The organism is Enterobacter cloacae complex sp. 677-3DZ2D5B (assembly GCF_004136695.1).
Taxonomy (GTDB): Bacteria; Pseudomonadota; Gammaproteobacteria; order Enterobacterales; family Enterobacteriaceae; genus Enterobacter; species Enterobacter hormaechei_C.
This window is the reverse complement of sequence record NZ_QFLS01000004.1, coordinates 115,344-173,014: the sequence shown is the minus strand read 5'-3', so window position 1 is coordinate 173,014 and position 57,671 is coordinate 115,344. Positions and strand designations below refer to the sequence as shown.

The window sequence follows — 57,671 nt, the reverse complement described above, 5'->3', positions numbered from 1 at the left end:
ACGTAACGCGTCCGCTGCTGCGCTTTGTTGCTCGCTCTGGCCTGCGCGAAGTATTCAGCGCCGTTGCGTTATTCCTGGTGTTTGGTTTTGGATTGCTGCTTGAAGAGGCCGGGCTGTCGATGGCAATGGGCGCCTTCCTCGCGGGGGTCTTACTGGCTAGCTCCGAATACCGTCACGCGCTGGAAAGCGATATCGAGCCGTTTAAAGGATTGCTGCTGGGGCTGTTTTTCATCGGCGTCGGGATGTCTATCGACTTCGGGACGCTGGTGACCCATCCGCTGCGCATCATCATTCTGCTGGTGGGTTTCCTGGTCATTAAAATGGCGATGCTGTGGCTGATCGCCCGCCCGTTAAACGTGCCAAAACCGCAGCGCCGCTGGTTTGCCGTGCTGCTGGGGCAGGGGAGTGAGTTTGCTTTCGTGGTCTTTGGCGCAGCGCAGATGGCAAATGTACTCGATCCGGAATGGGCAAAAGCGCTGACGCTGGCGGTTGCGCTGTCGATGGCCGCAACGCCGATCCTGCTGGTGTTGCTGACGCGTCTGGAAAAAACGGGAAGCGAACATGAACGAGAAGCCGATGAGATCGACGAGGAGCAGCCGCGGGTGATCATCGCCGGATTTGGCCGCTTCGGGCAGATTACCGGCCGTTTACTGCTCTCCAGCGGAGTCAAAATGGTTATCCTCGATCACGATCCTGACCATGTGGATACGCTGCGTAAATTCGATATGAAAGTATTTTACGGTGATGCGACCCGGGTTGATCTGCTGGAATCCGCCGGCGCGGCGAAGGCCGAGGTGCTGATTAACGCCATCGACGATCCAGAGACCAGTATGCAGATGGTTGAGCTGGTCAAAGAGCATTTTCCGCATCTGACCATTATCTCTCGTGCGCGCGATGTGGATCATTACATCCAGCTCCGTCAGGCGGGTGTGGCAGCCCCTGAACGTGAAACCTTCGAAGGGGCGCTCAAATCTGGCCGCATGGCGCTGGAAAGCCTGGGACTTGGCGCGTATGAAGCGCGTGAGCGTGCCGATTTATTCCGCCGTTTTAACCATGAGATGGTGGAAGAGATGGTGGCGATGGCGAGCAGTACGGCAACCGAACGCGCTGCGGTGTTTAAACGCACCAGCACCATGCTGACGGAGATCATCAACGAGGATCGTAATCACCTGTCGCTGGTTCAGCGCCACGGCTGGCAAGGAACGGAAGAGGGCAAGCATACCGGTGATCCTGAGGATGAACCGGAGAGTAAACCCTCTGCGTGAAGTGGAGTTGCCAGCAATATTAAAAAATTTCTAATTCTTTACCCTGCCGCCAGTCGACGAAAGATTAAGCTTTCCGTATAGTGGCGGCAATTTTTTGCATCCGGGAAATTTTCAATGATCAGTCTGATTGCAGCGCTGGCGGTAGACCGCGTTATCGGCATGGAAAACGCCATGCCGTGGAACCTGCCTGCCGATCTCGCATGGTTTAAACGTACTACGTTAAACAAGCCGGTAGTGATGGGCCGCCTGACCTGGGAGTCGATTGGTCGTCCATTGCCGGGTCGTAAGAATATTGTGATCAGTAGCCAGCCGGGCACTGACGATCGCGTGCAGTGGGTGAAATCCGTTGATGAAGCCATTGCCGCCTGCGGCGATGCCGAAGAGATCATGGTGATCGGCGGCGGGCGTGTGTATGAGCAGTTCCTGCCAAAAGCGCAGAAACTGTATCTGACGCACATTGATGCGGAAGTGGAAGGGGATACCCATTTCCCGGATTACGATCCGGACGAGTGGGAGTCTGTATTCAGTGAGTTTCACGATGCGGATGCGCAAAACTCGCACAGCTACTGCTTCGAAATTCTGGAACGTCGTTAACGGTTTTATCCTCTCCCCGAAGGGAGAGGATAAACATCTTCAGGAGGCGACCGCCTCACCTTCGCCTAAGTCCAGCTGTCGGTTGGATGGCTGCACAAAGTAGGTCTTATCTTCCCAGCGTAAGCAGGTTAAATCCCCGCCCCAGCAGCATCCGGTATCCAGCGCGTAGATATTTTCCGGGGTGCCTTTTCCTTCCAGCGATGCCCAGTGCCCAAATACCACGCTATATTCGTTTGTCACGGGGCCCGGAATGGCAAACCACGGCTTAAGCGGCGCAGGTGCATTTTCCGGCGTATCTTTGCAATACATATCCAGCTGCCCGTTCGGGAAGCAGTAGCGCATGCGCGTAAAGGCATTGGTGATAAAACGCAGTCGCGCCAGGCCGCTGAGATCATCACTCCAGTTATTTGGCATGTCGCCGTACATCGCATCAAGGAAGAACGGGTAGGAGTCGCTCGCCAGCACCGCTTCGGCGTCGCGCGCGCAGGTTTTTGCCGTCTCAAGATCCCACTGAGGCGTGATGCCGGCATGCGCCATCACCAGTTTTTTCTCTTCGTCAATCTGTAGCAGTGGCTGGCGACGCAGCCAGTTGAGCAACTCATCGGCATCCGGCGCTTCCAGCAGGGGGGTAATGCGATCTTTCGGCTTATTACGGCTGATCCCGGCGTATACGGCCAGCAGATGCAGATCGTGGTTGCCCAGCACCATGCGCACGCTGTCGCCCAGCGATTTGACATAGCGGAGGACGTCCAGAGAACCGGGACCGCGCGCCACTAAGTCGCCCGTCAGCCAGAGCGTATCCTGCCCGGGGGTGAAGTCGACCTGTTTTAATAATGCGATCAGTTCATCGTAGCAACCGTGAACGTCGCCAATCAGATATGTAGACATTAGATTAATGAATAAGTGTAGGTACGGCGAGACGGAATACGGGAATAGCAATGCGGAAAGCATTACCGTCGGCATCGACCATTTCGTAATGGCCCTGCATGGTACCCAGCGGCGTTTCAATTACCGCGCCGCTGGTGTACTGATACTCTTCGCCAGGGGCGATATGGGGTTGTTCACCGACCACACCTTCGCCCTGGACTTCAATTTCACGGCCATTGCCGTTGGTGATAAGCCAGTAGCGCCCGAGCAGTTGCACAGGCATCCGCCCCAGATTGCGAATGGTTACGGTATAAGCAAAGACAAAACGTTCTTCATCCGGTGTGGATTGGGACTCAATGTAGACGCTTTGAACCTGAACACAGACGCGGGGCGAATCAATCATGGCTTAGCTCTCCTTCGGCGGCGCATTGTCGCTGATGTAATTAGCCAGCTTGCAGTACTGCTCTACGGAAATATTTTCCGCACGCATTGCCGGGTCGATGCCCAACTCAGCTAATACGTCAACGGTAAACAGATTGCCAAGGCTGTTACGAATCGTTTTACGGCGCTGGTTAAAGGCTTCTGTCGTGATACGGCTCAGCACGCGCAGGTCTTTGACCGGGTACGGCATCGTTTTATGTGGCACCAGGCGCACAACCGCAGAATCTACCTTTGGCGGTGGCGTGAATGCGGAAGGCGGTACTTCTAATACCGGGATCACGTTGCAGTAATATTGCGCCATCACGCTTAAACGACCATACGCTTTACTGTTCGGCCCTGCAACCAGACGGTTAACGACCTCTTTTTGCAACATGAAGTGCATGTCGGCAATGGCATCAGTATAGCTAAACAGATGGAACATCAGCGGGGTGGAGATGTTGTACGGCAGATTACCGAACACGCGCAGCGGCTGTCCCATTTTTTCTGACAGTTCGCCAAAGTTCATGGTCATCGCATCCTGCTGATAAATCGTCAGCTTCGGCCCGAGGAACGGGTGCGTTTGCAGACGCGCGGCCAGATCGCGGTCGAGTTCGATAACGGTCAGTTCGTCGAGGCGTTCGCCTACCGGCTCGGTCAGCGCGGCAAGACCCGGGCCGATTTCGACCATGGCCTGACCTTTCTGCGGATTAATGGCAGAAACGATACTGTCGATCACAAACTGATCGTTGAGGAAGTTTTGCCCGAAGCGTTTACGGGCTAAGTGGCCCTGATGGACTCGATTAGTCATTGAGTATTAACAATCATTTTGATGGCGAGATTAAGCGCCGTAATAAAACTGCCGACATCCGCTTTTCCCTGGCCTGCCAGATCCAGCGCAGTACCGTGGTCAACGGACGTTCGAATAAAGGGTAAACCGAGGGTGATATTCACCCCGCGGCCAAAGCCCTGGTATTTTAGCACGGGCAGACCCTGATCGTGGTACATCGCGAGTACGGCGTCGGCATTATCCAGGTATTTGGGCTGGAAAAGGGTGTCGGCAGGCAGAGGCCCGCTGAGGTTCATCCCCTTCGCCCGCATCTCCTCAAGCACCGGAATGATGGTGTCTATCTCTTCGGTGCCCATATGTCCGCCCTCACCCGCGTGCGGATTCAGGCCGCAAACCAGCACATGCGGCTGCGGAATGCCGAATTTGGTTTGCAGATCGTGATGCAAAATGCCAATGATCTCACGCAGGAGTTCAGGCGTAATGGCATCCGGAATGGCTTTGATCGGCAGGTGCGTTGTCACCAGCGCAACGCGCATTGCTTCGGTTGCCAGCATCATCACCACTTTCGGGCTGTGCGAACGCTCTTCGAAAAATTCGGTATGCCCGGTAAACGGAATGCCCGCGTCATTGATCACGCCTTTATGCACCGGACCGGTGATCAGGGCGGCAAATTCGCCCTGAAGGCAACCGTCACAGGCGCGCGCCAGCGTCTCGACAACGTAGTGGCCGTTTTCGGTGTGTAATTCGCCGGGGACAACAGGCGCACGGAGCGGAACAGAAAGCAGGGTGAGAGTACCAGACTGCTGCGGTGCGGGCTGTTGGCCTTCAACGTAAGGGAGGAGCGTTAAAGGCAGACCGAGCAAAGCTGCCCGGTCTTGTAACAGTGTTGCATCTGCACAGACAACCAACTCTACCGGCCAGCTGCGCTGGGCGAGCTGAACCACCAGGTCAGGCCCAATCCCGGCGGGTTCGCCGGGGGTGATCACAACACGATGCGGTTTCATCAGTTGCTCAACACTTTCACGTAAGCGCTGGCGCGTTGTTCCTGCATCCAGGTTGCGGCTTCTTCAGAGAACTTACGGTTAAACAGCATGCGATACGCGCGGTCTTTCTGCGCCGCGTCGGTTTTATCCACGTTGCGCGTGTCCATCAGCTGGATCAGATGCCAGCCGAAGGAGGAGTGTACCGGCGCGCTCATCTGGCCTTTATTCAGCTTCATTAACGCATCGCGGAAAGCCGGATCGTAAATATCAGCGGCCGCCCAACCCAGGTCACCGCCCTGGTTTGCAGAGCCAGGATCCTGAGAGAACTCTTTTGCTGCTTTATCGAAGGTGGTTTTACCGCTCTTGATGTCTGCGGCGATCTGTTCCAGCTTCGCACGGGCCTGATCGTCAGTCATGATCGGAGACGGCTTAAGCAGGATATGACGCGCATGCACTTCAGTAACCGAAATGTTCTGGCTCTGGCCGCGCAGGTCGTTCACTTTCAGAATGTGGAAGCCCACACCGGAACGGATTGGACCGACGATATCGCCTTTCTTCGCGGTGCTCAGCGCCTGGGCAAACAGGGATGGCAGCTCCTGAATACGCCCCCAGCCCATCTGGCCGCCTTTCAGCGCCTGCTGGTCAGCGGAATAGGTGATCGCCAGCTTGCCGAAGTCATCGCCATTACGCGCCTGCTCAACGATAGCGCGCGCCTGGCTTTCCGCCTCTGCCGCCTGATCGGAGGTTGGGTTTTCCGGCAGTGGGATCAGGATGTGGCTCAGGTTAAGCTCTGTGCTGGCATCATTCTGATTCCCCACCTGTTTTGCCAGGGCATCCACTTCCTGCGGCAGGATGGTGACGCGGCGACGGACTTCATTATTACGCACTTCTGAAATCAGCATCTCTTTACGGATCTGATTGCGGTAGGTGGCGTAGCTGATGCCGTCATAGGCGAGGCGGCTACGCATCTGGTCCGGGGTAATGTTGTTCTGCTTTGCAATGTTGGCGATCGCCTGATCGAGCTGCTCGTCAGAGATCTTCACACCCATTTTCTGGCCCATTTGCAGGACAATCTGATCCATGATCAGACGTTCCAGGATCTGGTGGCGCAGCGTAGCGTCATCCGGAAGTTGTTGACCTGCCTGGCCCGAGTTGAGCTTTACAGATTTCATCAAACCGTCAACGTCACTTTCAAGCACGACGCCGTTGTTAACCACAGCCGCGACTTTATCGACAACCTGTGGGGCCGCGAAGCTGGTATTCGCAACCATAGCGACACCGAGTAGCAGCGTTTTCCAGTTCTTCATACTTTTTCCATTTCAATTAACCGCAAAGCGGATTACGTTGTAAATCAAGCATATTACAATGAACTACGATACGGCAGAATGTTCGAGCGCAGCATCTGCTGCGTGCCCAGACCGTAGTTAGAACTCAGGCCGCGCAACTCGATATTAAAGCCAATCACGTTATCGTATTTGCCCTGACTGTTTTGCGTATCCCAACCGTTAAGTTTGCGTTCGTAACCGACACGTATTGCGTAACAGCAGGAGTTATATTGCAGACCCAGCATCTGGTCAGCAGGTTTTTGGGCATTCGTGTCATAGTAGTAGGCCCCGACGACTGACCAACGATCGGCAATCGGCCAGCTCGCGGCGGTACCCACCTGTGAAATACCGTCTTTGTATTGGTCTGTATTCGCATAGTTTGGCAGTGTCGCCTGGATATACTCCGGGCTGGCGTAACGGTACGTTAACTGCAACATGCGGTCTTCATCACGACGATATTCGATGGCAGCGCTGCCCGTCGCGATATTGTCCAGTCGTGTATCGTATTGAACACCACCGCGCAGACCCCAACGATCCGTCATGCGCCAGTAGGTGTCGCCTGCCCATACCAGTGAGCCCGTTTTGTTGTCTTTCTCCCAGTTAATGTCGTCATCACCGGTGCGAGACTCGGTGAAATAGTAGATTTGACCAACAGAAACGTTAAAACGTTCAACGGCAGCATCATCATATACGCGCGTTGTGACGCCGGTCGTTAACTGGTTAGCAGACGCAATACGGTCAAGGCCGCCGTAGGTACGGTCACGGAACAGGCCGCTGTAGTCTGATTGCAGGAAGGACGAGTCATAGTTTTGAATTTTGCTCTGATCGCGATAAGGCACATAAAGATACTGCATACGTGGCTCAAGCGTCTGGGTGTATCCATCCGCGAGAAGAGCCATATCACGTTCGAAAATCAGCTTCCCGTCCATTTTGAATTGCGGAAGCGTACGGTTTACCGATTCTTCAAGATCGGTGCCATAACGTTTGTTATACCAGTCCAGATTCTTCTGTTGGTAGTGGGTGGCCATCACTTTGGCTTCGGTATTCAGACTCGCCCAGTCGTTTGACCACGGCAGGTTGATCGTCGGCTCGATATGCAGACGCGTTGATTCCGGCATATCCGAGTTGGTGTTGACGAAATGGACCGCCTGAGCGTAAACGCGCGTGTCGAAAGGACCCACATCGTTCTGATACCAGTTCACGTCCAGCTGCGGCTCGGCACCATAGGTACTACGCGATTGCGTATCAAACACCTGGAACTGTTTGGTCGACACCGTCGCGTCAAAGTTCTCAATGGCGTAGCCCACGCTGAATTTCTGCGTGGCGTAACCGTCGGTACTGGAGCCGTATTTAGAATCAAAGTCGTTGAAGTAATACGGATCGCTGACTTTGGTGTAGTCGATGTTGAAGCGCCACACCTGATCCAATACCCCGGCGTGCTTCCAGTAGTACATCCAGCGGTGCTTATCACCTTCGCTCGGATGCTCGTCCTGGAAGACCTTATCTGATGGCAGATAATCAAATTCCATCAGACCCGCGCCCGCCTTGGTCAGATAGCGGAATTCGTTCTCCCACATGATGTTGCCGCGCTTATGGATATAGTGCGGCGTGATCGTGGCGTCCATGTTAGGCGCAATGTTCCAGTAGTACGGCAGGTAGAACTCAAAGTAGTTCGATGTGCTGTACTTGGCGTTCGGGATCAGGAAACCTGAACGACGTTTGTCACCCACGGGCAGTTGCAGGTAAGGACTATAGAAAATGGGCACCGGGCCGAGTTTAAAACGAGCGTTCCAGATCTCTGCAACCTGTTCTTCACGGTCGTGGATCACTTCACTGCCCACAACGCTCCAGGTATTTGACCCTGGCAAACAGGAGGTAAACGTGCCGTTTTCGAGAATGGTGTAGCGGTTTTCGCCGCGCTGCTTCATCAGGTCCGCGGTACCGCGCCCCTGACGACCGACCATCTGGTAATCACCTTCCCAGACGTTGGTGTCTTTGGTATTCAGATTCGACCAGGCTTTCGGACCTTTCAGGATGACCTGATTGTCGTCATAGTGCACATTACCCAGCGCATCCACCGTACGGACAGGCGCCTGAGCACCTTCCGGTTGCTTCTGGTGCAATTGCACTTCGTCAGCAAGCAGGCGACTATTGCCCTGGTTAATATCGACATTGCCCGTAAAGGTTGCATTGTCAGGATAATTACCTTTTGCGCTGTCGGCATTAATGGTGACGGGTAAGTCATTCGTATCGCCTTTCACCAGTGGGCGATTGTAACTTGGGACGCCAAGCATACACTGCGAGGCGAGATCGGCTGCGAGCCCCTGTTGGCTATACAGGGCGGTGCCAATCATTGTGGCCAGAAGGGTGGGGATACGTTTTTTCATACGTTGTATTTTATTGTTCCGTCATCAGTGGCTACGGCTTACAAACGCTCAGAGACTATCTTACTCATCAGCGCAGTACCAGCGTTAATCCTGCCCGTTTGCGCGCCAGAGTGTTAGGCTCGCTATCGAATGACGAGTATGATAATGCAAATTATAGGCGATGTCCCTCAATTGACCGTGGCGCGACCACTGTAATGATGGCGTTGCGTCGGCCAGGAACATGACCATTCGGGGAGTATATGCAGTATTGGGGTAAAATAATCGGCGTTGCGTTCGCAATTATTATGGGTGCCGGATTCTGGGGTGTCGTTCTTGGCCTCATTATCGGCCATATGTTTGATAAAGCACGCAGCCGCAAAATGGCCTGGTTTGCCAACCAGCGCGAGCGCCAGTCACTCTTCTTCTCCACCACCTTCGAGGTGATGGGGCACTTAACCAAATCAAAAGGGCGCGTAACGGAAGCCGATATTCAGGTGGCCAGCGTCTTTATGGATCGCATGAATCTGCACGGCGAATCCCGCATCGCGGCGCAGAATGCGTTCCGGATTGGTAAATCAGATAACTACCCGCTGCGTGAAAAAATGCGGCAGTTCCGTAGCATCTGTTTCGGGCGTTTTGATTTAATTCGGATGTTTCTGGAAATTCAAATCCAGGCCGCCTTCGCGGATGGTTCTCTGCATCCGAATGAACGGGACGTTTTATATGTGATTGCCGAAGAGCTGGGCATTTCCCGCATGCAGTTCGACCAGTTCCTGCGTATGATGCAGGGCGGCGCGCAGTTTGGCGGTGGTTATCAGCAACAGCACTCCTCCGGCGGCTGGCAGCAGGCGCAGCGTGGCCCTACGCTTGAAGATGCCTGCAACGTCCTCGGCGTGAAGCCGTCTGACGATGTCACGACCATCAAACGCGCCTATCGTAAGCTGATGAGCGAGCACCATCCGGATAAGCTGGTGGCGAAAGGCCTGCCGCCAGAGATGATGGAGATGGCGAAGCAAAAAGCGCAGGAAATTCAGAAAGCCTACGAGCTGATTAAAGAGCAGAAAGGTTTTAAATAAAAAATGGCCCGACAGTGTCGGGCCATTTTTTCAGAAGTCTACCGGGGCTTTGAACGTCATGGCGTTGCCGAAAGCAGGGTGGGTAATGGTGAGCGTCTGCGCATGCAGTTGCAGGCGCGGCGCTAAGGCCAGCGCTTCTGGCGGCGCATAGAATCTGTCCCCCAGAATCGGGTGACCCATCGCAAGCATATGCACACGCAGCTGATGGGAGCGCCCGGTAATCGGCTTTAGCAGGACGCGCGCGGTGTTATCCGGCGCGTACTCCAGCACTTCATACTCGGTTTGCGCGGCCTTGCCGGTTTCATAACACACCTTCTGCTTTGGCCGGTTCGGCCAGTCGCAAATCAGCGGTAAATCCACCAGCCCTTCCGCCTGCGCCGGATGACCCCAGACGCGCGCGACATACTGCTTCTTCGGCTCGCGTTCGCGGAACTGACGCTTCAGCTCGCGTTCTGCCGCTTTATTCAGAGCCACCACAATCACGCCGCTGGTCGCCATATCCAGACGATGGACAGACTCGGCCTGGGGATAATCACGCTGGATACGCGTCATCACGCTGTCTTTATGCTCTTCCAGACGCCCCGGCACGGATAACAAGCCGCTCGGCTTGTTAACCACCATAATGTGCTCATCCTGATACAGAATGACCAGCCACGGATCCATCGGGGGATTGTAGGGCTCCATTACCATCTTGCGCTCCGCTTACTGATGCGTCACAACGATAAGACGCAGGGCGTCGAGACGCCACCCCGCCTGATTCAGGCTTTCCAGCACCTGCTGGCGATTGCTCTCAATAGCGGCCAGCTCATCGTCACGAATGTTCGGGTTCACCGCTTTCAACGCTTCCAGGCGCGACAGCTCGGCAGAAAGCTTCTCATCGGCTTCGCTACGCGCCGCATCGATCAGTTCTCTGGCCGCTTTTTCGGCCTGGGCTTCACCCAGTTGCAGAATGGCATGCACGTCCTGCTGCACCGCATTCACCAGCTTGCTGCCGGTATGGCGGTTCACCGCGCTCAGCTGACGGTTGAAGCTTTCAAACTCCACCTGACCGGCCAGGTTCGTACCGTTTTTATCCAGCAGCAGACGCACCGGGGTTGGCGGCAGGAAGCGGTTAAGCTGAAGCTGTTTCGGCGCCTGCGCTTCCACAACGTAGATCAGCTCCACCAGCAGCGTGCCCACAGGTAAGGCTTTGTTCTTCAACAGGGAGATGGTGCTGCTGCCGGTATCGCCTGAGAGGATCAGATCCAGGCCATTGCGGATCAGCGGGTGCTCCCAGGTGATGAACTGTGCGTCTTCGCGGGACAGCGCCACATCACGCTCAAAGGTGATGGTGCAGCCGTCTTCCGGCAGGCCCGGGAAATCCGGCACCAGCATATGATCGGACGGGGTCAGCACGATCATGTTCTCGCCGCGATCGTCCTGGTTAATGCCGACGATGTCGAACAGGTTCATGGAGAAGCTAATCAGGCTGGTGTCATCGTCCTGTTCTTCAATACTTTCGGCCAGCTGCTGCGCTTTTTCACCGCCGTTGGAGTGGATCTCCAGCAGGCGATCGCGCCCCTGCTCCAGCTGGGCTTTCAGCGCGTCGTGCTTCTCTCGACAGGATTTGATCAGCTCATCAAAGCCCTCGGTGTTTTCCGGCGCCGCAAGGTAACCGATCAGGTCTGCATGCACCTGATCGTAAATGGTGCGGCCGGTCGGGCAGGTATGTTCAAACGCATCCAGGCCTTCGTGGTACCAGCGAACCAGAACGGACTGGGCGGTTTTCTCCAGATACGGAACGTGGATCTGGATATCGTGCGCCTGACCGATACGATCCAGACGGCCGATACGCTGCTCAAGCAGATCTGGGTTAAACGGCAGATCGAACATCACCAGATTGCTGGCGAACTGGAAGTTACGGCCTTCAGAACCGATTTCGGAGCACAGCAGAACCTGCGCGCCGCTGTCCTCTTCACTAAACCACGCCGCAGCGCGGTCGCGCTCGATAATAGACATGCCTTCATGGAACACGGCGGCGCGAATACCTTCGCGCTCGCGCAGCACTTGTTCAAGTTGCAGGGCGGTGGCTGCCTTGGCGCAGATCACCAGCACCTTCCGGGAACGGTGCGCGGTCAGATAACCCATCAACCACTCCACGCGCGGATCGAAGTTCCACCAGGTGCCAGTGTCGCCTTCAAATTCCTGATAAATCTGCTCCGGATAGAGCATGTCGCGCGCGCGATCTTCCGCAGATTTACGGGTGCCCATAATGCCGGAGACTTTGATCGCCGTCTGGTACTGGGTCGGCAGCGGCAATTTGATGGTGTGCAGTTCGCGTTTCGGGAAGCCTTTTACACCGTTACGGGTGTTACGGAACAGCACGCGGCTGGTGCCGTGGCGGTCCATCAGCATGTCGATCAGCTCTTTACGCGCAGATCCCGCATTATCGCTGTCGCTGTTCGCGGCCTGAAGCAGCGGCTCAATATCCTGCTCGCCGATAAGATCGCTGAGGATGTTAAGTTCATCATTAGAGAGACGATTACCGGCCAGCAGCAGCGCGACGGCGTCCGCCACCGGACGATAGTTTTTCTGCTCTTCAACAAACTGCTCAAAATCGTGGAAACGGTTCGGATCGAGCAGGCGCAGACGGGCGAAGTGGCTCTCAAGACCCAGCTGCTCCGGCGTAGCGGTCAACAGCAGGACGCCAGGCACGCGCTCGGCAAGCTGCTCGATAGCCATGTATTCGCGGCTTGGCGCGTCCTCGCTCCAGACGAGGTGGTGTGCTTCGTCGACCACCATCAGGTCCCACTCGGCATCGCACAGATGCTCAAGACGCTGCTTGCTGCGGCGCACGAAGTCCAGGGAGCAGATCACCAGCTGTTCGGTTTCAAACGGGTTGTCCGCATCGTGCTGGGCTTCGGCGTAGCGTTCGTCATCGAACAGAGAGAAGCGCAGGTTAAAGCGGCGCAGCATCTCGACCAGCCACTGGTGTTGCAGCGTTTCCGGCACCACAATCAGCACGCGCTCGGCAGCGCCAGAGAGCAGCTGCTGGTGCAGGATCATGCCTGCTTCGATGGTTTTACCCAGGCCCACTTCGTCAGCCAGCAGCACGCGAGGCGCATGGCGACGGCCCACGTCATGGGCGATATTCAGCTGATGGGGAATAAGGCTGGTACGCTGACCGCGCAGGCCGCTCCACGGCATGCGGTACTGTTCACTCTGGAACTTACGCGCGCGGTAGCGCAGAGAGAAGCGATCCATTCGGTCGATTTGCCCGGCAAACAGACGGTCCTGCGGCTTGCTGAAAACCAGTTTGCTGTCGAGCAGCACTTCACGCAGGATAACATTCGTCTCGTCGGTATCAAGACGCGTACCGATGTAGGCGAGCAGTCCATTCTCTTCTTTTACGTCTTCAACCTTCAGCTGCCAGCCTTCGTGGCTGGTCACGGTGTCGCCCGGATTGAACATTACGCGGGTAACAGGGGAGTCATTGCGAGCGTACAGGCGGTTTTCACCGGTAGCAGGGAAAAGGAGGGTAACCATGCGCGCATCGACGGCAACGACGGTTCCTAATCCAAGTTCGCTTTCTGTATCGCTGATCCAGCGTTGACCAAGTGTAAAAGGCATAGTTGTTCGGCTCTAATCTTTAATTGCAGGCAATAGTTCGACCCCGTCAAAAAAGACGGTCATCGAAAAATGGGTCCGGGAATGGAAAGGGCGCTATGGTACTGGATGGCAACGGTTTCGTCACGCGTCAAAATAGCCCAAGTTGTCCTGTCACTAGTGTAGCAAAGTCGTCATTGATGAACGGTAAAATTCCCTCCGCAACCGGCTGAAGCTGGCGGGTCAGGTAGTGATCGTAATCAAGCGGAGACTGCTGGTAATCAACGGGTTCCGGGCCGTTAGTGGTCCAGACGTATTTGATCGTTCCCCGGTTCTGATACTGCGGCGCACGGCCCCGGCGAACGTTCTCTTCATCCGCCAGCCGCGCGGCGCGTACGTGGGGAGGAACGTTACGTTGATATTCGGCCAGCGGGCGGCGCAGGCGCTTGCGATACACCAGCTGGTCATCCAATTCACCCGCCATCAGGCTGGCGATGGTGTCGCGCACATAATCCTGATAAGGCTCATTGCGGAACACCCGCAGGTAGAGCGTCTGCTGGAACTGCTGTGCCAGCGGCGTCCAGTCGGTGCGCACTGTCTCCAGCCCTTTAAACACCATCCGCTGCGTGTCACCTTCCTGAATCAGCCCGGCGTAGCGCTTCTTGCTGCCCTGGTCGGTTCCGCGAATGGTCGGCATTAAAAAGCGGGCAAAATGGGTTTCAAACTCCAGCTCTAACGCGCTGGTTAACCGCTCTTTTTGCAAACTTTCGCGCCACCAGTCGTTCACAAAGGCGACCAGATCTTTGCCGATTTGTGCGGCGTCGTCTTCCGAATGGGCGGCTTTCAGCCAGACAAAGGTGGAGTCTGTATCGCCATAAATCACATCATAGCCCCGGGATTCAATCAGCGCTTTGGTCTGGCGCATAATCTCGTGCCCGCGCATGGTGATGGACGACGCCAGACGGGGATCAAAGAAGCGGCAGGCACTGGTACCCAGCACGCCGTAAAAGGCGTTCATAATGATTTTCAGCGCCTGTGAGAGCGGCTTGTTGCCGTGGCGCTTGGCCTCATCGCGGCCGTGCCAGATGTTTCCCACAATTTCGGGCAGGCAGTGTTTTTCCCGCGAGAAGCGTGCTCCAAGAAAACCTTCGGTGCTGTGCGCATCGTCTGGCTGCGCCATCCCCTCCACCAGCCCCACCGGATCAATCAGAAACGTGCGGATAATGGACGGATACAGGCTTTTAAAATCCAGCACCAGCACCGAGTCATACAGCCCGGGCCGTGAATCCATCACGTAACCGCCGGGGCTGGCCTGCGGCGGCACGTCGCCGAGGTTAGGGGCGACATAGCCCGCCCGGTGCATCCGCGGGAAATAGAGGTGGCTGAAGGCCGCTACCGAGCCGCCGTGCCTGTCGACCGCAAGGCCGTTCACCGTCGCCCGCTCCAGCAGGAAGGGCATGATCTCGGTTTTGTGGAAGATCTGCGTCACCAGCTCGCAATCTTTCAGGTTATAGGTGGCGAGCGCGGGTTTGTCTTCATTAAAGCGCCGGTCGATCTCGTCCATTCGGTCCCAGGGATTGTCGATGGATTTACCTTCGCCGAGCAGTTCCTGGGCGACCGCTTCCAGCGAGAAGGAAGAGAAGTTCCAGAAGGCGGATTTCAGCGCCTCGATGCCGTCGATAATCAGGCGACCGTTAGCCTGCGCGAAGAAAACACCGTTCTTAAAACCATGCTCACGCCACTCCAGCTCGCTGTTTCCGCGCCCCAGCATCAGCGGGATACGGTAACGCTCGGCATGTTTTTGCAGCACGCGCAGGTCAAACTGCACTACGTTCCAGCCGATCAGAACATCCGGATCGTGCTCGGCAAACCACTGGTTAAGCTTCTCCAGCAGTTGCGGGCGGCTGTTGACGTACTCCAGATTAAAATCCAGCGCGGACGCATCGCCGTTTGGCGGCCCGAGCATATAGACAACCCGCTGCCCACAGCCTTCCAGACCAATGCAGTACAGTTCGCCGTGGCGGGTGGTTTCGATATCCAGCGAGACCCACTTGAGCGGGGGGCGATAATTCGGGCTAGGCTTGAGGCGCGCGTTAACGATCCTGCCATTTTGCGCGGTGCCATCTACCCAGACGGGGGCGGTGATAAACCGCTCCATCAGAAAGCGTTCAGGCGGGCGAATGTCGGCCTCGTAAAGCGTCACGCCCGCTTCACGGAGCAGTTTTTCATAGCGCATTAACTGGCGATGGGCGCGGCAATAGAGGCCGTAAACCGGCTGGCGGTGGAAATCTTTCAGTTCAAGCGGGGTTATGCGCCAGCCGTTTTCGCCGCGCAGCATTTGTTTCACTTTCTCGACGTGAGCTTCAGGAATAAAGGCCACGGACTCCTGCGGCGGGAGCGTAACGTTTAGCGGGCCGTTGTCCGTTGCCAGCCAGAATTCAACCTCAGTACCCTGAGGGGTATCCCGCCAGTGTCTGGTCAGTAAAAAGCCTTCTTGCGCCTGCGTCACGGCGTTATCCCATAAAACAAAACCAGGCCTGATTATAGCCTGGTTGAGGGGTGTTTGCTGGGGTTTTATACAGTGCCTGTTCAGTCGGATGGCGCTGCGCTTATCCGGCCTAGAGGTTCCGCAGTCACGGTAAGCGCAGCGCCACCGGGCAAAGGTTTACTGCCCGTAGTAGGCTTTCGCACCGTGCTTACGCAGGTAATGCTTATCCAGCAGGGTTTGCTGCATGTCCGGCAGCTGCGGTGCCATCTGGCGGCAGAAGATCCCCATATAGGCGACTTCCTCCATCACGATCGCGTTGTGCACAGCGTCCTCCGCGTTTTTACCCCAGGCAAACGGGCCGTGGGAGTGCACCAGCACGCCGGGCATTTGCGCCGCGTCGATTCCCTGTTTTTCGAAGGTTTCGACGATCACGTTCCCGGTTTCCCATTCGTACTCACCGTTGATCTCCGCATCGGTCATCAGACGCGTGCAGGGAATGGTGCCGTAAAAGTAGTCCGCGTGGGTGGTGCCGGTCGCCGGAATAGGCTGGCCCGCCTGCGCCCAGATGGTCGCGTGACGCGAATGGGTATGCACAATCCCACCGATGGTCGGGAAGGCCTGATACAGCAGGCGGTGAGTGGGCGTATCGGAGGAGGGCTTTTTATTGCCTTCAACCACTTCACCCGTTTCGATGCTGACCACCACCATGTCTTCTGCGGTCATTACCGTGTAATCCACGCCGGAAGGCTTGATCACGAACACCCCTTTTTCCCGGTCAACGGCGCTGACGTTGCCCCAGGTCAGGGTCACCAGGTTATGTTTTGGCAGCGCCAGGTTGGCTTCGAGTACCTGACGTTTGAGATCTTCTAACATTGTCGTCTCCTGCCGGATGGCGCTTCGCTTATCCGGCCTACAGAACCGTAGGCCCGGTAAACGAAGTGCCACCGGGCATTCAGGGCTTAGCGTTTTGAACCGTAATAGACTTCGTTCCAGCGCAGCGCGTCTTTAAAGGCTGGCAGACGGGTATCGTTATCAATCACGGTCAGTTCGATGTCGTGCAGCTCGGCAAACTGACGCATATCGTTCAGGTCAAGCGCGTGGCTGAATACGGTGTGGTGCGCGCCGCCGGCCAGGATCCAGGCTTCCGACGCGGTTGGCAGGTCAGGCTGCGCTTTCCACAAGGCGTTGGCGACCGGCAGTTTCGGCAGAGAATGCGGAGTTTCCACCGCATCGACGCAGTTCACCAGCAGGCGGAAACGGTCGCCGAGGTCGATCAGGCTGGCGTTAATGGCCGGGCCGGTACGGGTGTTGAAGATCAGACGGGCCGGATCCGCTTTGCCGCCAATGCCGAGGTACTGCACGTCGAGGATCGGTTTCTCTTCAACCGCGATGGATGGACACACTTCCAGCATGTGCGAGCCGAGCACCAGATCGTTGCCGTTCTCGAAGTGGTAGGTGTAGTCCTCCATAAAAGAGGTGCCGCCCTGTAGACCGGTTGACATCACCTTCATGATGCGAAGCAGAGCGGCAGTTTTCCAGTCGCCTTCGCCCGCAAAGCCGTAGCCCTGCTGCATCAGACGTTGTACCGCCAGACCCGGGAGCTGTTTCAGGCCGTGGAGATCTTCAAAGGTGGTGGTAAAAGCGTGGAAGCCGCCCTGTTCCAGGAAGCGCTTCATGCCCAGCTCAATGCGCGCCGCATCCAGCACGTTCTGGCGCTTGTCACCGTTGACCTGTGCCGCAGGCGTCAGACGGTAGCTGCTTTCGTACTCGTCCACCAGCGCGTTAACGTCGCCATCGCTGATGTCATTCACCACCTGCACCAGGTCGCCCACCGCCCAGGTGTTGACGGAAAAGCCAAATTTAATCTGCGCGGCCACTTTATCACCGTCGGTGACCGCCACTTCGCGCATGTTGTCGCCGAAACGCACCACTTTCAGGTGACGGGTATCCTGCTTAGATACCGCCTGACGCATCCAGGAGCCAATGCGTTTTTGTGCCTGGCCATCCTGCCAGTGGCCGGTCACCACGGCATGCTGTTGACGCATGCGCGCGCCGATGAAGCCGAACTCGCGGCCGCCGTGCGCGGTCTGGTTCAGGTTCATGAAGTCCATGTCGATGCTGTCCCACGGCAGGGAGGCGTTGAACTGCGTGTGGAATTGCAACAGCGGTTTGTTGAGGATAGCCAGGCCGTTGATCCACATTTTGGCTGGTGAGAAGGTGTGCAGCCACACCACCAGGCCAGCGCATTTGTCATCGTAATTGGCATCGCGGCAAATGTTGGTGATTTCGTCCGGGGTAGTCCCCAGCGGCTTCAGCACCAGTTTGCACGGCAGTTTGGCTTCCGCGTTCAGCGCATTCACAACGTGCTCCGCGTGTTTCGTCACCTGCTGCAACGCTTCCGGTCCGTACAAATGCTGGCTGCCAATCACAAACCACACTTCATAATTATTAAAAATGGTCATTATCGTGTCCTTAATGTGTCAGGGTTGCCGTAGTGTCCGCGGTGCTTTTGGCCGGGGCGGCGACAGGGAGATAGTGAAGTTCGGCGCTTTTTGCCCATTGCTGGTAGCGCTGATAAAGCTGTTCAAAGCGTTGTGCCTGCTGAGTCTGCGGATGGAGCGTATTTTCGACGGCGCTCGCCATATGCTGTTGCGCGGTCGGGATATCCGCATGGACGCCTGCGGCCACGGCAGCGAAAATCGCGGCACCCAGCGCACAGCACTGATCGGAGGCCACAATTTGCAGCGGCCGGTTCAGCACGTCGCAGCAGGCCTGCATAATCACCGGATTTTTACGGGCGATCCCGCCCAGCGCCATCACGTTGTTCACGTCAATGCCCTGGTCGATGAAGCACTCCATGATGGCGCGCGCGCCGAACGCGGTGGCGGCGATCAGGCCGCCAAACAGCGCGGGCGCGTCGGTCGCGAGGTTGAGATCGGTAATCACTCCTTTCAGACGCTGGTTGGCAAACGGCGTACGACGGCCGTTGAACCAGTCCAGCACCACCGGCAGGTGGTCGAGAGACGGATTTTTTGCCCAGGCGTCGGTGAGCTGCGGCAGGAGCTGTTTTTTGCTCGCCGTAATCTGCATTTTCAGTTCAGGATGCGCGGCAGCCAGCTGATCCAGCGGCCAGCCGAGCACGCGGCCAAACCAGGCATAGATATCACCGAAGGCGGACTGGCCCGCTTCAAGGCCGATAAAATCAGGCACCACGCTGCCGTCAACCTGGCCGCAGATGCCTTTCACCGCGCGGTCGCCGACGCTGGCTTTATCTGCCGTCAGAATGTCACAGGTGGAGGTGCCGATAACTTTCACCAGCGTGTTGGGCTGCGCACCCGCGCCCACGGCCCCCATATGGCAGTCGAACGCGCCGCCGGAAATGGTCACGTTTTGCGGCAGACCGAGGCGTTTCGCCCACTCTTCGCAGAGCGTGCCGACCGGAATATCGGCGGTGAAGGTGTCGGTGAACAGCGGGTATGTCAGGTTTTTGTTGATGATCGGGTCGAGTTCATCGAAGAACGCTGCCGGAGGCAGACCACCCCAGCTTTCATGCCACAGCGATTTATGCCCGGCGCTGCAACGGCCGCGGCGAATATCCTGCGGACGCGTGGTGCCGGAGAGCAGGGCGGGAACCCAGTCGCACAGCTCAATCCATGACGCCGCTGCCTGTGCGACCGACGCGTCCGCGCGGGTAACGTGCAGGATCTTGGCCCAGAACCACTCGCTGGAGTAAATCCCGCCGATGTAGCGGGAGTAGTCAGTTTTGCCCGGCTGATGGCATAAGCGGGTGATGGCTTCCGCCTCTTCCACGGCGGTATGGTCTTTCCACAGCACAAACATGGCGTTCGGGTTGTCGGCAAACTCCGGTCGCAGCGCCAGTACGCGGCCTTCGGCATCGACAGGGGCAGGCGTTGAGCCGGTGCTGTCGACGCCAATCCCCACGACATCGGCCCGCTGGGCGTCGGTCAACTCCGCCAGAACGGTTTTGATCGCCGCTTCCATCGACTCGATGTAGTCCCGCGGGTGGTGACGGAACTGGTTGTTTGGCGCATCGCAGTAGCGCCCCTCTTGCCAGCGCGGATACCACTCAACGCTGGTTGCTATCTCCTGGCCAGTCGTACAGTCCACTGCCAGCGCGCGAACTGAGTCGCTGCCAAAATCGAGGCCAATTGCAATTGCCATGGTGTTGCTCCATCCAAAAAACAGGTATGGAAGAACATTAGAGACTAGGGACAAAAATCGTCAGGCAGGATCCGCTAATCTTATGGACTAAATTGCTGTAGCCACGCAAAGTGTGACGCCGTGCAAATATTCTATGTGGACATTTCTGCCGCACTTATAGACACTTTTGTTACTGCTTATCCGCCCGTGCTGGCGGAGAAATCAGGGGGAAAGGCTGAAACATGGCGGACGTAAAAGAGGCGTGATGCTTTTTGGATCTTTTCGCGGGCCATTTTTATACTGCTTTTATCGATATGGACAATTGGTTTCCTTCAGGACCCTTGGGAGAACTGAATCTATGGCCGAACCGCAAAACGATCCCTTACTGCCGGGCTACTCATTTAACGCCCATCTGGTGGCGGGACTGACGCCAATTGAGGCCGAGGGATATCTCGATTTTTACGTCGATCGCCCTCTTGGCATGAAGGGATATATCCTGAACCTGACCGTACGCGGAGAAGGCGTCGTCAAAAATGGGGATCAACAGTTTATCTGCCGCCCCGGTGATATGCTGCTGTTCCCGCCGGGGGAGATCCATCACTACGGGCGCCACCCGGATGCCAAAGAGTGGTATCACCAGTGGGTCTATTTCCGTCCGCGCGCCTACTGGCAGGAGTGGCTCTCGTGGCCGGCCATTTTCGCCCATACCGGTTTATATCGCCCGGATGAGGCGCATCTGGCGCAGTTCCGTGAGCTGTTCGCACAGATTATTGAGGCAGGGCAGGCGGGCGGGCGCTACGCCGAACTGCTGGCCATCAACCTGCTTGAACAGGTGCTGCTGCGCCGCATGGAGGCCATCAACGAGTCGCTTAATCCGCCGCTGGACAACCGCGTCCGCGACGCCTGCCAGTACATCAGCGACCACCTTGCCGACAGCCAGTTTGATATTGCCAGCGTCGCCCAGCATGTGTGCCTGTCGCCGTCACGGCTGTCGCATCTGTTCCGCCAGCAGCTTGGCGTGAGCGTACTCAGCTGGCGCGAGGATCAGCGCATCAGCCAGGCGAAACTGCTGCTCAGCACCACCCGAATGCCTATCGCCACCGTCGGGCGTAACGTCGGCTTTGAAGATCAGCTCTATTTCTCTCGCGTGTTTAAGAAGTGCACCGGTGCCAGCCCGAGCGAATTCCGTGCGGGATGTGAATAATCGGTAAACATTCAGGTGAACTTCAGGCGCATCTTGTAAACTATTCAGACAATTGATGCCTTGACGCGGTGCAGGGCGCTAAGCAGAATCGCTGATTCGTTTTCTGACCGGAATAGTTATGCAGGCATTGCTGGAACATTTTATTACCCAGTCCGTTATGTATTCGCTCATCGCCGTGGCGCTGGTGGCATTTCTGGAGTCGCTGGCGCTGGTCGGGCTGATCCTGCCCGGCACCGTGATGATGGCGGGGCTTGGGGCGCTTATCGGCAGCGGCGAGGTCAATTTCTGGCAGGCGTGGATGGCCGGTATTATCGGCTGTTTGCTGGGGGACTGGATCTCCTTCTGGCTGGGCTGGCGCTTTAAGAAGCCGCTGCACCGCTGGTCGTTCATGAAAAAAAACAAAGCGCTGCTGGATAAAACCGAGCATGCGCTGCACCAGCACAGCATGTTCACCATCCTCGTGGGGCGCTTCGTTGGCCCAACGCGTCCGCTGGTGCCGATGGTGGCCGGGATGCTGGATCTGCCCGTCGCGAAGTTTGTGGTGCCGAATATCATCGGCTGCGTCTTCTGGCCGCCGTTCTACTTCCTGCCGGGTATCCTGGCGGGCGCGGCGATTGATATTCCTGACGGTATGCAAAGCGGTGAGTTTAAATGGCTGCTGCTGGGCACGGCGGTGCTGCTGTGGCTGGCGGTCTGGCTCTGCTGGCGCCTGTGGCGCAGCGCGAAAGCCAGTGTTGATCGTCTGACGCGCTATCTTCCGCGCACTCGCCTGCTCTGGCTGGCCCCGCTGACGTTGGGGGTGGCCGTGGTGGCGCTGATCGCGCTGATCCGCCACCCGCTGATGCCGGTGTACGGCGAGATCCTGTTAAAGGTGGTGAGCCGTTAAGGTGTTTTCCCTCTCCCTGTGGGAGAGGGCCAGGGTGAGGGCATCAGACCGCACGAATACCCAACAATGAAGACGCCCCCGCCTTACCACTCAGAAGTTCTTCTGTTTCCCCATCCCACAGAATACGTCCCTCCGCGATCACCACCGATCGCGGCGCGATGCGTGCGGCATCTTCGATGCTATGCGAAACCATCAGCATCGTCAGTTGCTCGCGCTCGCAAACCTCCTCAACCAGCGAGAGCATCTCCTGACGCAGGGCCGGGTCGAGCGCCGAAAAGGGTTCGTCGAGCAGCAGCAGCGGCTGCTTGCGCACCAGACAGCGCGCCAGCGCCACGCGCTGGCGCTGGCCGCCCGAAAGCTCACCCGGTAGTCTGTTGATAAACGCAGCCAGGCCCATTTGTTCGGCGATCGCCTCCAGCGTCTGACGCTGCGCAACATTGAGCTTCAACCCCGGATCCATACCCAGCGCGATGTTCTGCCACACCGTAAGATGATTGAACAGATTGTTTTCCTGGAACAGCATCGACACCGGGCGCTTAGCCGGCGGAGCGTAGGTATACTCGCCATTATCAATGACGATCGACCCGCTGGCAGGCTGTAAAAAACCGGCAATCAGATTGAGCAGGGTACTTTTTCCGGCCCCGCTGGGGCCAAGCACTGCGATTCGCTCTCCCTGACGAACGGAGAGGGTAAAACGCATTGGCAGGTGCTCATAAAGCCAGGTTACATCAGTCAGTTTTAACATCACGCCCCGGAAGTTTTTCGATAACGGTAAATAACGCAAAGCACAGCAGCAACAGGAGTAGCGCCGTGACGGCGCCGTCCTGGCTACGATAGGAGCCAATTTGCTGATAAAGCCAGAACGGCAGCGTGCGGAAATCCTCGTTGCCGAAGAGGGCCACAACGCCAAAATCGCCAATCGACAGCACGCAGGCAAACGCCAGCGCCTGGGCCAGCGGACGCTTTAGCGCGCGCAGTTCGACCACCTTCAGACGCTGCCAGCCCTGCATGCCCAGCGACTGACACAGCAAACTGTAGCGGCTATTGACGTCGCGCATCGGGTTTTCCAGCACCTTGAGCGCGTAAGGGATGGCCATCAATGCGTTGGTAAAAATGACGATGCCGTCGGCGCTTTCCGGCAGGCCGATGGTGCTGTTGAACAGTAAAAAGAATCCGGTCGCCAGCACAATGCCCGGCATCGCCAGGATCAGCATACCCGTCAGTTCCAGCGCGTGTCCGGCTTTACGGGCATGACGCGCGTACAGTTCGCGGCTGCTCCAGAGCAGCATCATGGTCAGGATCACGCACAGTAGCCCGGCAGCCAGCGCGATGCGCAATGAGGTCCACGTTGCTTGCCACAGGACAGGCTGTTGCAGTACCGACAACACATTGCGATTCAGGCCATCAACGATAACGGCCAGCAGCGGGGGCAGCAGAAGCAGGAGTGCCAATGCGATTAGCATAAAATCCGCGACGCGGCTGTGCAGGCTGTCCTGCGGATCGCGCCAGCCTGTCAGGTTATTGCTACCTGTGGGGATCGCTTTACTTAGCCGCTGGCTGAGTAACACCAGCGCCAGGCAGCAGACCATCTGCACGATCGCTAGCAGCGCGGCGCGGCCCGGATCGTAGTCGTAACTTAAGGCCTGATAGATCGCCAGCTCAATGGTGGTGGCCTGCGGCCCGCCGCCGAGAGAAAGTACGGTCGCGAAGCTGGCGAAGCAGAGCATAAAGATTAGCGCGGCAACCGGAGCAATCTGGCGTCGCAGCCACGGCCATTCGACAAAGCGGAAGAACGACCAGCCGCGCATGCCAAGCTGGGCGGCAATCTGACGCTGCTCACCGGGAATGTTTTCCAGCGCCTGTAAAAAGAGGCGCGTCGCCATCGGCATATTGAAAAAAATATGCGCCAGCAGAATGCCTTTCAGGCCGTAAGGGGAGAAGGTCCATTCCAGACCAAGCAGGTTGAAGAGGGATGCCAGCCAGCCCTGCCGACCGTAGACGCTCAGAATGCCGAACACCGCCACCAACACGGGCAGGATCAGCGTCATCGCGCACAGCCGCAGCAGGGCAAGCCTGCCGGGGAAACGTCTGCGATAGAGGGCGCGTGCAAGGAAAATGGCCGGGATCGCCGACAGCAGCGCGGAGAGAAACGCCTGCCAGAAGGAGAAGCGGATGACGTGCCAGAGATAGCTGTCGTGCCAGAGGGCGAGCAGATCGCTCTCTGGCGCGTTAAACCACAGCGCAAGGAATGCACCCAGGCTGACGACGACCATCAGTACGGCGGCGAGCAGCCCGGGAACTAACCAGCCGGGGATCAGGGGCTGACGGCGCGTTGCCATTCACTAATCCATGCGGCGCGCTGGGCGGCAACCTGCTGCGGCGTAAATTCCAGTGAGGTTTGCGGCTTGTTTAGCTGCTTAAAGCCTGCCGGCAGCGCAACGTCAGTGACCGGGTACATCCAGTTGCCGGTCGGAATAGCGTTCTGAAATGCCGGGGAGATCATAAATTTCAGGAATTTTTCGGCAAGCTCCGGCTGTTTGCTCGCGGCGGTGCGGGCGGCCACTTCCACCTGCAAATAATGCCCTTCAGCAAAGTTCGCGGCGGCGTAGTTGTCTTTCTTCTCGGCGATAATGTGGTAGGCCGGAGAGGTAGTGTAGCTCAGCACCAGGTCGCTTTCGCCTTTCAGGAACAGGCCATAGGCTTCGCTCCAGCCTTTGGTGACGGTAACGGTTTTCGCGGCCAGCTTCTGCCACGCTTCCGGCGTTTTATCCCCGTAAACTTTTTGCATCCACAGCAGCAGCCCCAGACCCGGCGTGCTGGTACGCGGATCTTCGTAAATCACGCGCCATTTCTGGTCACTTTCGACCAGCTCTTTCAGGCTTTTGGGCGGATTCTTCAGCTTGTTTTTATCGTAGACAAACGCAAAGTAACCGTAATCAAAGGGAACGAAGGTGTCGTTTTTCCAGCCGCCCGGTACGTTAACGGCATCTGCCGCCACGCCGCTTTTGGCGAACAGTCTGGTTTGGGTGGCGGCTTCCAGCAGGTTGTTATCCAGCCCGAGCACCACGTCGGCTTTGCTGTTTTTGCCTTCCATGCGCAGCCGGTTAAGCAGCGAGACGCCATCTTCCAGCGCCACGAATTTCAACTCGCAGTTGCAGTCCGCTTCAAAGGCTTTTTTTACCACCGGGCCAGGGCCCCAGTCGGCGGAGAAGGAGTCGTAGGTGTAGACCGTCAGAACAGGCTTAGCAAAAACAGGCAGCGCAAACAGCGCCAGCAGAGGAAGAACGTTTTTTAACACTTTGCACCTCAGGGTTGAGTGGCAAAGGATTTTGAGCGACAGCCTCAAATCCCTTCGCCGGCGTTATCCGGATCAGGTTCGACGGGTATTATCTCAGCGCACATCTGTGATGCAGCACCCCGTTGAGAACGGCGCTATTGTAATGATTTGGTGAATATTACGAAAGCGTTATGGCTCCGGCGGCGCAAACCAGGCGGATTTAAAATCAAACCAGCCGAGGGTATTCATCCGCAGGCCGCGCATGCTGCGCTGCCCCTGGATCAGCAGCCAGTGGTGAATCAACGGTACGATCGTCTGCCCGGCCAGTAATTCCTGACACCAGGCGGCCAGATCCATTTCTCCTGCCCGCCACCGTGCGGCGTCCTGCTGCCAGTCCCGGTTGATACAGTGCTGAATCAGGGGCACTTCGTACAGGTGAGAAAAGAGCGAGAAATCAAGCGGCAGCGTAAAGTTTGCGCTGTTGAGCCAGATATCGCTGATGACGTCTCCGCGATGCCATTCATCATAATCGACTTCCTGTATCGCCAGCGTCACGCCTTCGGCTGCCAGCAGCGTGCTCATGATCCTTGCGATAAACCTGTGCTCAATGTGATCGCGATAGTAGCTGAGGGTAATGGTCTCCAGTCCGGCAGGTTTTTCACTGCGCACTGGCTGCGCATGGTGCCAGCGCGGAAGCAGGCCATAGGCCGGGAACCACCAGGTCTGGTATTGCTCCTCTGCGTGATAAATCAGGTTAGCAGGGGCAAGAATATGGCTGATCCACCTGCGTACGTCGTGGTTTGCCCCGCGATGGCTGCGGCTATCAAAGAGCAGGTAGTAGCAGCCCTCCTCCAGGCGGCTTTCGAACGCCCTTTCACCGGCTGTTGGCCCTTCCAGGGTCAGGCCTGCGCTCAGCTCTTCGTTGAGATCCGGTAACACCCAGACGTTCACTTCGTCGATCAATGCCCTGTAGCCAAAGTAATCATCAAAGGCGCGGATCTTCAGCTGATTACTGTTGTTTCGTGTAACGGAGTAGGGGCCCGTACCAATCGGCTGGCTGGAAAAATTGTTCAGGGAGCGCCACTCGGCAGGCAGGATCATTGAGGGGACGTAGCCCAGAAGCCACGGAAGCCATTTGTCCGGCTGCGATAGCTCAATATCCAGCGTCCAGGCCGTTGGGGAGTGGATCCGCGCGATATGCGAATAGAGCGGCAGCGTGCGGGCTCGCTCTAAGGAATCGATAACGTCGCGCATCTCCAGCTCGCGTCCATGGTGGAAATGAATGCCGGGGCGTAAGAAAAAGCGCCAGTGGCGCGGGGAAAGCTGTTGCCAGTGGTGCGCGATATCCGCCTCCAGTTCCCCGTTTTCCTCATTTATCCGCGTCAGGCCGCTGAATATCTGCCGGGCCATGTGGGTTTCAGAGCGACGTAACGCCGTACCGGGCAACAGATTTTTCATTGGGCGGTAGTAAAGCACCCGCAGAATGTGGCGCCCCTGACGAAAGCTGCGTCCCAGATGCGAGACCAGCATCTGGCGCACGGCGGCTTTGTCGCCCACCAGCTGGACCAGCTGATCGATACGGTCCTGCTCGAGCAGGTCTTCTGCACGCTGCTGCTGCAATGCCAGCCCGGTGTAGAGAAAGGTCAGCCGCGAGCGTTTCCCGCGTCCCGCCTCCGCTTCCCAGCTTAACCACCCCTGCTGCTGCATGGTATTGAGCAGCGTGCGCATATGGCGGCGGGAACAGCTAAGCAGGTCAGCCAACTCGTTGAGCGTGGTTTCCTGCGATTGCCCCTCACAGCACTGCCAGAGGCGGATAAATTGTTGTTGCAGACGACCAGAAGGCATAAAAGGGGAACTCCTGACAAAAAATCAGCAATTTATTAATCCCTATATTAAGTCAATAATCCTTATCGATGAAGCGAGGAGGTAAATTATGAAGAGGTCTACCGCACGTCAGTTTTATCAGCACTATTTTTCAGCGACAAAGGGAGTGTCCTGGCTGGCCCGCCAGTGCGCAGAGCAGCGGCTGAGAATACTGGAAGATCTGATGCAGTGGGACGTTACGAAACCGACCTCTTCTCGCTAACTCGCCTCGATCATGTGTGACTGAGTATTGGTGCTAATCACCCGCCAGCAAAATGTTTTTTGCTGGCTTTTTTCGTTTACTATTCCACCCAATTTCGATTCGCTTTCATAAGGACTTGCGCATGCTCTGGTTGATGACGATGGGGCGACGCCTGAATGGCGTGTACGCCGCTTTTATGCTGGTGGCCTTCATGATGGGCGTGGCCGGCGCGCTTCAGGCGCCGACGCTGAGCCTGTTTCTCAGCCGCGAGGTGGGGGCGCAGCCGTTTTGGGTGGGCCTGTTCTACACCGTCAACGCCATTGCCGGGATCCTCGTCAGCCTGTGGCTGGCGAAACGATCCGACAGCCAGGGCGATCGCCGCAAGCTGATCCTCTTTTGTTGCGCGATGGCCGTGGGCAACGCGTTATTGTTTGCCTTCAACCGCCATTACCTGACGCTCATTACCTGCGGCGTGCTGCTGGCCTCTCTGGCGAACACCGCCATGCCGCAACTGTTCGCCCTGGCCCGGGAGTACGCCGACAGCTCGGCGAGGGAAGTGGTGATGTTCAGCTCGGTGATGCGTGCGCAGCTCTCTCTCGCGTGGGTCATCGGTCCGCCGCTGGCGTTTATGCTGGCGCTGAACTACGGCTTCACCACCATGTTTTCCATCGCGGCGGGGATTTTTGTCATCAGCCTGGCGCTGATCGCCTTTGCGCTGCCATCGGTGGCGCGCGTAGAGCAGGTGACGGACAAGCCCATCACGCAGGTGAGCGGCTGGCAGGATAAAAACGTCCGCATGTTGTTTATCGCCTCCACGCTGATGTGGACCTGTAACACCATGTACATCATCGATATGCCGCTGTGGATCAGCAGCGATTTGGGACTGCCCGACAAGCTCGCGGGTATTCTGATGGGCACCGCTGCCGGGCTGGAGATCCCGGCGATGATTCTGGCGGGTTACTACGTGAAACGTTTCGGAAAGCGTCGGATGATGGTCGTCGCCGTGGCGGCTGGGGTGGTGTTCTACGCGGGGCTGATCCTGTTCCATTCGCGTGAAGCTTTGCTGGCGTTACAGCTGTTTAACGCGGTATTTATCGGCATCGTTGCCGGGATAGGCATGCTCTGGTTTCAGGATTTAATGCCGGGGCGCGCAGGCTCCGCGACCACGCTGTTTACCAACAGTATCTCTACCGGCGTGATTCTGGCAGGGGTGATTCAGGGGGGACTGTCGCAAAGCTATGGACATGCATCCGTGTACTGGGTGATCGCAGCGATTTCGCTTGTCACGCTGATGCTGACGTGCCGGGTAAAAGACGTTTGATTCTGGAAGGCGGCTTCACGAAATGAAACGACTTTCTGACAGGCGCAGAGAAGGCGCATAGAGTGCGTGACGGGTGCTTGAGGCTGTTTGCCTCAGGCTTTCGCAAGAGGCAAACAGTGGAGAGTCCCACATCAAAAAACTGATGGGGAGATTAACTTCACAACCCACATTGCGAGGTTAGTCTCTTCATTGCCGAAAAGCAATAAGGAGGCTGGAATGCCAAAACGTACTCTGCTGTTAGGTTTGTTTCTGATCTGTACGACGCTGTTGATCTTCACCTGGATGGTGCGCGACTCGCTGTGTGAGCTGCACTTCAGACAGGAGAAAACAGAGCTGGCAGCAGTGTTGGCTTACGAAGCAAAACGTTAGCGGTATTGGCGGGGGTTTTCCCCGCCTCTCCAGAGTGGTTGAGCCTCAACGCACCCTTATCAATGGCCCGCGCCCTGCGGGCCATTGCCTTTAGCCCATAAACGCAGGCTGTTTTTTCTCGTAGGCGGCTATAGCCTCTTCGTGTTGCAGCGTCAGGCCAATGCTGTCCAGACCGTTCAGCATGCAGTGGCGACGGAACGCATCAATGCTGAAGCTGTAGGTCTTGTCACCGGCCTTCACCACTTCCGCTTCCAGATCCACTTCAAACGAAATCCCCGGATTTGCCTGCACCAGCGCAAACAGTTCATCGACCTGTTCGTCACTCAGCGTCACCGGCAGCAGCTGGTTGTTAAAGCTGTTGCCGTAGAAGATATCCGCGAAGCTTGGGGCGATAACCACCTTAAAGCCGTAGTCGGTCAATGCCCATGGCGCATGTTCACGCGACGATCCACAGCCAAAGTTTTCCCGCGCCAGCAAAATGGAGGCGCCTTTGTATTCCGGAAAGTTCAGGACGAATTCCGGGTTTGGCACTTCGCCTTTATCGTCGAGGAAGCGCCAGTCGTTGAACAGATGCGCACCAAAACCCGTGCGCGTCACTTTCTGCAAAAACTGCTTAGGAATGATAGCGTCAGTATCGACGTTAGCGGCATCCAGCGGGACAACACGGCCCGTATGTTGGGTAAATTTCTCTGCCATGATTGTCTCCTTATTTCAGGCTGCGAATATCGGCGAAATGACCGGTGACTGCCGCAGCGGCGGCCATTGCCGGGCTGACCAGGTGGGTGCGCCCACCGCGGCCCTGACGGCCTTCAAAGTTACGGTTGCTGGTGGAGGCACATCGCTCGCCCGGATTCAGGCGGTCGTTGTTCATCGCCAGACACATGGAGCAGCCGGGCAGGCGCCATTCGAAGCCTGCTTCGATAAAGATCTTATCCAGACCCTCCGCTTCCGCCTGGGCTTTCACCGGACCGGAGCCCGGCACAACCAGCGCCTGCACGCCCGGCGCCACTTTGCGGCCTTTAGCAATTTCTGCCGCAGCGCGTAAATCTTCAATACGGGAGTTGGTACAGGAGCCGATGAACACTTTATCAATGCTCACGTCGGTCAGCGGTACGCCGGGTTTCAGCCCCATATAGGCCAGCGCCTTTTCTGCACTGGCGCGCTCGACCGGATCGGCGAAGGAAGCCGGGTCAGGAATGCTGTCGTTGACAGAAATCACCTGGCCCGGGTTGGTGCCCCAGGTGACCTGCGGGGCGATCTCTTCCGCCTGTAACGTCACAACGGTATCAAAAATTGCCCCCTCGTCCGTTTTCAGGGTTTTCCAGTACGCTACCGCGTCGTCAAAATTCTGACCTTTCGGCGCATGCAGACGCCCCTTCACATAGTTGAAGGTGGTTTCGTCTGGGGCCACCAGTCCTGCTTTGGCGCCCATCTCAATGGCCATGTTGCACAGGGTCATACGACCTTCCATGCTCAGCGCCTGGATAGCATCTCCGCAGAACTCAACGACGTGACCGGTGCCGCCTGCACTGCCGGTTTTGCCGATAATCGCCAGCACGATATCTTTCGCGGTAATGCCAGGTGCCGCTTTGCCCTTCACTTCAATCTTCATGGTTTTGGCGCGGCCCTGCTTCAGGGTCTGCGTCGCCAGAACGTGTTCAACTTCAGAGGTCCCAATCCCGAACGCCAGCGCGCCAAATGCGCCGTGGGTTGCGGTATGGGAGTCGCCGCAGACGATGGTCATGCCTGGCAGGGTAATCCCCTGCTCAGGCCCCATTACGTGGACGATACCCTGATAGGGGTGGTTCAGATCGTACAGCTCCACGCCAAACTCGTTACAGTTCTTAATCAGCTCCTGCATCTGGATACGCGCCATCTCGCCAGATGCATTGATGTCTTTGGTCTGGGTGGAAACGTTGTGATCCATCGTGGCAAAGGTTTTACCCGGCTGACGCACCGGGCGCTTGTGCGCGCGCAGGCCGTCAAATGCCTGAGGAGAGGTCACTTCATGTACCAGATGACGGTCGATGTACAACAGTGGGGTTTCGTTTGGTGCTTCGTAGACCACGTGCGCATCAAACAACTTCTCATATAACGTCTTAGCCATGATTACACCCCTTCAGCGACATAGCGGGCAATGATGTCGCCCATTTCATCGGTACTGACTGCCGCCGCGCCGCGTGATAAATCACCGGTACGAACGCCTTCTTCTAACGCCCGGTTAATGGCGTTTTCAATTGCGGTTGCTGCATCGCCTGCATCCAGGCTATAGCGCAGCAGCAGAGCCAGGGAGAGGATCTGCGCAATCGGGTTGGCGATATTTTTGCCTGCGATATCCGGCGCGGAGCCGCCCGCCGGTTCGTACAGGCCAAAGCCTTCTTCGTTCAGGCTGGCCGAGGGCAGCATACCCATGGAGCCGGTGATCATGGCGCATTCATCCGAGAGAATATCGCCGAACAGGTTGGAGCACAGCAGCACGTCAAACTGAGACGGATCTTTGATCAGCTGCATCGTTGCGTTGTCGATATACATATGCGACAGCGCAACGTCCGGGTACTGCTTAGCGACTTCACTGACGATTTCGCGCCACAAAATAGACGACTGGAGCACGTTTGCTTTATCAATAGAGGTTACTTTACGGCGGCGTTTGCGCGCTGACTCAAACGCGATATGGGCGATACGTTCGATTTCAAAACGGTGATAGACCTCGGTATCAAACGCTTTCTCATGCTGACCGCTGCCTTCGCGACCTTTTGGCTGACCGAAGTAGATGCCGCCGGTCAACTCACGCACGCACAGGATGTCGAAACCGTTGGCCGCGATATCCGCGCGCAGCGGGCAAAACTCTTCCAGCCCCGGGTACAGTTTCGCCGGACGCAGGTTGCTGAACAGTTTGAAGTGCTTACGCAACGGCAGCAGCGCACCGCGCTCTGGCTGCTCTGCTGGCGGCAGGTGTTCCCATTTTGGGCCGCCCACGGAGCCAAAAAGAACGGCATCGGCATTTTCGCAGCCTTCTACAGTCCCTTTCGGCAGGGGAGTACCGTGATTATCAATCGCAATACCGCCCACGTCGTAGTGGCTGGTGGTAATTTTCATCGCAAAACGCGAACGAACAGCTTCCAGTACTTTCAGCGCCTGTGCCATCACTTCCGGGCCAATACCGTCACCCGGCAACACAGCAATATGGTAATTCTTCGACATCACACGGTTTCCTTGTTGTTCTCTTTATTCTGAGCTTTGCGTTGCAACTCTTTTTCGACTTCGGCGGCGCGCCAGATGTTGTTCAGGACATGCACCATCGCTTTCGCGGAGGATTCGACGATATCTGTCGCCAGACCCACACCGTGGAAGCGGCGACCGTTGTAGTTGACGACGATATCAACCTGGCCCAGGGCGTCTTTACCGTGCCCTTTTGCCGTCAGGTCGTATTTCACCAGCTCTACGTCGTACTCAGTGACGCGGTTAATCGCCTGGTAAATGGCATCCACAGGGCCGTTACCGTTGGCGGCTTCCGCTTTAATTTCATCGCCGCAGGCCAGCTTGACGGAGGCGGTAGCGATATCGCTTGAGCCTGACTGAACGGTGAAGTAGTCCAGACGGAAGTGTTCTGGCTCTTCCTGCTGTTTATTGATGAATGCCAGTGCTTCCAGGTCGTAATCGAAGACCTGGCCTTTCTTGTCAGCCAGCTTCAGGAATGCGTCGTACAGCTGATCCATGTTGTAATCGCTGTCCTTATAACCCATCTCTTCCATACGGTGTTTTACCGCCGCGCGGCCAGAGCGCGAGGTCAGGTTCAACTGAACCTGGTTCAGACCGATGGATTCCGGAGTCATGATTTCGTAGTTTTCACGGTTCTTCAGCACGCCATCCTGGTGAATACCGGAGGAGTGGGCGAACGCGCCAGCCCCAACAATCGCCTTGTTCGCCGGGATCGGCATGTTGCAAATCTGGCTCACGGTCTGGCTGGTGCGCCAGATTTCGTTGTGATTGATGCGAGTGTGCACGTTCATAATGTCTTTGCGCACCTTGATCGCCATGATCACTTCTTCCAGCGAGCAGTTGCCGGCACGTTCACCAATGCCGTTCATTGCCCCTTCTACCTGACGCGCGCCGGCGTGAACGGCGGCGATGGCATTGCCCACAGCCAGGCCCAAATCGTCATGGGTATGCACGGAGATGATGGCTTTATCAATATTTGGCACGCGATCGTACAGGCCGGTGATGATGTTGGAGAACTCAAACGGCATGGTGTAGCCGACGGTATCAGGGATGTTGATGGTTTTGGCGCCGGCATTGATGGCGGCTTCCACCACACGGGCCAAATCGTCAATCGGCGTGCGGCCTGCATCTTCACAGGAGAATTCGACGTCATCCGTGTAGTTACGCGCGCGTTTGACCATATACACCGCACGTTCAATCACTTCATCCAGCGTACTGCGCAGCTTGGTCGCAATGTGCATGGGGGAGGTGGCAATGAATGTATGGATACGGAAGGCTTCTGCAACTTTCAGGGATTCCGCGGCCACATCAATATCTTTCTCTACGCAGCGAGCCAGACCGCACACGCGGCTGTTTTTGATGGTGCGGGCGATGGTCTGCACTGACTCGAAATCACCTGGCGAGGAGACGGGAAAGCCGACTTCCATTACGTCTACACCCATGCGTTCGAGGGCCAGAGCAATTTGCAGTTTTTCTTTAACACTCAGGCTCGCCTGTAATGCCTGTTCACCGTCACGTAAAGTAGTATCGAAAATAACGACTTGCTGGCTCATGGGTTAGGTCCTTGTCAGTCTTAGGGCGCCTTGCTACGAGCATAAAAAAACCCGCGCAGTGGCGCGGGTTTTTAGTTTTACTGAAGACGATTCAACGCTGAATTTCGCCCGCCAGTCTACCGCGCACAGTGGATGCGTTTAGTAGTAGTAGACCGGTGAAACGAAGGGTGCGAATCATGAATCGTGCTCCAGGTGAATGCGATATGCTTTTAGTGGTACTGGATACGCCAACTCATGTCAACCCCTCTCAGGCAAAACGGCCACTCAGTACAGGATAAACACATTAGCTAATTGTGCTGGTTTTTGCATGTCTAACCGATTTTATTGTCTATTATTGGACTGGCGATTCATCTCTGGAATAATTTGAATATAATTGGTAGCAATTGAACATACTATTTTTACCAATGTGCTGTGAAATGGAATCTGTTTTATATCATTGATTTATAAATTACATGAATGATTTGCGGGTGAGTAAGTTAGCAAAATTGATATCATTTTGTTAATGAAAATGCGATGTATGCCATTAATAGTTTAATAACACTTAAGCCATTATTAATGAGTGCGTTGATTGTGCATTTGTCTGATTTATGGTTTCATGCCCACATTAAAGTTTGAGATATCTTTTGAACGATTTTTAGCTCTTCATTTATGGGATGCGTAAAGTCGCTCGTTGAATGGGGTTTCTTTATATATTCCGAATTTTAAATAATTTCCTTTCGCTTGTTGTATATGCATGGTAAATCATATTTTTCGAAGTTATTACTGTACCTTGGCAAAGGGAATTTAGCGTGACGGTGGAGTCAGAAATGCCAGAAAATAATATTAACCAACCACAGACTTATGATGGGGTTAAGCCTCAGTTGCGCACAGTGGATCTCAATCTGTTAACTGTATTTGATGCAGTTATGCAGGAGCAGAATATTACGCGAGCAGCGCAATCTCTGGGAATGTCTCAACCTGCCGTGAGTAATGCCGTAGCCAGACTTAAGGTGATGTTTAACGACGAGTTATTCGTCCGCTATGGAAGAGGTATCCAGCCCACGGCGCGTGCATTCCAGCTATTCGGTTCGATTCGTCAGGCGCTACAGCTGGTACAAAATGAGCTTCCCGGCTCGGGTTTTGAACCCTTAAGCAGTGAACGGGTTTTCCATCTCTGTGTTTGCAGTCCGTTAGACAATTATTTGACGTCTGTTATATATAATAAAGTCGAACAGATTGCTCCTAATATTCATCTCGTTTTTAAATCATCATTAAATCAAAATACTGAGCACCAGCTTCGTTATCAGGAAACGGAGTTCGTTCTGGGCTATGAAGAGTTTCGCCGTCCAGAGTTTGCCTGTGTTCCATTGTTTAAAGATGAAATGGTGTTAGTCGCCAGCAAAAAACATTCCCGTATGAATTCTCCGCTGCGTGAAAGCGATGTTTACAGCGAGCAGCATGCCGTGGTTGCTCTGGACAGATATGCCTCATTTAGTCTGCCGTGGTATGACACTGCCGATAAACAAGCCAGCGTGGCCTATCAGGGAATGGCGATGGTCAGCGTATTGAATGTCGTTTCTCAGACGCAGCTAGTCGCTATTGCACCGCGCTGGCTTGCTGAAGAGTTCTCCGATTCGCTGAGCCTGCAAATTTTACCTCTGCCGCTCAAGCTGAATAGCCGTACCTGTTATCTTTCCTGGCATGAAGCGGCGGGGCGGGATAAAGGGCATCAATGGATGGAAGAGCTGCTGGTCAATATTTGTCGTCGATAAGACAGGATGAATAAACCGCATGGTGCCATGCGGTTTATTCTGTGGTTTTTTATGCAAGCAATATTTTGTTCTGTGCGCATTTTTTCAGACACTCAGGGAGGCTTAAAAATAGATGATTTCCTGATCCATCCTCTTTTTAAGAGATGAATTATTAGCGTCTCCCCTCATAGCAGATGAATTCACCATATTCGTGTCTGACAGCTGTTTTTTCTGCTTTTATTGCCCATTCCCGCATTCCGTTTGCTAATTGCCTGGCTCATAACGAGCGGTTAAGGTATTCATCACTCTGCACATTATAAGATGGGTTCACCCTGTCAGAAGACGGCGCGGAAATGAATTCTGCTGTCCGTCTATAACAAAAGCCTGGAGGCAAAGCATGGAGATGTTGTCTGGCGCGGAAATGGTCGTCCGATCGCTTATCGATCAGGGCGTGAAACAAGTGTTCGGCTATCCCGGAGGCGCGGTTCTTGATATTTATGACGCGCTGCACACGGTAGGCGGTATTGATCATGTTCTGGTTCGTCATGAACAGGCTGCTGTGCATATGGCTGACGGCCTGGCCCGCGCCACGGGCGAGGTGGGTGTTGTGCTCGTCACTTCCGGACCGGGAGCGACCAATGCCATCACCGGCATTGCGACTGCGTATATGGACTCCATTCCACTGGTCATTCTCTCCGGACAGGTGGCGACGTCACTGATTGGCTATGATGCGTTTCAGGAATGCGACATGGTGGGGATCTCACGCCCCGTGGTGAAGCACAGCTTTCTGGTTAAGCAAACGGAAGACATTCCGGGCGTACTGAAAAAAGCCTTCTGGCTGGCCGCCAGCGGTCGTCCTGGGCCTGTGGTTGTCGATCTGCCAAAAGATATTCTCAATCCCGCGAATAAACTGCCTTATCTGTGGCCTGAGTCGGTGAGCATGCGTTCATATAATCCGACGACGCAGGGGCACAAAGGCCAGATTAAGCGTGCGCTGCAAACGCTGCTGGCTGCGAAAAAGCCCGTAGTCTATGTGGGGGGCGGTGCCGTCAATGCAGCCTGTGAAACGCAACTTCGCGAACTGATTGAGAAGCTGAATCTTCCTGTCGCGTCATCGCTGATGGGGCTGGGGGCATTCCCGGCTACCCACCGTCAGGCGCTGGGCATGCTGGGTATGCACGGCACCTATGAAGCCAATATGACGATGCACCATTCTGATGTGATTTTTGCCGTCGGCGTGCGTTTTGACGATCGCACCACCAATAATCTGGCGAAATACTGTCCGCATGCGACGATGCTGCACATTGATATCGATCCGACTTCAATCTCTAAAACGGTGCCGGCGGATGTGCCGATCGTGGGGGACGCACGACAGGTGCTGGATCAAATGTTGGATCTGCTGGCGCAGGAGACCGCGTCTCAACCGCTGGACGAGATCCGCGACTGGTGGCAGCAAATCGAACAGTGGCGTGGCCGTCAGTGCCTTAAGTACGACACACAGAGTGAGAACATCAAGCCGCAGGCGGTGATCGAGACGATCTGGCGTCTGACCAATGGCGATGCGTATGTCACTTCTGACGTGGGCCAACATCAGATGTTCGCTGCGCTGTATTACCCGTTTGATAAACCGCGTCGCTGGATCAACTCTGGCGGGCTCGGCACGATGGGCTTTGGTCTGCCCGCCGCGCTGGGGGTGAAGCTGGCGTTGCCAAACGAAACGGTGATCTGCGTGACGGGTGATGGCAGCATACAGATGAATATTCAGGAGCTTTCTACTGCGCTGCAATATGAGTTGCCAGTGCTGGTGCTGAACCTGAATAACGGTTACCTCGGTATGGTAAAGCAGTGGCAGGATATGATTTATTCTGGCCGTCACTCTCAGTCTTATATGAAGTCACTTCCGGACTTTGTCCGCCTGGCTGAAGCCTATGGTCATATTGGCATGCGGGTAACCGATCCGTCAGAGCTGGAAGCGAAGCTCGGCGAAGCGCTTGAGCACGTTAAAAACAATCGCCTCGTCTTCATGGACGTCATCGTCGACGGCACAGAGCACGTTTATCCGATGCATATCCGTGGCGGCGGTATGGATGAAATGTGGTTAAGCAAAACGGAGAGAACCTGATATGCGCCGGATATTATCTGTATTACTGGAAAATGAGTCGGGCGCACTGTCACGCGTCATTGGGCTTTTTGCGCAGCGCGGCTATAACATTGAAAGCCTGACCGTTGCGCCGACCGATGATCCAACGCTCTCCCGCATGACGATCCAGACTGTCGGCGATGCGAAAGTGCTTGAGCAGATCGAAAAACAGTTGCACAAACTGGTGGACGTGTTGCGCGTCAGCGAGCTGGGGCAGGGGGCTTACGTCGAACGTGAAGTGATGCTGGTGAAAATTCAGGCCAGCGGTTACGGTCGTGAAGAGGTCAAGCGCAACACGGATATCTTCCGTGGGCAGATCATCGACGTCACGCCTTCTATATATACTGTGCAGCTTGCCGGAACGAGCGATAAGCTGGATGCGTTCCTGGCCTCCGTCAGGGATGTAGCAAAAATTGTTGAAGTTGCGCGCTCTGGCGTTGTTGGCCTCTCGCGCGGCGATAAAATCATGCGTTAGTTGCGCAAAAGGTTCGCCTCTTTCAGCCCGGTAGCCAAAGCCGGGCTTTTTTTTGCGTAATCCACCGACAACGCGGACAAAAGCGGTTGCCGTGAAAGCTATTCTGCGTTTAGATGTTAAAATATTTAACCATAACCTTGACAGGGCCATGGACTTTTTTCTTTTTTTGAGGGGCAATTGTGAAACTGGATGAAATCGCCCGGCTCGCCGGCGTGTCGAGAACCACGGCCAGCTATGTGATTAACGGTAAAGCAAAGCAGTATCGTGTCAGCGATAAGACCGTTGAGAAAGTGATGGCAGTCGTTCGTGAGCATAATTACCATCCGAATGCTGTCGCCGCAGGTTTACGTGCCGGGCGCACCCGCTCGATTGGCCTGGTGATCCCGGACCTGGAAAATACCAGCTATACCCGCATCGCCAACTATCTGGAACGTCAGGCTCGTCAGCGGGGCTATCAGCTGTTGATTGCCTGCTCCGAGGATCAGCCTGACAACGAGATGCGCTGCATTGAGCATCTGCTGCAACGTCAGGTTGACGCCATCATCGTGTCGACCTCTTTACCACCAGAGCATCCTTTCTATCAGCGCTGGGCAAACGATCCGTTCCCGATTGTGGCGCTGGATCGTGCGCTGGATCGTGAACATTTCACCAGTGTCGTAGGTGCCGATCAGGACGATGCAGAAATGCTGGCTGCCGAGCTGCGTACCTTCCCGGCTGAAACGGTGCTGTATCTTGGCGCTTTGCCTGAACTTTCCGTAAGCTTCCTGCGTGAACAAGGGTTCCGTACGGCATGGAAAGACGATCCGCGTGACGTTCATTATCTGTATGCCAACAGCTATGAGCGTGAAGCGGCTGCCCAGCTGTTCGAGAAATGGCTGGAAACGCACCCGATGCCGCAGGCGTTGTTTACCACCTCGTTTGCCCTGTTGCAGGGGGTGATGGATGTGACGTTACGTCGCGATGGCAAACTGCCATCCGATCTGGCGATTGCGACCTTCGGCGATAACGAACTGCTCGACTTCCTGCAATGTCCGGTGCTGGCCGTGGCCCAGCGTCACCGCGACGTCGCCGAGCGCGTGCTTGAGATTGTTCTGGCAAGCCTGGATGAACCCCGCAAACCGAAACCCGGGCTTACGCGTATCAAACGTAATCTCTATCGGCGCGGAATTTTGAGCCGCCATTAATATTTCCACAGGGGCGGTAAAACTGCCCCTTTTGAAGCGCATTTATTGCGGGAAATAATTCCCGGATAAAAATTAGGATTTATCTCTAAGATTCATAGCCTGCTATTATTCTGAATCCATTTTGACGTTAAAAAGTGCAATTATAATTTCTAACGGGCATTTCTTTGTATTGTTTTGTTACAAACAGGTGCCAGCCGATGAATATTCAGCCATTTTTTACTCCCCCCTTCAGACCTCAACGCACACGAACGAATCCATCTGGCTTTGAGGTTAATCTGGCGCTGTTATCCCCCGGCGATATGCCTTAAAATGCTGCCCGCGTCGCAAACTGACACTTTATATTTCCCTGCGATGATATTGAGTGAGTCTTAACGCTCGTGTGCATATTCTGTTTTTTTCTTACAAATATTCATAACGTTAATTTTGCCTCGCCAGTTGTGTAGTAATTAGCCAGGTCACGCTTGCTCTGTAAATACGGTGCTTTCGCGCCGGTATAGAGAGAGTCCTGGCTTGACAAGCTTTTCCCTCGCTCCGTAAACTCCTTCAGGTGGGAATTTGTGGGTTAAAGTGGTGAGGAGGGGTGAGACTGGCATGTTCCGTGGAGCAACGTTAGTCAATCTCGACAGCAAAGGGCGTTTATCGGTACCAACCCGATACCGCGACCAGCTGATTGAGAACGCTTCGGGTCAACTGGTTTGCACCATTGACATCAACTCCCCATGCCTGCTGCTTTACCCTTTGCCTGAATGGGAAATCATTGAGCAAAAGCTGTCGCGACTGTCGAGCATGAACCCGCAGGAACGCCGCGTACAGCGGCTGTTATTGGGACATGCCAGTGAATGTCAGATGGATAGCGCCGGGCGATTATTGATTGCGCCTGTGTTGCGGCAACATGCCGGTCTGACTAAAGAAGTGATGCTGGTCGGACAGTTCAACAAGTTTGAACTGTGGGACGAAACGACCTGGTATCAACAGGTCAAGGAAGATATCGACGCTGAGCAGTCTGATTCCGAAACATTATCGGAACGGCTGCGGGACTTGTCTCTATAAATATGATGGAAAATTATAAACATACAACGGTGCTGCTGGATGAGGCCGTTAACGGCCTGAATATTCGTCCAGACGGCATCTATATTGATGGCACTTTTGGTCGCGGTGGTCACTCGCGTTTGATCCTCTCTCAGCTTGGAGCGGAAGGACGCCTGCTGGCAATTGACCGCGATCCGCAGGCGATTGCCGTTGCGCAAACCATCGATGATCCTCGCTTTTCCATCGTGCATGGACCTTTCTCTGCGCTTGCGGATTATGTCGCTGAGCGCGGCCTGACCGGCAAGATCGACGGGATTCTCCTCGATCTTGGCGTCTCTTCACCACAGCTTGATGATGCAGAACGCGGTTTTTCCTTTATGCGTGATGGACCGCTGGATATGCGTATGGACCCCACTCGCGGCCAGTCTGCCGCTGAATGGTTACAAACTGCTGACGAAGCGGATATTGCCTGGGTAATCAAAACCTTCGGCGAAGAACGCTTTGGCAAACGTATTGCCCGCGCCATCGTGGAGCGCAACCGCGTTGAGCCAATGACCCGTACCAAAGAGCTGGCAGAAGTCATCGCGGCGGCAACGCCGGTGAAGGACAAGCACAAACATCCTGCGACCCGTACCTTCCAGGCGGTTCGTATCTGGGTAAACAGTGAACTGGAGGAAATAGAGCTGGCGCTAAAAAGCTCGCTCGACGTGCTGGCCCCGGGTGGGCGGTTATCCATCATCAGTTTCCATTCGCTGGAAGATCGCATCGTAAAACGCTTTATGCGTGAACAGAGCCGCGGTCCGCAGGTTCCAGCTGGGCTGCCGATGACGGAAGAACAACTCAGAAAGCTGGGCGGCCGTCAGTTGCGAGCATTAGGCAAGTTGATGCCGGGCGAAGAAGAGGTGGCAGAGAATCCACGTGCCCGTAGTTCAGTGCTGCGTATTGCAGAGAGGACGAACGCATGATCAGCAGAGTGACAGAGACCCTAAGCAAAGTTAAGGGATCGTTAGGAAGCAACGAGCGCCATGCCTTGCCTGGCGTGATCGGCGACGATCTTTTGCGGTTTGGGAAGCTGCCACTCTGCTTGTTCATTTGCATCATTGTGACGGCAGTCATGGTGGTCACCACCGCTCACCATACCCGTTTATTAACTGCGCAGCGCGAACAGATGGTACTGGAACGCGATGCGCTGGATATTGAATGGCGAAATCTGATCCTTGAAGAAAACGCGCTCGGCGATCACAGCCGGGTTGAACGGATCGCAACGGAAAAACTGCAATTACAGCATGTTGATCCTTCGCAGGAAAATATCGTAGTACAAAAATAAGGGAAAACGCGACGCATGAAAGCAGCGGCAAAAACGCTAAAACCAAAACGCCAGGAAGAACAGGCCAACTTTGTCAGTTGGCGTTTTGCGTTGCTTTGCGGCTGCATTTTACTGGCGCTGGGTTTCCTGCTGGGACGCGTGGCGTGGCTACAAATCATCGCGCCTGACATGCTGGTGCGTCAGGGGGATATGCGTTCTCTGCGCGTGCAGGAAGTTTCTACCTCTCGTGGGATGATCACCGACCGCTCCGGCCGCCCGCTGGCGGTGAGCGTGCCGGTGAAGGCGATCTGGGCCGATCCGAAAGAGCTGCACGACGCAGGCGGGATCACCCTTGATAACCGCTGGAAGGCGCTCTCAGACGCGTTGAAAATGCCGCTGGATCAGCTGGCGTCACGCGTTAACGCCAACCCGAAAGGGCGCTTCATCTATCTTGCTCGTCAGGTGAACCCTGACATGGCTGACTACATTAAGAAACTGAAGCTGCCGGGCATTCATCTGCGGGAAGAATCCCGCCGTTACTATCCTTCCGGCGAAGTCACCGCGCACCTGATTGGCTTTACCAACGTGGATAGCCAGGGGATTGAGGGCGTTGAAAAAAGCTTCGACAAGTGGCTTACCGGCCAGCCTGGCGAGCGAATCGTGCGTAAAGACCGCTATGGTCGCGTCATTGAAGACATTTCCTCGACAGACAGCCAGGCCGCGCACAACCTGGCCCTGAGTATTGATGAACGCTTGCAGGCGCTGGTCTATCGTGAACTGAACAACGCCGTCGCGTTTAACAAGGCGGAATCGGGCAGCGCCGTGCTGGTGGATGTGGCGACAGGTGAAGTGCTGGCGATGGCCAGTAGCCCCTCATACAACCCGAATAATTTTGCCGGTACAGCAAAAGATGCAATGCGTAACCGCTCCATCACCGATGTGTTTGAACCCGGTTCGACCGTAAAACCCATGGTGGTGATGACGGCTCTACAGCGAGGCATCGTCAACGAAAATACCGTTCTGAATACGATCCCTTATCGAATTAACGGTCACGAAATCAAAGACGTGGCACGTTATAGCGAACTGACCCTGACCGGGGTCTTGCAGAAGTCGAGTAACGTCGGTGTGTCAAAACTGGCGTTAGCGATGCCGTCCTCAGCGTTAGTAGATACTTACTCACGTTTTGGGCTGGGAAAGGCGACCAATTTGGGGTTGGTCGGAGAACGCAGTGGCTTATATCCTCAAAAACAACGGTGGTCTGACATAGAGAGGGCCACCTTCTCTTTCGGCTACGGGCTAATGGTAACTCCCTTACAGTTAGCGCGAGTCTACGCAACGATTGGCAGCTATGGCATTTATCGTCCGCTGTCGATCACCAAAGTTGATCCACCGGTTCCGGGGGAACGTGTTTTCCCGGAATCTATCGTTCGTACCGTCGTGCATATGATGGAAAGCGTCGCGTTACCTGGCGGTGGCGGCGTGAAGGCCGCAATTAAGGGCTATCGTATCGCCATTAAAACTGGTACAGCGAAAAAAGTGGGGCCGGACGGCCGCTATATCAACAAATACATTGCCTATACCGCAGGCGTAGCGCCTGCAAGCAATCCGCGTTTTGCACTGGTGGTCGTCATCAACGATCCGCAGGCGGGTAAATACTACGGCGGCGCCGTCTCCGCGCCTGTGTTCGGGGCTATTATGGGCGGCGTGTTGCGCACCATGAACATTGAACCGGATGCGCTGGCGACGGGCGAAAAAAGTGAATTTGTAATTAATCAAGGCGAGGGAACAGGTGGCAGATCGTAATTTGCGCGACCTTCTTGCTCCGTGGGTGCCTATGCTACCTGCGCGAGCACTGCGAGAGATGGTACTGGACAGCCGCGTAGCGGCTTCTGGCGATCTTTTTGTGGCAGTGGTGGGTCATCAGGCGGACGGGCGTCGTTATATCCCGCAGGCGATTGCGCAAGGTGTTGCTGCCATTATTGCTGAGGCCAAAGATGAGGCAACAGACGGTGAGATCCGTGAAATGCACGGCGTGCCGGTCATCTATCTCAGCCAGCTGAATGAGCGTCTCTCCGCGCTGGCAGGACGTTTTTACAACGAACCTTCCGACCAGTTACAGCTGGTTGGCGTGACAGGAACCAACGGAAAAACCACCACCACTCAGCTGATGGCGCAGTGGGCGCAGCTGCTGGGCGAAACCGGTGCCGTCATGGGCACGGTGGGGAACGGTCTTCTGGGCAAAGTAAGCCCGACGGAAAACACTACAGGCTCGGCGGTTGACGTGCAGCGTGTGCTGGCGGGCCTCGCTGAGCAGGGGGCGACCTTCGCTGCGATGGAAGTCTCTTCCCATGGTCTGGTACAACATCGCGTGGCGGCCCTGAAATTTGCTGCCTCTGTCTTTACTAACCTGAGCCGCGATCACCTTGATTATCATGGTGATATGGAGCACTACGAAGCGGCGAAATGGCTGCTTTATTCCACTCACCACCACGGGCAGGCGATCATTAACGCCGACGACGAAGTCGGTCGCCGCTGGCTGGAAAAACTGCCAGATGCGGTGGCGGTGTCGATGGAAGATCGCATTAATCCGAACTGCCGCGGCCGCTGGCTGAAGGCGGTCGAGGTGAACTACCACGATAGTGGGGCGACGATCCGCTTCGCTTCCATCTGGGGCGAAGGTGAAATTGAAAGCCGCCTGATGGGGGCCTTTAACGTCAGTAACCTGCTGCTGGCGCTGGCGACGCTGCTGGCGCTGGGTTACCCGATGGCGGATCTGCTGAAAACGGCTGAGCGTTTGCAACCGGTCTGTGGCCGCATGGAAGTGTTTAGCGCGCCGGGCAAGCCGACGGTGGTTGTGGATTACGCCCACACGCCGGATGCGCTGGAAAAAGCGCTGGAAGCGGCGCGTCTGCACTGCGCTGGCAAGCTCTGGTGCGTGTTTGGCTGCGGTGGCGATCGCGACAAGGGCAAACGTCCGCTGATGGGCGCCATCGCTGAGCAGTTCGCGGATATTCCCGTGGTAACCGATGACAACCCGCGTACCGAAGAGCCGCGGGCCATTATCAACGACATTCTGGCGGGCATGCTGGATGCGGGACGTGCGCGCGTGGTCGAAGGCCGTGCGGAGGCCGTGACTAACGCCATTATGCAGGCGCAGGAGAACGATGTGGTTCTGCTGGCCGGTAAAGGTCATGAAGATTATCAGATTGTCGGCAATCGTCGTCTGGATTACTCCGACCGCGTGACGGCAGCGCGTCTGCTGGGAGTGGTGGCATGATTAGCATTACGTTAAGCCAGGCCGCTGCGGTATTGCAGGGGATGCTGCATGGTCAGGATCTGACCATCGAGGCTGTAACCACCGACACCCGTAAGGTGACGGCGGGCTGCCTGTTTGTGGCGCTGAAGGGTGAACGTTTTGACGCCCACGATTTTGCGCAACAGGCTAAAGATAACGGCGCGGGCGCGCTGCTGGTCAGTCGTAAGCTCGATATCGATTTGCCGCAGATTGTGGTGAAAGATACGCGCCTGGCGTTTGGCGAGCTGGCGGCATGGGTTCGCCAGCAGGTGCCAACACGCGTCGTGGCACTGACGGGCTCGTCGGGCAAAACCTCCGTTAAAGAGATGACGGCGGCGATCCTTAGCCAGTGCGGTAACACGCTTTATACGGCGGGCAACCTTAATAATGACATCGGTGTGCCGATGACGCTGCTGCGCCTGACCCACGAGCATGAATATGCGGTGATTGAGTTAGGGGCTAACCATCAGGGCGAAATCGCCTGGACCGTGAGCCTGACCCGTCCGGAAGCGGCGCTGGTGAATAACCTGGCGGCGGCACATCTTGAAGGTTTTGGTTCTCTGGCCGGTGTGGCGAAAGCGAAAGGTGAAATTTATACCGGCCTGCCGGATGACGGCATCGCCATTATGAATGCCGATAACAACGACTGGCTGAACTGGCAGAGCATCATTGGTTCACGTAAAACCTGGCGCTTCTCACCGAATGCGGCAAACAGTGATTTTTCGGCGACCAACATTCATGTGACGTCACACGGTACCGAGTTCACCCTCACAACCCCAACGGGCGACATCGACGTGCTGCTGCCCCTGCCGGGTCGTCATAACATCGCCAATGCGCTTGCTGCGGCAGCGCTCTCAATGGCGGTAGGTGCCTCACACGCGGCGATTAAAGCAGGTCTGGCAAATTTAAAAGCCGTGCCGGGGCGTCTGTTCCCGATCCAGCTGGCTGAAAACAAGCTCCTGCTGGATGACTCCTACAACGCTAACGTTGGCTCAATGACGGCGGCCGTGCAGGTCTTGTCTGAAATGCCGGGCTATCGCGTGATGGTTGTGGGCGATATGGCCGAGCTGGGTGATGAAAGCGAAGCCTGCCATATTCAGGTGGGTGAAGCGGCGAAAGCCGCCGGGCTTGACCGCGTATTGAGCGCAGGCCCGCTGAGCAAGGCCATTTCCGATGCCAGTGAAGTTGGCGAACATTTTGCCGATAAATCTGCACTGATCGAACGCCTGAAGGCATTGATTACAGAAAAACAGATTGTGACTGTTTTAGTTAAAGGTTCACGTAGTGCCGCCATGGAAGAGGTTGTGCACGCATTACAGGAGAACGGGACATGTTAGTTTGGCTGGCCGAACATTTGGTCAAATATTACTCAGGCTTTAACGTCTTTTCCTATCTGACGTTTCGTGCCATCGTCAGCCTGCTGACTGCGCTGTTCATCTCGCTGTGGATGGGCCCGCGCATGATTGCCCGTCTGCAAAAACTCTCTTTCGGCCAGGTTGTGCGCAACGACGGTCCGGAATCGCACTTCAGCAAGCGGGGTACGCCGACCATGGGCGGGATCATGATCCTGACCGCGATTGTGGTGTCCGTGCTGCTGTGGGCGTATCCGTCTAACCCCTACGTCTGGTGCGTGCTGACCGTTCTGGTTGGCTACGGGATCATCGGTTTTGTTGATGACTACCGCAAAGTCGTACGCAAAGACACCAAAGGTTTGATCGCCCGCTGGAAGTATTTCTGGATGTCGGTGATTGCGCTGGGCGTGGCCTTTGCCCTTTACCTGGCAGGAAAAGACACCCCGGCTACCGAGCTGGTGGTGCCGTTCTTCAAAGACGTGATGCCGCAGCTGGGGCTGTTCTACATTTTGCTGGCTTACTTTGTGATCGTCGGTACCGGCAACGCCGTCAACCTGACCGATGGTCTGGATGGCCTGGCCATCATGCCAACCGTGTTTGTCGCGGGCGGTTTTGCGCTGGTAGCCTGGGCGACCGGTAACATGAACTTTGCAAATTACCTGCACATTCCGTACCTGCGACACGCGGGGGAACTGGTGATCGTCTGTACGGCGATTGTCGGGGCGGGGCTGGGCTTCCTGTGGTTCAACACCTATCCGGCGCAGGTCTTTATGGGCGACGTCGGTTCACTGGCGCTGGGCGGCGCACTGGGTATTATCGCCGTGCTGCTGCGTCAGGAGTTCCTGCTGGTAATCATGGGCGGTGTGTTTGTGGTTGAGACGCTGTCGGTGATTTTGCAGGTCGGTTCCTTCAAGCTGCGCGGTCAGCGCATCTTCCGTATGGCACCGATTCACCACCACTATGAACTGAAAGGCTGGCCGGAGCCGCGCGTCATTGTGCGCTTCTGGATTATTTCGCTGATGCTGGTGCTGATTGGCCTGGCAACGCTGAAGGTACGTTAATCATGGCAGATTACCAGGGCAAAAAAGTCGTTATCATCGGGTTGGGCCTCACCGGCCTCTCCTGCGTGGACTTTTTCCTTGCGCGTGGCGTGACGCCGCGCGTGATGGATACGCGCGTCTCTCCGCCGGGTCTGGACAAGCTGCCGGAGCAGGTTGAACGCCACCTGGGTGGTCTGAATGATGAGTGGCTGCTGGCCGCCGATCTGATTGTTGCCAGCCCCGGTATGGCGCTGGCGCATCCTTCCCTGAGCGCCGCCGCGGATGCAGGCGTTGAGATTGTCGGCGATATCGAACTGTTCTGCCGGGAGGCGCAGGCGCCGATCGTCGCCATTACCGGTTCGAACGGTAAAAGCACCGTCACCACGCTGGTGGGGGAAATGGCGAAGGCGGCGGGCAAAAATGTCGGCGTGGGCGGTAACATTGGTCTGCCCGCTCTGATGTTGCTTGATAAAGGGTGCGAGCTGTTCGTCCTTGAGCTTTCCAGCTTCCAGCTGGAAAACACTTCAAGCCTGCATGCGGCGGCGGCGACGATCTTAAACGTCACCGAAGATCATATGGACAGATACCCGTTCGGCTTGCAGCAATACCGTGCGGCCAAACTGCGCGTTTATGAAAATGCCAAAGTTTGCGTGGTGAATGCCGATGATGCACTCACCATGCCGGTGCGCGGCGCAGACGATCGCTGCATTAGCTTTGGTATTAATATGGGTGACTATCACCTTAACCGTCAGCAGGGCGAAACCTGGCTGCGGGTGAAAGGTGAGAAAGTGCTGAACGTGAAAGAGATGATGCTCTCCGGCCAGCATAACTACACCAATGCCCTGGCGGCGCTGGCGCTGGCGGATGCCGTTGGCCTGCCGCGATCTTCAAGCCTGAAGGCGCTGACCACCTTTACCGGCCTGGCGCACCGGTTCCAGCTTGCGCTGGAGCACAACGGCGTACGCTGGATTAACGATTCCAAAGCGACCAACGTGGGTAGCACCGAGGCGGCACTGAACGGTCTGCACGTTGATGGCACGCTGCACCTGCTGCTGGGCGGCGACGGTAAATCGGCTGACTTCTCCTCGCTGAAGCAGTACCTCAACGGTGATAACGTGCGCCTGTATTGCTTTGGCCGCGATGGTAGCGAGCTGGCGGCGTTGCGTCCTGAGGTCGCCGAGCAAACCGAGACCATGGAGCAGGCGATGCGTCTTATTGCCCCACGCGTGAAGCCCGGCGATATGGTGCTGCTCTCACCAGCCTGTGCCAGCCTCGATCAATTCAAGAATTTCGAACAGCGGGGTGATGTCTTTACCCGCCTGGCGAAGGAGTTAGGCTGATGCGTTTATCTCTCCCTCGCCTGAAAATGCCGCGCCTGCCAGGATTTGGTATCCTGGTATGGCTGTTTACGGCGCTGAAAGGCTGGGTGATGGCTTCACGGGATAAAGATTCCGACAGCCTGATCATGTACGACCGCACGCTGTTCTGGCTCACGCTGGGGCTGGCAGCGATCGGCTTTATTATGGTCACCTCGGCGTCAATGCCTGTCGGACAGCGTCTGGCAAACGACCCGTTCCTGTTTGCCAAGCGTGACGGGCTTTACATCATTCTCGCGTTCTGCCTGGCGCTGATCACCTTACGCCTGCCAATGTCGTTCTGGCAGCGGCACAGTACGGCCATGCTCATCGCCTCAATCATCATGCTGTTGATCGTGCTGGTTGTCGGGAGCTCCGTTAACGGGGCATCACGCTGGATTGCCTTTGGCCCACTGCGTATTCAGCCGGCGGAGTTCACCAAACTGTCGTTGTTCTGCTACCTGGCTAACTACCTGGTGCGTAAAGTTGACGAAGTCCGTAACAACCTTCGCGGCTTCTTAAAACCGATGGGCGTGATTCTGGTCCTCGCGATCCTGCTGCTGGCGCAGCCCGACCTCGGTACGGTAGTCGTACTGTTTGTCACTACGCTGGCGATGCTGTTCCTGGCGGGCGCAAAACTGTGGCAGTTCATTGCCATCATCGGGATGGGGATTTCGGCGGTGGTGCTGCTGATCCTCGCCGAACCCTACCGTATCCGCCGTGTGACCTCGTTCTGGAACCCATGGGAAGATCCGTTCGGCAGCGGTTACCAGCTGACGCAGTCGCTGATGGCGTTTGGCCGCGGCGAAGTCTGGGGCCAAGGCCTGGGCAACTCGGTGCAAAAACTGGAGTATTTACCGGAGGCGCACACCGACTTCATCTTCTCCATTATTGGGGAAGAACTGGGTTATATCGGTGTGGTATTGGCGCTATTAATGGTATTCTTCGTCGCTTTCCGCGCCATGTCGATTGGCCGGAAAGCGCTGGAGATCGATCACCGCTTCTCCGGTTTCCTGGCCTGCTCTATTGGTATCTGGTTTAGCTTCCAGGCACTGGTAAACGTTGGGGCGGCAGCGGGTATGTTGCCGACTAAAGGTCTGACGTTACCGTTGATCAGTTATGGTGGTTCGAGTCTGTTGATCATGTCGACGGCCATCATGTTTTTGTTACGCATAGATTATGAAACGCGTCTGGAGAAAGCTCAGGCGTTTACACGAGGTTCACGATGAATCAACCGAAGCGGTTAATGGTGATGGCAGGCGGTACCGGTGGACACGTGTTCCCGGGGCTGGCGGTTGCGCACCATTTAATGGAACAGGGCTGGCAGGTACGCTGGCTGGGAACCGCAGACCGCATGGAAGCCGACCTGGTACCTAAGCACGGTATCGAGATCGACTTTATTCGTATTTCTGGCCTTCGTGGCAAAGGGATCAAGGCGCTGCTGCTGGCGCCGGTGCGCATTTTCAATGCCTGGCGTCAGGCGCGCGCCATCATGAAGCGCTTTAAGCCTGACGTCGTTCTGGGCATGGGCGGTTACGTTTCCGGCCCTGGCGGACTGGCGGCGTGGTCATTAGGGATTCCCGTTGTTCTGCATGAGCAGAACGGTATTGCCGGTTTGACCAACAAATGGCTGGCAAAAATAGCCACCAAAGTTATGCAGGCCTTCCCCGGGGCATTCCCGAAAGCGGATGTCGTAGGGAATCCGGTACGTGTGGACGTGCTGGCGCTGGCGCTGCCAGATACGCGTCTGGCGGGTCGTGAAGGGCCGGTGCGGGTGCTGGTCGTCGGCGGTTCCCAGGGCGCGCGTATTTTAAACCAGACGATGCCGCAGGTTGCGGCAAAACTGGGTGATGCAGTGACCATCTGGCACCAGAGCGGGAAGGGCGCTCAGCAGACCGTTGAGCAGGCCTACGCGCAGGAAGGTCAGCCGCAGCATAAAGTAACTGAATTTATTGATGATATGGCCGCAGCCTATGCATGGGCCGATGTCGTGGTCTGTCGCTCGGGCGCGCTGACGGTGAGCGAAATCGCCGCCGCCGGTTTACCGGCGCTGTTTGTGCCGTTCCAGCACAAAGATCGACAGCAGTACTGGAATGCGCTGCCGCTTGAAAAAGCGGGTGCCGCGAAGATTTTTGAGCAGCCACAATTTACCGCTGATGCGGTCGCCACTACCCTGGCGGGCTGGAACCGGGATGTATTACTGGAGATGGCGCAACGCGCACGCGCGACCGCTATCCCGGATGCAACGGAACGGGTGGCAAAAGAAGTGAGCCTGGCAGCCCAGGCATAATTCTCGCAGCGCGTGTTGCGCTGCACGATTTTTTTGAAGTAGTCGATGGCGTTTAGAGAATGAATACACAACAACTGGCAAAACTGCGTTCTATCGTGCCCGAGATGCGTCGCGTCCGGCACATTCACTTTGTCGGCATCGGTGGTGCTGGCATGGGCGGTATTGCCGAAGTGTTAGCTAACGAAGGCTATCAGATCAGCGGGTCTGACCTGGCGCCAAACCCTGTTACGCAGCAGCTGGCGTCGCTGGGGGCGACTATCTATTTCAATCATCGCCCGGAAAACGTGAGCGATGCGAGCGTGGTTGTGGTGTCCAGCGCTATCTCCGCGGATAACCCGGAAATCGTTGCGGCGCATGAGGCGCGCATTCCGGTGATCCGTCGCGCGGAAATGCTGGCGGAACTGATGCGTTTCCGTCACGGCATTGCGGTGGCCGGCACGCACGGTAAAACCACCACAACAGCGATGGTCTCCAGCATTTATGCGGAAGCGGGTCTCGACCCGACGTTCGTTAACGGTGGTCTGGTGAAAGCCGCTGGCGTGCATGCGCGTCTGGGCCATAGCCGTTATCTGATTGCGGAAGCGGATGAGAGCGACGCGTCGTTCCTGCATCTACAGCCGATGGTGGCGATCGTCACCAACATCGAAGCTGACCATATGGACACTTACCAGGGTGACTTCGAGAACTTAAAGCAGACCTTTATTAACTTCCTGCACAACCTGCCGTTCTATGGCCGTGCGGTGATGTGCGTGGACGATCCGGTTATTCGCGAACTGCTGCCGCGCGTCGGGCGTCAAATTACGACCTACGGCTTCAGCGAAGACGCGGATGTACGCGTAGAAGATTACAAACAGATCGGTGCGCAGGGGCATTTCACCCTCGCGCGTCAGGATAAAGACCTGCTGCATGTCACCCTGAACGCGCCGGGACGTCACAACGCCCTGAATGCGGCGGCGGCGGTGGCTGTTGCGACAGAAGAAGGCATTGACGATGAAGCGATCCTGCGTGCACTGGAGAGCTTCCAGGGGACGGGCCGTCGTTTCGACTTCCTCGGTGAATTCCCACTGGAGCCGGTAAACGGTAAGCCAGGGTCTGCGATGCTGGTGGATGACTACGGTCACCATCCGACGGAAGTGGACGCAACCATCAAAGCGGCACGTGCGGGTTGGCCGGAAAAGAATCTGGTCATGATCTTCCAGCCGCACCGTTACACGCGTACCCGCGATCTGTATGACGATTTTGCCAACGTCCTTTCTCAGGTTGATACCCTGCTGATGCTGGATGTTTATGCTGCGGGTGAAACGCCGATTCCGGGTGCGGACAGTCGTTCTTTATGTCGTACCATCCGTGGACGCGGTAAAGTGGATCCTATTCTGGTTCCCGACCCGGCGCAGGTGGCTGAAATGCTTGCCCCGGTCCTGACGGGTAACGATCTGATCCTGATTCAGGGCGCGGGAAATATCGGCAAAATCGCCCGTACCTTAGCTGAAATCAAACTGAAGCCGCAAACTCAGGAGGACGAGCGTCATGGCTGATAAGATTGCTGTCCTGTTTGGCGGCACTTCCGCCGAACGCGAGGTTTCTCTGAATTCGGGCGCTGCCGTGCTGGCGGGCCTGCGTGAAGGTGGCATGGACGCGCATCCGGTTGATCCGAAAGAGGTGGACGTCACGCAGCTGAAAGCGATGGGCTTCGATAAAGCCTTCATCGCGTTGCACGGCCGCGGTGGTGAAGACGGCACGTTGCAGGGGCTGCTGGAGCTGATCGGTATACCGTACACCGGCAGCGGCGTGATGGCATCCGCCATCTCCATGGATAAACTGCGCAGCAAACTGCTGTGGCAGGGCGCGGGCCTGCCCGTTGCGCCATGGGTTGCACTGACGCGTCGTGAATATGAATTGGGTCTGTCGGACAGCGTTAATACACGCATTGCGGCACTGGGCTTACCGGTTATTGTGAAGCCGAGCCGTGAAGGGTCGAGCGTGGGAATGTCCAAAGTCGATAAAGCTGTAGATTTGGCTGACGCTTTAGCACTGGCATTTCAACATGATGAAGAAGTTCTGATTGAAAAATGGCTTAGCGGGCCGGAATTTACCGTCGCGATGCTTGGCGAAGAAATTTTACCGTCAATTCGCATCCAACCCGCCGGAGTCTTCTATGATTATGAGGCGAAGTATCTCTCTGATGAGACGCAATATTTCTGCCCAGCGGGTCTTGAAGCAGAGCGTGAGGCCGAATTACAGTCTCTGGTGCTTAAAGCCTGGAATGTGCTGGGATGTCGTGGCTGGGGACGCATTGACGTGATGCTTGACGGTGACGGGCAATTTTATCTGCTGGAAGCAAACACGTCTCCGGGTATGACCAGCCATAGCCTTGTGCCGATGGCGGCGCGTCAGGCGGGAATGAGCTTCACGCAGTTAGTCGTACGTATTCTGGACCAGGCGGGCTGATATGTCTCAGGCTGCATTGAACACGCGCAACCGCGATGACGAAGAAGAATATTCCTCTTCGCGCCGGAGTAATGGAACGCGTCTTGCAGGGATCATCTTCCTGCTCGGGGTGCTGTGCACCGTGTTTATCAGCGGCTGGATGGTGCTGGGCTGGATGGAAGATGCGCAGCGGTTGCCGCTTTCAAAGCTGGTGGTGACCGGGGAGCGACACTACACGCGTAACGATGATATTCGCCAGTCGATTCTGGCGCTTGGGTCGCCTGGCACCTTTATGACGCAGGACGTCAACATTATTCAGAGTCAGATTGAACGTCTGCCGTGGATAAAACAGGCAAGTGTCAGAAAGCAATGGCCTGATGAATTGAAGATTCATCTGGTTGAATATGTGCCGATTGCGCGTTGGAATGATCAGCATATGGTTGATGTAGACGGAAATTCGTTCAGCGTCCCGAGCGATCGTGTCAACAAGCAGAATTTACCGATGTTGTATGGGCCGGAAGGCAGCGAAAACGAAGTATTGCAGGGTTTTCGTGAGATGGGGCAGGTGCTGGCTAAGGATCGCTTTACGTTAAAAGATGCTGCGATGACGGCGCGCCGTTCCTGGCAGTTGACCTTAACGAATGGCATCAAGCTCAACCTTGGCCGCGGCGATACAATGAAACGTCTGGCGCGTTTTGTCGAACTTTACCCGGTTTTACAGCAGCAGGCGCAGACGGATGGCAAACGGATAAGCTACGTTGATTTGCGCTATGACTCAGGCGCAGCAGTCGGTTGGGAGCCGGCTCCGGTCGAGGAACCTAATCAGCAACAAAATCAGGCACAGGTACAGGCAGAACAACAATGATCAAGTCGACGGACAGAAAATTGGTAGTAGGACTGGAGATTGGCACCGCGAAGGTTGCCGCTTTGGTAGGGGAAGTTCTGCCCGACGGTATGGTCAATATCATTGGCGTGGGCAGCTGCCCCTCCCGTGGTATGGATAAAGGTGGGGTAAACGACCTTGAGTCGGTGGTGAAATGCGTTCAGCGCGCCATCGACCAGGCTGAATTGATGGCAGATTGCCAAATTTCCTCTGTCTATCTGGCCCTTTCTGGTAAGCATATCAGCTGCCAGAATGAAATCGGTATGGTGCCGATTTCCGAAGAAGAAGTGACGCAGGAAGACGTTGAGAACGTTGTCCACACGGCGAAATCCGTGCGTGTTCGCGACGAGCACCGTGTGCTGCATGTGATCCCGCAGGAATACGCGATCGACTACCAGGAAGGCATCAAGAATCCGGTCGGTCTGTCGGGCGTGCGTATGCAGGCAAAAGTGCACCTGATCACATGTCACAACGATATGGCGAAGAACATTGTAAAAGCCGTTGAACGTTGTGGCCTGAAAGTTGACCAACTCATTTTCGCCGGACTTGCCGCGAGCTATTCCGTGCTGACCGAAGACGAACGTGAACTGGGCGTCTGTGTGGTCGATATTGGTGGTGGTACAATGGACATGGCTGTCTATACCGGCGGTGCGTTACGCCACACCAAAGTGATCCCGTACGCAGGGAACGTCGTGACCAGCGATATTGCTTACGCTTTTGGTACGCCACCGAGCGATGCAGAGGCGATTAAAGTGCGCCATGGTTGCGCGCTGGGCTCTATCGTCGGCAAAGACGAGAGCGTTGAAGTGCCGAGCGTAGGCGGTCGACCGCCGCGCAGCCTGCAACGCCAGACGCTGGCAGAGGTAATTGAGCCGCGTTATACCGAGCTGCTCAACCTGGTCAACGAAGAGATTTTGCAGTTACAGGAACAGCTTCGCCAGCAGGGTGTGAAACATCATCTCGCGGCGGGGATTGTATTAACCGGCGGGGCAGCGCAAATTGAAGGTCTTGCGGCCTGCGCTCAGCGCGTGTTCCATACGCAGGTGCGTATCGGTGCGCCGCTGAATATCACCGGTTTAACGGATTATGCCCAGGAGCCGTACTATTCAACGGCGGTGGGCCTGCTGCACTACGGGAAAGAGTCCCATTTAAGTGGTGAGGCAGAGGTGGAAAAACGCGTCTCGGTGGGGTCGTGGGTCAAACGACTTAACACCTGGCTGCGAAAAGAATTTTAATTTTTTTAAGAGACCGGAGAGAATTAGCGGTCTCGGGCGACAGGCACAACGGAGAGAGAGATTATGTTTGAACCTATGGAATTAACCAACGACGCGGTGATTAAAGTCATCGGCGTCGGTGGCGGCGGCGGTAACGCCGTAGAGCACATGGTGCGCGAGCGCATCGAAGGTGTTGAATTCTTCGCGGTGAACACCGATGCGCAGGCGCTGCGTAAAACGGCTGTTGGCCAGACGATTCAGATCGGTGGTGGCATCACCAAAGGTCTGGGAGCAGGGGCTAACCCGGAAGTGGGCCGCAACGCGGCTGAAGAAGATCGTGAAGCGCTGCGCGCTGCACTGGACGGTGCAGACATGGTCTTCATCGCAGCGGGTATGGGCGGCGGTACAGGTACCGGTGCAGCACCCGTTGTGGCGGAAGTCGCTAAAGATTTAGGTATTCTGACCGTTGCTGTCGTGACCAAGCCTTTCAACTTTGAAGGTAAGAAGCGTATGGCTTTCGCGGAGCAGGGTATCACCGAGCTGTCCAAGCACGTGGACTCTCTGATTACCATTCCGAACGACAAGCTGCTGAAAGTGCTGGGTCGCGGTATCTCTCTGCTGGACGCCTTTGGCGCGGCAAACGACGTGCTGAAAGGCGCGGTTCAGGGTATTGCTGAACTGATTACCCGTCCTGGCCTGATGAACGTCGACTTTGCAGACGTTCGTACCGTGATGTCCGAGATGGGCTACGCGATGATGGGCTCTGGCGTGGCGAGCGGCGAAGACCGTGCGGAAGAAGCTGCTGAAATGGCGATCTCCTCTCCACTGCTGGAAGATATCGATCTGTCTGGCGCGCGCGGCGTGCTGGTCAACATTACCGCTGGCTTTGACCTGCGTCTGGATGAGTTCGAAACTGTGGGTAACACCATCCGTGCATTCGCCTCTGACAACGCGACCGTCGTTATCGGTACCTCCCTTGATCCGGAAATGAACGACGAACTGCGTGTGACCGTTGTGGCCACCGGTATCGGTATGGACAAGCGTCCTGAGATCACCCTGGTGACTAACAAACAGACTCAGCAGCCGGTTATGGATCGTTACCAGCAGCACGGTATGGCGCCTCTGACTCAGGAGCAAAAACCCGCTGCGAAAGTGGTGAACGACCCGACTCCACAAACGGCAAAAGAGCCAGATTATCTGGATATCCCGGCGTTCCTGCGTAAGCAAGCTGACTAAGAATTGGCTGGAATTTGGGGATTTGCGCTCTTTGTGCTAAACTGGCCCACCGTTAGTGATATACACTCTCGGTTGGATAGTTAATTTGGCGAGATTATACGATGATCAAACAAAGGACACTTAAACGTATCGTTCAGGCGACGGGTGTCGGTTTACATACCGGCAAGAAAGTCACACTGACGTTACGCCCTGCGCCGGCCAATACCGGGGTCATCTATCGTCGCACCGACTTGAATCCACCGGTAGATTTTCCGGCCGATGCCAAATCTGTGCGTGATACTATGCTCTGTACTTGTCTGGTGAACGAGCATGACGTGCGGATTTCTACCGTAGAGCACCTGAACGCCGCCCTGGCGGGTCTGGGTATCGACAACATTATGGTTGAAGTCGATGCGCCAGAAATCCCGATCATGGACGGGAGTGCTGCTCCGTTCGTTTATTTGTTGCTGGATGCAGGCATCGAAGAACTGAACTGCGCGAAGAAATTTGTTCGCATTAAAGAGACCGTTCGCGTCGAAGATGGCGACAAATGGGCTGAATTCAAACCGTACAATGGTTTTTCGTTGGACTTCACCATCGATTTTAACCATCCGGCGATTGACTCCAGCACCCAGCGCTATGCGATGAACTTCTCTGCGGATGCGTTCATGCGCCAGATCAGCCGAGCACGTACCTTCGGCTTTATGCGTGATATCGAATATCTGCAATCCCGCGGCCTGTGCCTGGGCGGCAGCTTCGATTGTGCCATCGTTGTTGACGATTATCGCGTACTGAACGAAGACGGCCTGCGTTTTGAAGATGAATTTGTTCGTCACAAAATGCTGGACGCGATCGGCGACCTCTTCATGTGTGGTCACAACATCATTGGTGCATTTACCGCGTTTAAATCCGGTCATGCACTGAA

Annotated in this window: 49 protein-coding genes and 1 riboswitch (2 of these 50 cut by a window edge); of the genes, 28 read left to right on the top strand and 21 right to left on the bottom strand. The window is 55.9% G+C overall.

Annotation, left to right across the window (positions count from 1 at the left end; genetic code table 11):
- Both kefC and folA read left to right on the top strand, forming a co-directional pair.
- Positions 1–1,265: the 3' portion of a glutathione-regulated potassium-efflux system protein KefC gene (gene kefC, locus DD597_RS06560; protein WP_058675478.1), read on the top strand. Its footprint begins 601 nt before the window's first position; the window shows 1,265 of its 1,866 coding nt (coding positions 602–1,866); the start codon falls outside the window, past its left edge; it ends in the stop codon at positions 1,263–1,265.
- 114 nt (positions 1,266–1,379) lie between these two features.
- Positions 1,380–1,859, top strand: a complete 480-nt coding sequence (gene folA, locus DD597_RS06555; protein ID WP_003856431.1) for a type 3 dihydrofolate reductase — start codon at positions 1,380–1,382, stop codon at positions 1,857–1,859.
- A gap of 39 nt (positions 1,860–1,898) precedes the next feature.
- On the opposite strand, the gene apaH is transcribed toward folA, so the two are convergent.
- The 6 genes from apaH to lptD are packed head-to-tail and all read right to left on the bottom strand — an operon-like array spanning position 1,899 to position 8,628.
- On the bottom strand, positions 1,899–2,747 hold the full coding sequence (gene apaH, locus DD597_RS06550; RefSeq protein WP_015572649.1) for a bis(5'-nucleosyl)-tetraphosphatase (symmetrical) ApaH: 849 nt from the start codon (positions 2,745–2,747) through the stop codon (positions 1,899–1,901).
- Positions 2,748–2,751: 4 nt separating this feature from the next.
- Positions 2,752–3,129 carry a Co2+/Mg2+ efflux protein ApaG gene (gene apaG, locus DD597_RS06545; RefSeq protein ID WP_003856425.1) on the bottom strand — a complete coding sequence of 126 codons (378 nt, stop codon included), beginning with the start codon at positions 3,127–3,129 and terminating at the stop codon, positions 2,752–2,754.
- 3 nt (positions 3,130–3,132) lie between these two features.
- Entirely contained in the window at positions 3,133–3,954 is an 822-nt protein-coding gene (gene rsmA / locus DD597_RS06540; protein ID WP_003856423.1) for a 16S rRNA (adenine(1518)-N(6)/adenine(1519)-N(6))-dimethyltransferase RsmA, read from the bottom strand.
- Positions 3,951–4,937 carry a 4-hydroxythreonine-4-phosphate dehydrogenase PdxA gene (gene pdxA, locus DD597_RS06535; protein WP_003856419.1) on the bottom strand — a complete coding sequence of 329 codons (987 nt, stop codon included), beginning with the start codon at positions 4,935–4,937 and terminating at the stop codon, positions 3,951–3,953. Before pdxA ends, rsmA begins: the two co-directional genes overlap by 4 nt.
- Positions 4,937–6,223 carry a peptidylprolyl isomerase SurA gene (gene surA / locus DD597_RS06530; RefSeq protein WP_003856417.1) on the bottom strand — a complete coding sequence of 429 codons (1,287 nt, stop codon included), beginning with the start codon at positions 6,221–6,223 and terminating at the stop codon, positions 4,937–4,939. Before surA ends, pdxA begins: the two co-directional genes overlap by 1 nt.
- A 53-nt stretch (positions 6,224–6,276) precedes the next feature.
- The gene (gene lptD, locus DD597_RS06525) at positions 6,277–8,628 is read right to left on the bottom strand and encodes an LPS assembly protein LptD (RefSeq protein WP_006810140.1); all 2,352 of its coding nucleotides are present in this window, start codon (positions 8,626–8,628) and stop codon (positions 6,277–6,279) included.
- Positions 8,629–8,867: 239 nt separating this feature from the next.
- On the opposite strand from lptD, the gene djlA reads away from it, so the two are divergent.
- Complete coding sequence (gene djlA, locus DD597_RS06520; RefSeq protein ID WP_023315375.1) at positions 8,868–9,683, top strand: co-chaperone DjlA; 816 nt, start codon at positions 8,868–8,870, stop codon at positions 9,681–9,683.
- Positions 9,684–9,713: 30 nt separating this feature from the next.
- Here the strand turns inward: djlA and rluA are convergent, their stop codons facing one another.
- The 6 genes from rluA to araB all read right to left on the bottom strand — a co-directional run bounded on the left by rluA (position 9,714) and on the right by araB (position 19,938).
- On the bottom strand, positions 9,714–10,373 hold the full coding sequence (gene rluA / locus DD597_RS06515) for a bifunctional tRNA pseudouridine(32) synthase/23S rRNA pseudouridine(746) synthase RluA (RefSeq protein ID WP_003856412.1): 660 nt from the start codon (positions 10,371–10,373) through the stop codon (positions 9,714–9,716).
- A gap of 12 nt (positions 10,374–10,385) precedes the next feature.
- Positions 10,386–13,292 carry an RNA polymerase-associated protein RapA gene (gene rapA, locus DD597_RS06510; protein ID WP_045335539.1) on the bottom strand — a complete coding sequence of 969 codons (2,907 nt, stop codon included), beginning with the start codon at positions 13,290–13,292 and terminating at the stop codon, positions 10,386–10,388.
- 127 nt (positions 13,293–13,419) lie between these two features.
- Positions 13,420–15,777, bottom strand: a complete 2,358-nt coding sequence (gene polB, locus DD597_RS06505) for a DNA polymerase II (RefSeq protein WP_129256031.1) — start codon at positions 15,775–15,777, stop codon at positions 13,420–13,422.
- A 156-nt stretch (positions 15,778–15,933) separates the two neighbouring features.
- The gene (araD, locus tag DD597_RS06500) at positions 15,934–16,629 is read right to left on the bottom strand and encodes an L-ribulose-5-phosphate 4-epimerase (RefSeq protein ID WP_003856407.1); all 696 of its coding nucleotides are present in this window, start codon (positions 16,627–16,629) and stop codon (positions 15,934–15,936) included.
- 86 nt (positions 16,630–16,715) lie between these two features.
- Positions 16,716–18,218: an L-arabinose isomerase gene (gene araA, locus DD597_RS06495; protein ID WP_015572656.1), complete on the bottom strand. Its 1,503-nt coding sequence runs from the start codon at positions 18,216–18,218 to the stop codon at positions 16,716–16,718.
- 10 nt (positions 18,219–18,228) lie between these two features.
- Entirely contained in the window at positions 18,229–19,938 is a 1,710-nt protein-coding gene (araB, locus tag DD597_RS06490) for a ribulokinase (protein WP_129256030.1), read from the bottom strand.
- Between the two features lie 337 nt (positions 19,939–20,275).
- Between araB and araC the strand changes: the two genes are divergently transcribed.
- Together araC and DD597_RS06480 are read left to right on the top strand one after the other, a co-directional pair.
- Positions 20,276–21,121 (top strand): arabinose operon transcriptional regulator AraC, encoded by an 846-nt coding sequence (araC, locus tag DD597_RS06485; protein ID WP_003856402.1) that lies wholly within the window; start codon positions 20,276–20,278, stop codon positions 21,119–21,121.
- A 118-nt stretch (positions 21,122–21,239) separates the two neighbouring features.
- A complete protein-coding gene (locus DD597_RS06480; RefSeq protein WP_023324146.1) occupies positions 21,240–22,007 on the top strand; it encodes a DedA family protein in 768 nt (255 codons plus the stop codon).
- Positions 22,008–22,050: 43 nt separating this feature from the next.
- Here the strand turns inward: DD597_RS06480 and thiQ are convergent, their stop codons facing one another.
- From thiQ to sgrR, 4 genes are all read right to left on the bottom strand, one after another.
- The gene (thiQ, locus tag DD597_RS06475; RefSeq protein ID WP_129256029.1) at positions 22,051–22,752 is read right to left on the bottom strand and encodes a thiamine ABC transporter ATP-binding protein ThiQ; all 702 of its coding nucleotides are present in this window, start codon (positions 22,750–22,752) and stop codon (positions 22,051–22,053) included.
- Complete coding sequence (gene thiP / locus DD597_RS06470) at positions 22,736–24,346, bottom strand: thiamine/thiamine pyrophosphate ABC transporter permease ThiP (RefSeq protein WP_032661560.1); 1,611 nt, start codon at positions 24,344–24,346, stop codon at positions 22,736–22,738. Before thiP ends, thiQ begins: the two co-directional genes overlap by 17 nt.
- On the bottom strand, positions 24,322–25,305 hold the full coding sequence (gene thiB / locus DD597_RS06465) for a thiamine ABC transporter substrate binding subunit (protein ID WP_129256028.1): 984 nt from the start codon (positions 25,303–25,305) through the stop codon (positions 24,322–24,324). Before thiB ends, thiP begins: the two co-directional genes overlap by 25 nt.
- A 31-nt stretch (positions 25,306–25,336) precedes the next feature.
- Positions 25,337–25,437: riboswitch (TPP riboswitch) on the bottom strand.
- A 36-nt stretch (positions 25,438–25,473) separates the two neighbouring features.
- Positions 25,474–27,129, bottom strand: coding sequence for an HTH-type transcriptional regulator SgrR (sgrR, locus tag DD597_RS06460; RefSeq protein ID WP_032661564.1), 1,656 nt, complete (start codon positions 27,127–27,129; stop codon positions 25,474–25,476).
- Between the two features lie 88 nt (positions 27,130–27,217).
- Between sgrR and sgrT the strand changes: the two genes are divergently transcribed.
- The 3 genes from sgrT (at position 27,218) to DD597_RS06445 (ending at position 29,039) form a co-directional block, all read left to right on the top strand.
- Entirely contained in the window at positions 27,218–27,370 is a 153-nt protein-coding gene (sgrT, locus tag DD597_RS06455; RefSeq protein WP_003856388.1) for a glucose uptake inhibitor SgrT, read from the top strand.
- A 121-nt stretch (positions 27,371–27,491) separates the two neighbouring features.
- Complete coding sequence (locus DD597_RS06450; RefSeq protein WP_129256027.1) at positions 27,492–28,670, top strand: sugar efflux transporter; 1,179 nt, start codon at positions 27,492–27,494, stop codon at positions 28,668–28,670.
- A gap of 216 nt (positions 28,671–28,886) precedes the next feature.
- Positions 28,887–29,039 (top strand): Hok/Gef family protein, encoded by a 153-nt coding sequence (locus tag DD597_RS06445; protein ID WP_010427008.1) that lies wholly within the window; start codon positions 28,887–28,889, stop codon positions 29,037–29,039.
- Between the two features lie 90 nt (positions 29,040–29,129).
- Here the strand turns inward: DD597_RS06445 and leuD are convergent, their stop codons facing one another.
- The 5 genes from leuD to leuL all read right to left on the bottom strand — a co-directional run bounded on the left by leuD (position 29,130) and on the right by leuL (position 33,989).
- Complete coding sequence (leuD, locus tag DD597_RS06440) at positions 29,130–29,735, bottom strand: 3-isopropylmalate dehydratase small subunit (RefSeq protein WP_023315383.1); 606 nt, start codon at positions 29,733–29,735, stop codon at positions 29,130–29,132.
- A 10-nt stretch (positions 29,736–29,745) separates the two neighbouring features.
- The gene (gene leuC / locus DD597_RS06435; protein ID WP_003856382.1) at positions 29,746–31,146 is read right to left on the bottom strand and encodes a 3-isopropylmalate dehydratase large subunit; all 1,401 of its coding nucleotides are present in this window, start codon (positions 31,144–31,146) and stop codon (positions 29,746–29,748) included.
- 2 nt (positions 31,147–31,148) lie between these two features.
- Positions 31,149–32,240: a 3-isopropylmalate dehydrogenase gene (leuB, locus tag DD597_RS06430; RefSeq protein WP_061856023.1), complete on the bottom strand. Its 1,092-nt coding sequence runs from the start codon at positions 32,238–32,240 to the stop codon at positions 31,149–31,151.
- Positions 32,240–33,811, bottom strand: a complete 1,572-nt coding sequence (gene leuA / locus DD597_RS06425; RefSeq protein ID WP_045342607.1) for a 2-isopropylmalate synthase — start codon at positions 33,809–33,811, stop codon at positions 32,240–32,242. Before leuA ends, leuB begins: the two co-directional genes overlap by 1 nt.
- Before the next feature lie 91 nt (positions 33,812–33,902).
- Positions 33,903–33,989 carry a leu operon leader peptide gene (leuL, locus tag DD597_RS25310; RefSeq protein ID WP_057979999.1) on the bottom strand — a complete coding sequence of 29 codons (87 nt, stop codon included), beginning with the start codon at positions 33,987–33,989 and terminating at the stop codon, positions 33,903–33,905.
- Between the two features lie 628 nt (positions 33,990–34,617).
- Here leuL and leuO point away from each other — a divergent pair.
- From leuO to lpxC, 20 genes are all read left to right on the top strand, one after another.
- Entirely contained in the window at positions 34,618–35,562 is a 945-nt protein-coding gene (gene leuO, locus DD597_RS06415; RefSeq protein WP_129256026.1) for a transcriptional regulator LeuO, read from the top strand.
- 376 nt (positions 35,563–35,938) lie between these two features.
- A complete protein-coding gene (gene ilvI, locus DD597_RS06410; RefSeq protein WP_129256025.1) occupies positions 35,939–37,663 on the top strand; it encodes an acetolactate synthase 3 large subunit in 1,725 nt (574 codons plus the stop codon).
- A gap of 1 nt (position 37,664) precedes the next feature.
- On the top strand, positions 37,665–38,156 hold the full coding sequence (ilvN, locus tag DD597_RS06405) for an acetolactate synthase small subunit (RefSeq protein WP_003856371.1): 492 nt from the start codon (positions 37,665–37,667) through the stop codon (positions 38,154–38,156).
- 179 nt (positions 38,157–38,335) lie between these two features.
- Complete coding sequence (gene cra, locus DD597_RS06400; RefSeq protein ID WP_003856369.1) at positions 38,336–39,340, top strand: catabolite repressor/activator; 1,005 nt, start codon at positions 38,336–38,338, stop codon at positions 39,338–39,340.
- 591 nt (positions 39,341–39,931) lie between these two features.
- On the top strand, positions 39,932–40,390 hold the full coding sequence (gene mraZ, locus DD597_RS06395) for a division/cell wall cluster transcriptional repressor MraZ (RefSeq protein WP_003856368.1): 459 nt from the start codon (positions 39,932–39,934) through the stop codon (positions 40,388–40,390).
- Between the two features lie 2 nt (positions 40,391–40,392).
- Positions 40,393–41,334 (top strand): 16S rRNA (cytosine(1402)-N(4))-methyltransferase RsmH, encoded by a 942-nt coding sequence (rsmH, locus tag DD597_RS06390; RefSeq protein WP_003856366.1) that lies wholly within the window; start codon positions 40,393–40,395, stop codon positions 41,332–41,334.
- Entirely contained in the window at positions 41,331–41,696 is a 366-nt protein-coding gene (gene ftsL, locus DD597_RS06385) for a cell division protein FtsL (RefSeq protein ID WP_003856363.1), read from the top strand. Before rsmH ends, ftsL begins: the two co-directional genes overlap by 4 nt.
- Before the next feature lie 15 nt (positions 41,697–41,711).
- Positions 41,712–43,478, top strand: a complete 1,767-nt coding sequence (ftsI, locus tag DD597_RS06380; protein WP_003856361.1) for a peptidoglycan glycosyltransferase FtsI — start codon at positions 41,712–41,714, stop codon at positions 43,476–43,478.
- Positions 43,465–44,952 (top strand): UDP-N-acetylmuramoyl-L-alanyl-D-glutamate--2,6-diaminopimelate ligase, encoded by a 1,488-nt coding sequence (murE, locus tag DD597_RS06375; protein WP_003856358.1) that lies wholly within the window; start codon positions 43,465–43,467, stop codon positions 44,950–44,952. Before ftsI ends, murE begins: the two co-directional genes overlap by 14 nt.
- Complete coding sequence (murF, locus tag DD597_RS06370; RefSeq protein ID WP_045330949.1) at positions 44,949–46,307, top strand: UDP-N-acetylmuramoyl-tripeptide--D-alanyl-D-alanine ligase; 1,359 nt, start codon at positions 44,949–44,951, stop codon at positions 46,305–46,307. Before murE ends, murF begins: the two co-directional genes overlap by 4 nt.
- Positions 46,301–47,383, top strand: a complete 1,083-nt coding sequence (gene mraY, locus DD597_RS06365; protein ID WP_003856353.1) for a phospho-N-acetylmuramoyl-pentapeptide-transferase — start codon at positions 46,301–46,303, stop codon at positions 47,381–47,383. The genes murF and mraY overlap by 7 nt, the downstream gene beginning before the upstream one ends.
- 2 nt (positions 47,384–47,385) lie before the next feature.
- Positions 47,386–48,702: a UDP-N-acetylmuramoyl-L-alanine--D-glutamate ligase gene (gene murD, locus DD597_RS06360; RefSeq protein ID WP_129256024.1), complete on the top strand. Its 1,317-nt coding sequence runs from the start codon at positions 47,386–47,388 to the stop codon at positions 48,700–48,702.
- Positions 48,702–49,946: a cell division protein FtsW gene (gene ftsW / locus DD597_RS06355; protein ID WP_003856348.1), complete on the top strand. Its 1,245-nt coding sequence runs from the start codon at positions 48,702–48,704 to the stop codon at positions 49,944–49,946. The genes murD and ftsW overlap by 1 nt, the downstream gene beginning before the upstream one ends.
- The gene (gene murG, locus DD597_RS06350; RefSeq protein WP_003856347.1) at positions 49,943–51,007 is read left to right on the top strand and encodes an undecaprenyldiphospho-muramoylpentapeptide beta-N-acetylglucosaminyltransferase; all 1,065 of its coding nucleotides are present in this window, start codon (positions 49,943–49,945) and stop codon (positions 51,005–51,007) included. The genes ftsW and murG overlap by 4 nt, the downstream gene beginning before the upstream one ends.
- Positions 51,008–51,066: 59 nt before the next feature.
- Positions 51,067–52,542, top strand: coding sequence for a UDP-N-acetylmuramate--L-alanine ligase (murC, locus tag DD597_RS06345; RefSeq protein ID WP_003856345.1), 1,476 nt, complete (start codon positions 51,067–51,069; stop codon positions 52,540–52,542).
- A complete protein-coding gene (locus tag DD597_RS06340) occupies positions 52,535–53,455 on the top strand; it encodes a D-alanine--D-alanine ligase (protein ID WP_129256023.1) in 921 nt (306 codons plus the stop codon). Before murC ends, DD597_RS06340 begins: the two co-directional genes overlap by 8 nt.
- Before the next feature lies 1 nt (position 53,456).
- Complete coding sequence (gene ftsQ / locus DD597_RS06335; protein ID WP_003856342.1) at positions 53,457–54,299, top strand: cell division protein FtsQ; 843 nt, start codon at positions 53,457–53,459, stop codon at positions 54,297–54,299.
- Positions 54,296–55,552, top strand: a complete 1,257-nt coding sequence (ftsA, locus tag DD597_RS06330; protein ID WP_003856340.1) for a cell division protein FtsA — start codon at positions 54,296–54,298, stop codon at positions 55,550–55,552. The genes ftsQ and ftsA overlap by 4 nt, the downstream gene beginning before the upstream one ends.
- 63 nt (positions 55,553–55,615) lie before the next feature.
- Positions 55,616–56,767, top strand: a complete 1,152-nt coding sequence (gene ftsZ / locus DD597_RS06325) for a cell division protein FtsZ (protein ID WP_003856338.1) — start codon at positions 55,616–55,618, stop codon at positions 56,765–56,767.
- Between the two features lie 101 nt (positions 56,768–56,868).
- Positions 56,869–57,671: the 5' portion of a UDP-3-O-acyl-N-acetylglucosamine deacetylase gene (gene lpxC, locus DD597_RS06320; RefSeq protein ID WP_003856337.1), read on the top strand. The gene runs 115 nt beyond the window's last position; only the first 803 of its 918 coding nucleotides appear in the window; its start codon is at positions 56,869–56,871; its stop codon lies off the right edge, out of view.

Bases quoted from the DNA above. Each gene is read 5' to 3' on its own strand.
- DD597_RS06340 (WP_129256023.1), top strand. From the start codon at position 52,535: ATGGCTGATAAGATTGCTGTCCTGTTTGGCGGCACTTCCGCCGAACGC.
- leuD (WP_023315383.1), bottom strand. From the start codon at position 29,735: ATGGCAGAGAAATTTACCCAACATACGGGCCGTGTTGTCCCGCTGGAT.
- ftsI (WP_003856361.1), top strand. From the start codon at position 41,712: ATGAAAGCAGCGGCAAAAACGCTAAAACCAAAACGCCAGGAAGAACAG.
- folA (WP_003856431.1), top strand. From the start codon at position 1,380: ATGATCAGTCTGATTGCAGCGCTGGCGGTAGACCGCGTTATCGGCATG.
- murF (WP_045330949.1), top strand. From the start codon at position 44,949: ATGATTAGCATTACGTTAAGCCAGGCCGCTGCGGTATTGCAGGGGATG.
- araD (WP_003856407.1), bottom strand. From the start codon at position 16,629: ATGTTAGAAGATCTCAAACGTCAGGTACTCGAAGCCAACCTGGCGCTG.
- ftsZ (WP_003856338.1), top strand. From the start codon at position 55,616: ATGTTTGAACCTATGGAATTAACCAACGACGCGGTGATTAAAGTCATC.
- apaH (WP_015572649.1), bottom strand. From the start codon at position 2,747: ATGTCTACATATCTGATTGGCGACGTTCACGGTTGCTACGATGAACTG.
- thiP (WP_032661560.1), bottom strand. From the start codon at position 24,346: ATGGCAACGCGCCGTCAGCCCCTGATCCCCGGCTGGTTAGTTCCCGGG.
- araC (WP_003856402.1), top strand. From the start codon at position 20,276: ATGGCCGAACCGCAAAACGATCCCTTACTGCCGGGCTACTCATTTAAC.
- DD597_RS06450 (WP_129256027.1), top strand. From the start codon at position 27,492: ATGCTCTGGTTGATGACGATGGGGCGACGCCTGAATGGCGTGTACGCC.
- sgrT (WP_003856388.1), top strand. From the start codon at position 27,218: ATGAAGAGGTCTACCGCACGTCAGTTTTATCAGCACTATTTTTCAGCG.
- sgrR (WP_032661564.1), bottom strand. From the start codon at position 27,129: ATGCCTTCTGGTCGTCTGCAACAACAATTTATCCGCCTCTGGCAGTGC.
- ilvI (WP_129256025.1), top strand. From the start codon at position 35,939: ATGGAGATGTTGTCTGGCGCGGAAATGGTCGTCCGATCGCTTATCGAT.
- murC (WP_003856345.1), top strand. From the start codon at position 51,067: ATGAATACACAACAACTGGCAAAACTGCGTTCTATCGTGCCCGAGATG.
- murD (WP_129256024.1), top strand. From the start codon at position 47,386: ATGGCAGATTACCAGGGCAAAAAAGTCGTTATCATCGGGTTGGGCCTC.
- leuA (WP_045342607.1), bottom strand. From the start codon at position 33,811: ATGAGCCAGCAAGTCGTTATTTTCGATACTACTTTACGTGACGGTGAA.
- ftsA (WP_003856340.1), top strand. From the start codon at position 54,296: ATGATCAAGTCGACGGACAGAAAATTGGTAGTAGGACTGGAGATTGGC.
- ftsL (WP_003856363.1), top strand. From the start codon at position 41,331: ATGATCAGCAGAGTGACAGAGACCCTAAGCAAAGTTAAGGGATCGTTA.
- pdxA (WP_003856419.1), bottom strand. From the start codon at position 4,937: ATGAAACCGCATCGTGTTGTGATCACCCCCGGCGAACCCGCCGGGATT.
- murG (WP_003856347.1), top strand. From the start codon at position 49,943: ATGAATCAACCGAAGCGGTTAATGGTGATGGCAGGCGGTACCGGTGGA.
- araB (WP_129256030.1), bottom strand. From the start codon at position 19,938: ATGGCAATTGCAATTGGCCTCGATTTTGGCAGCGACTCAGTTCGCGCG.
- thiQ (WP_129256029.1), bottom strand. From the start codon at position 22,752: ATGTTAAAACTGACTGATGTAACCTGGCTTTATGAGCACCTGCCAATG.
- ftsW (WP_003856348.1), top strand. From the start codon at position 48,702: ATGCGTTTATCTCTCCCTCGCCTGAAAATGCCGCGCCTGCCAGGATTT.
- rsmA (WP_003856423.1), bottom strand. From the start codon at position 3,954: ATGACTAATCGAGTCCATCAGGGCCACTTAGCCCGTAAACGCTTCGGG.
- araA (WP_015572656.1), bottom strand. From the start codon at position 18,218: ATGACCATTTTTAATAATTATGAAGTGTGGTTTGTGATTGGCAGCCAG.
- leuO (WP_129256026.1), top strand. From the start codon at position 34,618: ATGCCAGAAAATAATATTAACCAACCACAGACTTATGATGGGGTTAAG.
- lptD (WP_006810140.1), bottom strand. From the start codon at position 8,628: ATGAAAAAACGTATCCCCACCCTTCTGGCCACAATGATTGGCACCGCC.
- leuL (WP_057979999.1), bottom strand. From the start codon at position 33,989: ATGATTCGCACCCTTCGTTTCACCGGTCTACTACTACTAAACGCATCC.
- ftsQ (WP_003856342.1), top strand. From the start codon at position 53,457: ATGTCTCAGGCTGCATTGAACACGCGCAACCGCGATGACGAAGAAGAA.
- leuB (WP_061856023.1), bottom strand. From the start codon at position 32,240: ATGTCGAAGAATTACCATATTGCTGTGTTGCCGGGTGACGGTATTGGC.
- djlA (WP_023315375.1), top strand. From the start codon at position 8,868: ATGCAGTATTGGGGTAAAATAATCGGCGTTGCGTTCGCAATTATTATG.
- DD597_RS06480 (WP_023324146.1), top strand. From the start codon at position 21,240: ATGCAGGCATTGCTGGAACATTTTATTACCCAGTCCGTTATGTATTCG.
- apaG (WP_003856425.1), bottom strand. From the start codon at position 3,129: ATGATTGATTCGCCCCGCGTCTGTGTTCAGGTTCAAAGCGTCTACATT.
- rluA (WP_003856412.1), bottom strand. From the start codon at position 10,373: ATGGTAATGGAGCCCTACAATCCCCCGATGGATCCGTGGCTGGTCATT.
- ilvN (WP_003856371.1), top strand. From the start codon at position 37,665: ATGCGCCGGATATTATCTGTATTACTGGAAAATGAGTCGGGCGCACTG.
- rsmH (WP_003856366.1), top strand. From the start codon at position 40,393: ATGATGGAAAATTATAAACATACAACGGTGCTGCTGGATGAGGCCGTT.
- surA (WP_003856417.1), bottom strand. From the start codon at position 6,223: ATGAAGAACTGGAAAACGCTGCTACTCGGTGTCGCTATGGTTGCGAAT.
- leuC (WP_003856382.1), bottom strand. From the start codon at position 31,146: ATGGCTAAGACGTTATATGAGAAGTTGTTTGATGCGCACGTGGTCTAC.
- DD597_RS06445 (WP_010427008.1), top strand. From the start codon at position 28,887: ATGCCAAAACGTACTCTGCTGTTAGGTTTGTTTCTGATCTGTACGACG.
- mraZ (WP_003856368.1), top strand. From the start codon at position 39,932: ATGTTCCGTGGAGCAACGTTAGTCAATCTCGACAGCAAAGGGCGTTTA.
- mraY (WP_003856353.1), top strand. From the start codon at position 46,301: ATGTTAGTTTGGCTGGCCGAACATTTGGTCAAATATTACTCAGGCTTT.
- rapA (WP_045335539.1), bottom strand. From the start codon at position 13,292: ATGCCTTTTACACTTGGTCAACGCTGGATCAGCGATACAGAAAGCGAA.